Raw genomic sequence first — 56,143 nt, 5'->3', positions numbered from 1 at the left:
ATTTCATGCAACAGATCAGCAGCACGCGCATCGAGACGCGCCAGTTCCTGGGCGATGCCGTCAAGCACCTGCTCCAGTTCCGGCACTCGTTCCGGGTCCCAGGCGGGGCCGCTGGGCAGCAGGCTGCGCAGTTGGGCCTGGTACTCGCCGGCGGTTCTTATTCCAGCCATACGCAGCCCCCGAACGTCAGCAGTTGATTGCTGGCCGCGGTCACATCGGCGCTTGGCGCGCTCAACTTGTGATCGGTTTCGCCCGTGGCGCTGCTGATGGCTTCGGCGATGTGGGTCAGCAACAGCGTTTCGCCGAGGCCGGCTTCGCGGTTGTGCAGGTCGCGCAATTGAGCCTCGATCGCCGCGCGAACCGCGCTGGTGTCAGGGGTGATGCGCAGCCGGTAGGTCATCGGCACCTGCGTCGGCGCCAGCACATGCACTTCGGCGGTCACCGGGCGCAGCGGTTCGATATGGGCCCGGACCTCTTCCAGTTGCTCGGCATTGGGAATCGGCTGCGGATCATCGTCACGCATGACGAACAGGCCGACGGTGCCGGGTCCCAGATAACTGCCGCGGCACCAGGCGCGGGTGATACCGGGGCACTCCAGGGCCCAGGTTTCATAGTCTTGCGCCGAGCCGCCGTGGGGAATGATGCGGTAGGAACGGATCACTCGCGCCCGCAGGGACTCCAGGCTTTCCCGGGCGACCCCGCCGGTCAGCCCCGGCGCCAGCACGGTGAAGCTGCTGCCAATGCCGAGGATCGGCTGCACCGGCGCAAGGACCAGGCCGGCGTCGGCATTGCCCAGGCTACCGGCCTCCAGTGCGACAACGGTGGTGCTGTTCAGGCCATTGCCGGTGGTGCGGGCGGCGGTCACTTTGTAGGTGCGGCCATCGGTGGTTTGCAGCAGCGTGTCGGCATCCAGCACCGCACCGGCGTTCGCCGTGAAGCTGACTGTGCCGCTGGCCGCCTGGGCAGCTTTACGCGCCTGGTTCAGGCGCAGGGCGGCAATGCGCTCCAGGGTCGACTCGTCGGCTTTGTCCGGCAGAATCTGCTCGGCGATCCAGTCCAGGTAGCCATACAGGCCATAGGCGGCGCCACCGAGGGTGCGGGCCAGCACCTGAGCATCGGACTGGCGCAGCGAATCGCTGGCCAGGTCGCTTTGGGCGCGCTTGATCAGCACCGGCAGCGAAGGGGTTTCAAACGGCATAAGTCACCTGCCAACTGTTATCGGGGTTGATATCCAGGCGCTCGCCGTTGGCCAGGGTCAGGACCGTGCGCAGGTTCAGGCGCTGGGCGTCGAGGCGTTCGCTGATGAGCTCGACAGCGCTGCAATGGCCATCGTCGATCAGCCATTGCAGCGCCTCGCGGGCATAGAACTCGGCGTCGAGCTGGGTCTGGCGGGTCAGCTTGACCCGTCGCAATAACCACAGCCGCGAGCCGATACGGTCATCGGCGACCGTGGGAAAAGTGTCGCCCCACCAGCCGAAACGTTCCTCGTCATCGACGGCGTCGTCGTCAGCGGCGCGGCGCCAGGTGAACAGGCTGATCAGCACCGAGCGGGTCAACGCGGCGTGCAGGTTCTGGCTGATGAACATCATTGGCCTCCCGCCGGCGCACCGGTCTGGCCATTGCCGGCCTGTACGCCGACATGCACATGCTTGATCTGGCTGATGCCACCGGCGATCTGGTCGCCCTGGGAAACGATCTTGCCGGTGTGGTTGATGACGGGGCTGTCGATGTTCACCGCGCGGCTGGCGCGGATGTTCAGGGTGGCGGTGTCGATGTCGATCACACGGCCGCGCTTGAAGTGAATCCTGTCGCCCTCGTCGGTGTAGATCGCCACTTCGCCGGGGGCCAGCGCCTTGAGACGAAAGCGGCGGTCGGCAACCACCAATACCACCGCGTGGGACCGGTCGCCGCCCAGGAAAGTCGCAATGCCCTCCGCGCCGGCGAGGGGGTTGCTGGTGAAGCCGTAGGGTTCGAAGTGCTCCATGTCGTCGTTCACTTCGCCGGCAGTGAGGCGCATCTGCAGCGACTGCAACTTGGAAGCCGAATTGGCGAGCACGACAGTGCCGCGCGCCAGGAGGCGGGTCAGTAGGCTCATTGGGGTTCCTTCGGAAATCGGGTGAGAGCGGCTTGGGCGCCGGTCAGGGTGGGCGGTGGCTGTACCGCCGCCTTCGCGGGCAAGCCCGCTCCCACAGAAGAGGTGTGCTGGACGGAAACTGTGCTCAGGATTTGGGCTTGACCGGGTTCGCGTCGAAGGTATGGGGCGGGGCGACTTGCAAGGTGGTGACGGAGCCTTGGGCAGACAGTGAGTACGTCACCTTTGAAATCAGCAGGTCGCCGTCGAACCCCAACACCGGATCGATCACCCGCACCAGGGTATTGTGCCGCCACAGGTCGCCATTGGCCTGGCGCCAGCCCTGCACGCGGTAGGTGGTGGTCAGGGCCCGGCCGGTACGGATGGCGCTTTCCCAGTCGGCCCGCTGCTGGGCCAATTCAAAGGTCAACTGGGCACTTTCGCTGATCACCGTCACCCGCTTACGTTTGAAACTCAAGTCAGTGGCCGCGCCCGACACCTCGCTCACGGCGGTTCCACTGCGCTGGTCATTGCCCTTGTGCTGGCCGATGACCCGGTATTCGGAGAACACCTGGCTGTAGTCCCTCGGCGCGTTGCCCGAGAGAATGTTCTTGCCCAACTCCAGCACATCACTGGCCCGCCCGCCGCTGCCGGGCTTGGCCAGCAGCACGCGGCCCTCGGCGTCGTCGGTGGAAAACACCCGGAACAACGTCAGCAAGCGGTCGATGGATTGGAAGACGGTTTCTCCCGGCACGATGCTGTGCTCGCTCAACCGCGCGGTTTCCGGGATTTCACTCACCACGCCCACGCCGTATTGCGACGCCAGGGCCTGGACGATGCTCAGCACCGTCTGCCCGCGCCATTGGGTGGGACGGTTGATCGCCGCGCAATCCACCAGATCCTGGGTCTTGGACCCGCCTTCGATGCTCAGCGTGATCTGGCGCCCGTCATAACTGATCGGGGCCTTGAACACATAGCCACTGAGCAACAGGTCGGCACCGATGCGCACCTGGCATTCATCACCGGGACGAATCGGCACCGCCTGGGTCTGCCCCGGCCATTGCCAGGTGATGTCGAGTTTGAAGGTGCGGAACTGACGCTCCAGGTCCGCGCTGATTTCCACGCTTTTCCAACCGCCGTAGTCCAGCCCGCCGACGGTGAGCGTGACGCTATTGTCGAGCTCGCTCATGGCTTACTCCCCCGAGACTTTCAGGTTGTTGGGCGGCAGGAAACCGGGGTGGGCCACGCCGTTGCGCTGGATAACTTCGGTGACCCGGGTGGCATCGGCGAATTGCTGATAGGCCACCACCAGCGCCGGCAGGCTTTGCTTGAACGACAAATTGATCAGCCGTACGCCCGACGACGCCACTGCCGTCAGGTGCGCGGCCATTTGCTGACGCAGCTGGTTGAGGGCCTGGTAATGCTCCGGGTCCGCCTTGAGAGAGGCCTGCCAGATCGCTTCGTTGAGAGCATCGCGCAGGGCCAGCACATCATCGGCCACCGGCACGTCCCGCCGCTGGATCGGCTGCACGGCCTGCTGCGCCACCGACGGGGTGGCCCCCAGCTTGACCACCGGCGCCGCCACGGGCATCGCCGCGATCCATTGCGCGGCCTGCACCAGCAGCGTGTCCTGGACCAGGTCGGCCAGGGCCTGGGCCGCCGCCGTGGTGTCCTTGCCGGTGGTGAGCTTGGGCGCGTCCGCCTGGCGGATGGCTTCTACCTGTTGCGACACGCTGGCAATCACGCCGCGGTAGCCGTCACGGGCAAAATCCTTCAACTGGCGAACATCCCCCAACAACCCCTTGAACTCGGCCACCACCTCCTTGGGCAACGCTTTCACGGCCTTGACCAGGTCGTTGATCTGCCGATAGGTCTCGATCAACGGCTTGAGTTCCTGCTCGATCACGCCGTACACCTCCTTGAGGCTGTTGCGCAGGTCGGCGACGCCGATCCGCGCGGCCTTGATCAGGCTCATCGCGTCTTCGAAACGGCGCACCGCCGAACCCAGGAAGCTGTCGGCGGACACCAGCAACAGTTTCTGGCTGTTGATCGCCGCCGAAGGGAATTGCAGCGGCTGGTCGGGATAGAACTTCAAGGCAAACGTCACCAGCCCACCGTCCTGGCGGGTCTGGGTCATGTCGCACTCGCCCACCTTGACCTGCATTCGTCCCAACCACGGATGCACCAGCTCGCCACTGCCCTGCTCCAGAGCCTTGAGCAACTTGTCGCGCTGCTCCAGGCAATCGGCGCCGACAATGAACGCCGTCAGCTCATGAATCTTCGCCTGCTGGCCCAGCCCTTCGAAAAACGGCTGGTCGCGCTGTGGATACTCATGCAACTGGCCCTTGTGGCCGACCGGGGTTTTCGCCTGGTCGACCCAGAATCCGACGCCGCGAAACGACGCCGGCAACAAACGGTCACGCCAGCTCATTGGAGCCTCCTGTGGAAAGTGAGCGGTAACCGATGCGCGAGCTCACCGCCAGGCCGGGTTGATTGGTTTGCGGTGGCTCGGCGCGCAACCCGGCCGGCGCATTTTCGAAGCGCACGGTCAAGCCGCCTTCGAGTTGCGTGCGGTTGTTCGCCGCGCTTTGTTGCACCAACGCACTGGAGGTTTGCCCCAGTGCGCCGGGCGTCAGCGAGGCGTTCGCCGGGAGGTTGCCAGGCACCGGTGCCAGGCTGGAGGACAGCCCCGGGGCCGGTTCACGGGCGCCACCAAAAAACGCCGGCGCCAGCTCGCCCTTGCCCTCGGCATTGGTCTTGCGTTGCGCTTCGGTCAGCCCTTGAACCTTACCGGTGAACGTGGTGATGACTTCGCCAAAACCTGTGTTGAAAAACGCTTTGATCGGCGCGAGCACGCCCTGCAGCTGGTCCCACCACTGGCTGAACCACTCCCCCACCGGCCCCCACTGTTTCATGAGGCCCTCGATGGGCGACCAGTCGAACAGCCCGCCGAACACCGTCAGCATCATCGACACCTGGCTGCGCAGGCCTTCCCAGATCCCGGCGAAGACGTCCACGAGGGTGCCCCAGTTGGCCATGATCAGGCCCAACGGCGTCCAGTTGAACAGCCCTTGGAGCGCGTCCATCACCGGTACCGTCAAGGCCCTGAGCAGATCCCAGATGGCCGAGAACAATCCGGTCAGCGGCCCCCAGTTGTTGACGATCAAGCCCAGGGGCGACCAGGCGAACAGCGTCTGCATGAAACCGATGACCGGCGTCGCCGCCGCCACCAGCACATTCCACAGCGCGCCAAAGAAACTGCTGATCGGCCCCCAGTTGCTGATCACCTGCCCTAGCGGGGTGAAGGCGAACATTGTCTTGAAGAACTCGGCCATCGGCACGACGATGGGCGCAAGCCGTTGCCAGAGCCCGGCGAAGAACGCCGAAATCGGCTCCCAGTAGGCGATGATCATCCCGGCCGCCAAGGCGATACCCATGGCGATCAGGCCGATGGGGTTCATCTTCAAGGCCAGGTTGACCACCTCGAAAGCCTGGCTCGCCCCGTTGACGGCGGTCTGGATCGCGCTGAACGCCACGGCGCCCGCCGCCAGGCCTTGTACCAGTTGCGGGTTGTCCTGCAGCACCTGGGTCACGCCGCTGATCATCGGCTGCAGGCCGACCGTCATCGCATTGACCGCCGGCCCCAGCGCCGTGCCGAACTGCAACGACACATTGCTGATGGAAGTCTTCAATCCATCCAGGCTCTGTGCCGCCACGCCAGGCGCGGCGGGCGCCTGGACGGCGCCGACCGCCGCGTTCACCCCAGCAACTTCACCCTTGAAAGCCGCCGCCGATCGGAGGCCTTCCATGAATGGCTTGGCGATCCCGCCGTCCGGCAGCAGTCCGGAAATATCCAGGCTGCCGAGGCCGGTGGCATCGAGGTTCTGCTTGAAGCCCTGGACCTTCGCCCGCAGGCTGGCCAGCTTGGGCGACAGCTCGTCGATGCCGGTCAGCAGCAACGCTTTTTTCTCTACCTTTTGTGTGTCTGCCATCACTGCACCTGCTGCATCGCATTGATCCGTTGCGCGTGCTCCAACGACTCACGGAGCACATCCAGTGGCCTGGCCATCATCTGTTCGGGGTCAACCGTCCAGAACCAGGCCAGGTCATAGGCGGCGGCGATCAGGTCGCCGATGGCTGCGACGCCGCACTCATGAAAAAACTCGCGACGGCCCAGCTCAGTGCGTTGAGGTCGGCCAGGTCCAACTGGTTGACCGACGACGGCGGGATACCGGCGCAGACTGCGATGTATTTGGCCGCGACATCCATGTCCAGGCTCACCTCCTCGCTCTTGTCGATCTTGTACGGCAGCGCCTTGATCGCCCGGACCTCCTGCACCGTCGGACGGCGCAAGGTCAGTTCGTTCAACGGTTCGCCGTGGGCCTCGATGGCCACGTGCAACGTCATGACATCGGTCATTGCCAGGTCCCCTTGATGCCTTCGAATTTCAGCTCAAGGGTGGCGTCGTCACCCTTGGACACCGGCTCTTCCACCAGGTAGGCGCCGGCCAGCACGTAGACCTTGCCGTTGTTGAACTCGCAGGTGACGGTCATGTCGGTGCCGGCCACCAGTTGCTTGAGCGGGAAATCCGCGGTGTGCAGCGCCGTCACCTTGAAGGACGGGGCAATGTCGGTTTCCTTGTAGAAACCCGGCACGACGGTTTCGCGTTTGGTGAACATCAGTGGCGCTTCGCAGCCTCCGTTGATGGTCAGTTGAGCACCGTCCACTTTGACGTAGCAGGTACCCGCAATCAGTTGACCCATGGTGTTTCTCCTTCAAATAAAAAGCCCACGCGCGGTGGGCTGGAATCATCCAATCAAACCCGACACTCAAGCGGCGGCGTCGTACTGCAGACGGAACTGGTTGAGCAGCGCGAACACCCGCAGGCCGTTGATGTAGTCCGGCGGGAACAGCACATTGACCCGGCTCGGATCCTGGCTGTCGCGCTCGACGATCAGGTGCTCGGCGAACAGCTCGGCGTTCTCCACATGGCCTTCCAGTTCGAGCTTGGCGTACTGGGCGATCAGCTCGCCGCGAATCGTGCTCGGGGTCACGATGGGCTGGCCGGCGCCGAAACGCGTGCCATCGGAGGCCAGTTTGTGGCGACCGTACTTGCTGGTGATCACGCTTTGCAGACGGCGCACGATGAAGGCCGACTGGTGCAGGGTTTCGCTGTCCAGGTAGGAATTGTCAGCCTGGCCGAAGGCATTTTTCTGATACGTGGTGATGGAGCGCTGGATGCGCACGTAGCCGCCTTCGTAGTAGGCCGTCGCGATGCCGTAGTTGAGCAGCGACTGGCGCTCGGTCAGGGTGAAACGCTCGCTGGCCGGCGCCGGGTCCAGGCCGGGCAAGCTGCCGCTCTGGGTCGGACGGCTGGCGTCAGCCGAGATGAACACAGCGGTACGGGCGGCCAGCGCGGCGGCCTGGACCCACGACGGTTGCGGCACGCCCGGCTCGAGGGCCTGGATGGTCATGTGCTGGTCGTTGCGCGCCTGGCCGGCGGCGACGAGCGTGCCGATGGTCCCGCGCTTGGCGCTGTAGACATGGCCGAACAACTGCTTGGCCCAGGACCAGCGACCGGTGCTGTCGTCCATGACCGCTTGCCAGGTATTCAGGCTCGACAGATCGGACCACGGCATGGCGATGAACTCGAACGGCTCGTCGCCCAGGGCCGCGACGGCGGCGGTCTGGTCCGGCACACCAGCGCCGCCGGTCATGGCGGTGACGGCAGTGGTCAGGCCCGCAGGGGTATCTTCGCCATTGCTCTTGCCCAGGCGATTGAATTGCAGGCTGATATCGTTGCCGCCGTCGCCGGTCCATTTGGCGTTGAGGGTCACGACACCGTCGACGGCCGCAGCGCTCACCGGCAGGTCGGCCGTCGCGTTGACTTTCAAGGCCAGCGCCGTCGCAGCCTGGGCGGCGGTGGCACCGTTGGCGATGGCCGCCTGGACGCGTACGCCACCCACGTACAGGTTGAGCACACCGCTTTGCGTCGCGGTGCCGGTGAGGGTCAGCACGCCCTTGGCGATGGCGCCTTCGACGTTGTGCAGCGGCAGGCACCAGATTTCGCCGAGCGGGTCGGTCTTGCGCCAGGTCTCGTACATCGAGGCGAGCATCGAGCCCTGCCCGCCGATGCTTTTGGCCAGGGCAACGCTGGAGACCAGCACCAGCTTGCCGACTTGCTCCGGGGCAACGTTGTCGTTGACCTGGGCGACGATCAATCGGCGCATGGACGACGACGCGCTATTGGCGGCCGAGTTGTCCATCTCGGCGTAGAACAGCGGAACACGAATGTCCGCGGGGATGTTGCTGAATCCGATCGCCATTATTTGGCTCCCTGTGGTTTGGCCGCTTTCACGGCTTTGGTAGTGATATCGCCATCGGCCAGACGTCGACGCCACCAGGCGTTGTCCGGCACTTCACGGCCCTCGAGGGGCAACAGATCGTCCGCTTCCGGGTCCGGTACGGCACGGCCCGGGGCCGGCAGCACGGTGATGCGTTTGCTCATGGGGTTACGTCTCCAGAGAAAGTCAGTTCCAGGCGCCCGTCGGGGCCGGGACGTTTGAGGTTGGGGTCCGCCGGGTCGATGGCATCGACCCGCACGGTGGCCCCGGTAAAGGACGACAAGCCGTCCAGTTCACGTTCGTGCCAGCTTTCGGCAAGCTGGCTCGTCAGGTTGCGGCCCAGCTGGAACTGCGCGAAAAAGCGCAGCCGGAACAACGCGTGGCCGCCAATGGGGGAAATCAGTTCGCTGCCGTCGTATTCGATGCCGGTGTAATCGGCGCCGGGCTTGAACCCCACCAGCGCACGCCACAACTCGGCACGCAGGTCGTGCTGGCCATCCAATGCGGTCGCCACGTCACTGGCCTCGAGCACCAGCACAACATCGAAACCATCACGCACCGTTTGCAGCGTGACGTTCTGCGCGGTGTTCGGGCTGGCCACATCCGTGGTCGGCAGCACATAGGCGCAAGGGACCGGCACGGCGGCGCCCGTTTGCAGCGCGGCGAGGTCCAGGGCCGCGAACACTCGATTGGCAAGCGTCGGGCATTGCTCACGCAACTGCGTGAGGATCGGCGTGATCTTCATGGAGAGTGCTCCAGTGATAGGCAAGTAAAGTCAGAACGCGGTGGAAGGGCTTGCTTGCGCGAGCGGTGGGGCAGTTGGAGCAGAGGTTGGAGGTGTTTTGTGTCTACGGCTGATCGGGATGAGAGTCGCGGTCGGCAGGCCCCGCTACCCCAATGCGCTTGGCTACCCAACGCTCATAAAGACCGATGGCCACATCGGCCCCGGCCATGGCGGTCAGGCAGCCGAAGGCGCAGGCACTCCAGATCGACATGCCCAGGGCATACAGCAGCATCGTCGCCGAGACGCCGCACACCACGCAGGCGCCGGAGCGCAGGACCACGCGGCGCAGCAACGACCAGCCGCGGGCCCCTCCTTGTCGGCACGCCACATCTCGCCGGACACCCCGCCCACCAGGGCGAGCACGATGACCAGCCAGATCGGCATGTCCAGCAACGCTTGTTGCTCGTTTGTCATTCACGCCTCCGGGGGGTGATGGTTGATGGGGTGGGCAATTGCGGCGCGGACGGTGTTTTACAGCCACTCGACAATGACGTTGTCGATAAAGGCGAAATGAGCATTCGGATCCTGCTCATTCCAGAAGCTCAATGTGGTTTGAGCGCTCACCGCGGTGAACTCGTAGGTTCGGGTTTCCCATACGGTCGCGTCACTGGTGGCGACAGGGGTGTCGAAACGGGTGGTCTGGCCGGCTACCTTGACGTTGATGATGCCGGTCCCCGTGCGGCCCACGTACTTGGAACTGCCGGCACTGAACGTCAGGCGATATCGTGCACCTGCCACCGTGTCGATGTTTTGCTGGATACCACCGCCGTTTTGATAGGTGTAGTTGGCGAGGTCGACGCTCATGGCCCCTTCAGCGGCGACCGAACTGCCGATGGCAGCCCTGACATTGATGTATTCCACGCCCGACAGGAACGTGGTCCAACCGTTCACGAAGTCGGCTTGGGCCGGGGTATTGAGTACGCAATCATTGCCACAACCAGGGGTTTCAAAACTGCCGTTCACGACCAGGTTGGCCGCGAAGGCGGCACCGCTCGCCGCCAACAGCACGGTGGACAAGACGAGCGAACCGATAAGACGTTTGATTTTTTTCATGCTTTCACCCAAAGAGTCGATGTTTTTGCGCGCAGCATTGCGCATTCATTTCGCTCAAAGGCGATGACTCGAGGCTCACGGCCTTCACATGATTCAACGTCCCGCATCGGGAACATTTGATCTGGAGTTCGGTGTTCTCGCCCACACGGGCCAGAAGTCGTTTGCAGTGACCGCACCTGAAATCCTTCAGCATGGAAAGCCCTCCATTGGCGGCGGTGATGTGTTGAACGCGCCTCACGGCGCAGGCATTCCAAAAAGCCCGGTTGCCCAGGCTTTTCAGTAATGCGCTTGATCTTTCGGCGCGACTGGCGCGGTACGGATCCATTCAAATTGTTCCTCCGACCGCGGCCCCTGCCCGCCGGATAACTGCTTCTGGTGCTTTACGCTGCACACCCGGGCCAGTTGCCAACCCTCTGAACCGTTGAGGCCGGTTCATCGCTGCCTGTTTGGTGAAACTAAAGAGCGGTTGTCGCCAGCCGCTTTGTCGAGCGGCTTGGACACAGGTTATGCATGTATGCATATACAGTCAATGCACAAATGCATTTATTTATGCAGCATAAATGCACCAACGCATCAAAGGCCAGCGAATGCAGGGCTCAGAGGGTTTTCGGGAGCGAAAAAAAACCCGCACAACGGCGGGTTTTATCTGACAGGGGAAGGGTTAGCGGGCGTACATGCCCCACCAGAAGACATGGCCAAGGATGACGATCTGCTCTTCCTGCATGTCCTGGAAGCTGTAGTCCTCATCCGGATGTTCATCGCGATTGAAGCTGCGCAAGCGGATACCGGTGGGCAGTCGATAAAGCTGTTTGACCCGCAGTTGGCCATTGTGATTGATGGCGTAGAGGTCGCCGTCGACGATGTCGCCGATGCTGCATCGAGCCACATTCACCCCGACCGTGGCGCCGTCGCGCAGCACCGGCAACATGCTGTTGCCGCGTACCGTCACGCATTTGGCCTGGTCGAACTGCACGCCGTTATGGCGCAGGCTGCGCTTGCCGAAGCGCAGGCTTGAGCGCTCGCTCTCTTCGATGACGAATCTTCCTGATCCAGCAGCCAATTCAACCTCACGCAGAAAAGGGATCGACACCTCGTCTTCCTCGACGGGGGTCTCGTCGTCCCACAGGCTTATGTCCTTGAGCTCGGCATGGGACTCGTCGCGACGACTGCCGCCGGCAGCGGCCACATCCGCGCGCCCGCGCAACTGGTCGGTACTCACGGCGAAGTACTCGGCGATCTTCGAGATGTGTTTATCCGAAGGATCGACGATCTTGCCGCTGAGGATCCGCGAGAGGGTGGACTGGGGCACGCCTGTACGCCGGTGAAGCTCCGTGGGGGAGATCCCGTGCTGGTCGAGCAGTGCTCTTAATACGGTCGAAACGTTGCGTTTTTGCATAACGCGCATAGTGCTTGTTCTTTTTGCAGAAAACAAATGCTGTTTCGCATAAATATGCAATTGCAGCCTTTGCATTCATTGTGGCGAGGGAGCTTGCTCCCGCTGGGTTGCGAAGCAGCCCCCTTTTGGGAGCGCTTCGCACTCAAGCGGGAGCAAGCTTGAACTGGTCAAGTAATTCTGGACACCAGTTAAGGTTTCACGCCGCCAGTTTCTCCATAGCTACCGGCGACCGATAGTCGTTGTAGCTATGGAGCCTGACGTTGTTGTAACGCATCACATAACGCTGCACATCCACGCGGGCGTCATGCTCCGAGCTGTAGCCATCTTCTGGCACCCACTCTGATTTCAGGCTCCCAAAGAAACGCTCCATCGGGGCGTTGTCCCAGCACTCACCTTTGCGACTCATGCTTTGCAGGAGTCCATGCTTGCGCATCTCATTCCTGAATTTGTGGCTGGTGTATTGGCAACCTTGATCAGAATGAAACAGCACCTCTTTTGGACGGCCTCGCAATTGCACCGCCATCCGCAACGCTTCGCAGGTCAGCGTGGCATCGGAAATCATTGAAAACGACCACCCCACGATCCTGCGAGCAAACAAATCCAGTACTGCCGCGAAGTACATCCAGCGCTTACCCACCTTGATGTACGTCACATCACCACACCACACCTGATTGATCGCCGTGACATCAAACTTGCGCTTGAGCACGTGCGGCGCCACCAGGGCCTCCACGCCGGAAGATTTGTACTTGTGCCGCCGCCGCTGATGACTGGCAACACCGGCTTCGCGCATCAAGCTGCGAGCCATATGTCGCCCGACGCGATGCCCCTTTGCTTGCAACTCCTTAGAAAGGGTGCGAGACCCTGCGGACGCTCTGGATTCCTTGTGATGTTCGACCAGCACGGCTTTAAGTTTCTCCCGCTCAGGCTTCACCTTGCCTTGGCGCTGACGCCAGGCGTAAAAGCTGCTGCGGTTGACTCCAAACGCCCGACAGCAATTGTTAACGCCGTACTGCTCGTCCAGCTCATTGATCAACGAGAATGATCTTTGGAGTCCAAAAGCAGGAGAGCACTGGCCTTTTTTAGGATTTCAATGTCCAGGTCTTTTTGCCTGAGCAACGCTTTGAGCTGCTGGATCTCTCGCTGATCGGCGGTAATCGCCTTGGCCCCTTCCGGGGTCGAACCCAAGCGCTCTTTGCGAACCTGGTCGACCCAACGGCGCAAGGCAGTAGGGCCAATATCCAGAGTGGCACAGACCTCAGGAACTGACTGGCCTTCGTCCAGCACCATGCTGGCAGCTTTGAGCTTGAACTCACTGGAATAAGATTTACGCATAGCCAAACACCTCAGATTTGGGCGCCATCATAGCGCCCGATTGAAGTGTCCAAAATCATTAGGCCAGTTCAGCTCCCTCGCTACGGAATCGCCCTACATACCCTTAGGAAAAGGCTCCGCCCCCGTCCTTCAAATGCGCGGCACCAGGCTACATCGCCTTGCGCCTCGGCCTACAACTACGCCAGAATCCGCCGGCTCGTCCACCTTGGATCCCATCGGTACTTTAGTTCTCGTCACTGCCCATCAGTGATCGGGTTTAGTCGCTCGGTACTCCAAGGTGCTCACTGCTCCATTAGTCAGGTATCCCATCCCTGTACTTGATGGTGGCTGTGCGCAGGGCGCCCTCGGGCGCGCCGGTTCCTTGGATCCCCGGTCGACTAACCTGCGTACAGCTGCCACCCCTCGTTTAGTCGCGAGTGTGTGGTGGCTCAACTCCAAGGATCCATAGAATGCCGAAGAACACTCCAAATCTCCCTGACGATCACTTCTCCCGCAGCCAATCGGCCAACGCCAAGAAACTCGACGAAGCCGCCACCCGCGCCCTGGACTATTACCTCGAACCAAAAGCCGACAAAGAAACCTGCGACACCCTCGACACCCTTTTCATCATCGCCCCGAACATCGATGCCGAGTGCCTGCTCGCCAACCTCAGCGAAACCCTGGCCTCGGCCAACGTCATGGTCAGTGACCTGGCGTTCGACCTGGAGGGCTCGCGGCGACATATCGCGCTGGGGGGTCCAGCAGATGATTGAGCTAGGGCAATTGCTGGCGAATCGGGCGTTGGATGTGGTTGAGGTGAGGTAGGCATTCATGATGCAGTCCCGGCGAGGGGGACGTGCCCCTCGCCACGGGCTCGCCCACATCATTAAACAGCACTAGGCCGCCTAGCTCGGCTCAGACAGCAGGCATTATCGAGAAGGAGCTGGATTAATGACGGACGATGCCGATTCACGTAACCAGATAATGACACCAGCGGAGCAAGACGCTTGTGAAAGCGCGTTGCGCTTCGCTCGATCCAATAAAAAAATAATTGCGAGAAGACTCACAGATAAGCTGATTTATCCGCCAGAAGAGGCACCAGTATCAGTTTTCATGGCAGGCTCTCCGGGCGCAGGTAAAACCGAGGCCTCCATAGCCTTGGTGAATCTATTTGCGGATGCAGCCATCCTACGCATAGATCCCGATGAGTTGCGAAGCGAGTTTCCCGCGTACACGGGAGCAAACTCCTGGCTTTTTCAGGGTGGCGTGTCAATTCTGGTCGAAAAAATATTAGATTTTGCGTTAGACCAAAGGCAATCCTTCATCCTCGACGGAACGTTTTCCAACATAGACGTAGCAAGACGGAACGTAGATCGCTCCTTGAAAAAAGGCCGATTCGTACAGATTTTGTATGTCTACCAATCTCCGGTGCTTGCATGGGGATTCGTCAACGCTCGTGAAGCGGCTGAAGGCCGGAGAATTCGCAAAGAACACTTCATCGAGCATTACTTCGCCGCACGTGACGTAGTGAACGCGCTTAAGCTAGAGTACCAAGGCGACGTGCATGTGGATCTATTGCTCAAGCATATCGACAACTCGGGACGACTTTACAAAGCTGGTGTCGATAAAATTGACTACCATATCCCTGAGCGACACACGCGGGCCGACCTAAAGGCCACGCTCGGGCCACCATCAGGAGCGCACCTATGATCTCGATCAAGCTAGGCTTGACTAAAGGGGCCAAAAGCACCTTTGCCGATTTCATTCGCAATGCAAAATCGGACCAAAAGAAGCGTGTTTACAGCGAGGTTTTGATTGAAGCTACCAAGCAGCAAAATCAGCTGATGATGCAAGCCGAGGCGAAACGAACCTAATATCCGGATTTTAAGAGAAGCCCGACCAAGCGTCGGGTTTTTTATTATCCCCAGCTCATGCTCCGTAAGGCGATTGCAAGCACTCCGCTGGCAGGAAATACCCCAGGCTCAGAAAACCAGCTTTACCAATGCGATGGAAGACGCTCATCCCTGGGTCCCACCAGACCGCCCATGTTAACCTTGCGCCCATCGCGGAAAAGCCGGGCCGATGCCCCTCCTTTTGCCCCACACCTTTCAACGAGCTTGCCTGACACCGATGAATACAGCCGTGAACGACCTGTCCTCCCACACGCCAATGATGCAGCAATACTGGCGCCTGAAGAATCAGCACCCCGATCAGCTGATGTTCTACCGCATGGGCGACTTCTACGAGATCTTTTACGAGGATGCGAAGAAGGCCGCCAAGCTGTTGGACATCACCCTGACGGCGCGTGGGCAATCGGCGGGCATGGCGATTCCGATGTGTGGGATTCCTTACCACGCGGCGGAAGGCTACTTGGCGAAGCTGGTCAAGCTTGGCGAGTCGGTGGTGATTTGCGAGCAGGTCGGCGACCCGGCCACCAGCAAAGGGCCGGTGGAGCGCCAGGTGGTGCGCATCATCACGCCCGGGACGGTCAGCGACGAGGCGTTGCTGGATGAGCGTCGCGACAACCTGATCGCTGCGGTGCTGGGAGACGAGCGCCTGTTCGGCCTGGCGGTGCTGGACATCACCAGCGGCAATTTCTCGGTGCTGGAGATCAAGGGCTGGGAGAACCTGCTGGCCGAGCTGGAGCGCGTCAACCCGGTGGAGTTGCTGATCCCGGATGACTGGCCCAAGGACCTGCCGGCGGAAAAACGCCGTGGCGTGCGGCGTCGGGCGCCGTGGGATTTCGAGCGCGACTCGGCGTTGAAAAGCCTCTGCCAGCAGTTTTCCACCCAGGACCTCAAGGGCTTCGGGTGCGAGAACCTGACCCTGGCCATCGGCGCCGCCGGCTGCCTGCTGGCCTACGCCAAGGAAACCCAGCGCACCGCCCTGCCCCATTTGCGCAGCCTGCGTCACGAGCGCCTGGATGACACGGTGGTGCTGGATGGCGCCAGCCGCCGCAACCTGGAACTGGACACCAACCTGGCCGGCGGCCGTGACAACACCCTGCAATCGGTGGTCGACCGTTGCCAGACCGCCATGGGCAGCCGGTTGCTGACCCGCTGGCTGAACCGTCCGCTGCGCGACCTGACTGTCCTGTTGGCGCGCCAATCGTCCATTACCTGCCTGCTGGACCGTTATCGCTTCGAGCAACTGCAACCGCAGCTCAAGGAAATCGGTGACATCGAGCGGATCCTCGCGCGGATCGGCCTGCGCAACGCCCGGCCACGGGACCTGGCCCGCCTGCGGGATGCCCTCGGCGCACTCCCCGAACTCCAGCAGGCGATGACCGACCTCGACGCGCCGCACCTGCAACAACTGGCGCGCACCACCAGCACCCACCCGGAACTGGCCGCGCTGCTGGAAAAAGCCATTATCGACAACCCGCCGGCGGTGATTCGTGACGGCGGCGTGCTGAAAACCGGCTACGACGCCGAACTCGACGAATTGCAGTCATTGAGCGAGAACGCGGGTCAGTTCCTGATCGAACTCGAAGCCCGGGAAAAGGCCCGCACCGGTCTGGCCAACCTGAAGGTGGGCTACAACCGCATCCACGGTTACTTCATCGAGTTGCCGAGCAAGCAGGCCGAGCAGGCCCCAGCCGACTACATCCGCCGCCAGACGCTCAAGGGCGCCGAGCGCTTCATCACCCCGGAACTCAAAGCGTTCGAAGACAAGGCGCTGTCGGCCAAGAGCCGTGCCCTGGCCCGGGAAAAGATGCTCTACGACGCGCTGCTCGAAGACTTGATCAGCCAACTGCCGCCGCTGCAGGACACCGCCGCCGCGCTGGCGGAACTGGACGTGCTGAGCAACCTGGCCGAGCGCGCGCTGAACCTGGACCTCAACTGCCCACGGTTCGTCAGCGAGCCGTGCATGCGTATCAGCCAGGGTCGCCACCCAGTGGTGGAGCAAGTGTTGACGACGCCGTTCGTGGCCAACGACCTGAGCCTGGACGACAACACCCGCATGCTGGTGATCACTGGGCCGAACATGGGCGGTAAGTCCACCTACATGCGGCAAACAGCGTTGATCGTATTGCTGGCTCACATCGGCAGCTTCGTCCCGGCGGCGAGCTGCGAGCTGTCCCTGGTGGACCGGATCTTCACCCGGATCGGTTCCAGCGACGACCTGGCCGGCGGGCGTTCGACCTTCATGGTGGAAATGAGCGAAACCGCGAACATCCTGCACAACGCCACCGAGCGCAGCCTGGTGCTGATGGACGAAGTCGGACGCGGCACCAGTACGTTCGATGGCCTGTCCCTGGCCTGGGCCGCAGCCGAGCGCCTGGCTCACCTGCGAGCCTACACGCTGTTCGCCACCCACTACTTCGAACTCACCGTGCTTCCAGAAAGCCAGCCGCTGGTCGCCAACGTCCACCTCAACGCCACCGAGCACAACGAGCGCATCGTGTTCCTGCACCACGTGCTGCCCGGCCCGGCCAGCCAGAGCTATGGCCTGGCGGTCGCGCAACTGGCCGGAGTGCCAACCGAGGTGATCACCCGGGCCCGCGAGCACCTGAGCCGCCTGGAAACCACCAGCCTGCCTCACGAAGCGCCACGTCCTGCCAAGGGCAAACCGGCCGCGCCACAGCAAAGCGACCTGTTCGCCAGCCTGCCCCATCCGGTCCTCGACGAACTGGCCAAACTCGACCTGGACGACCTGACCCCACGGCGGGCACTGGATTTACTCTACACATTGAAGACACGGATCTAACGCACGGGCGCTCAAGCTGTTAGAATCTCGCGCGGTTTGGGATGCTGCGAACTATTAGCCTGGTTCGCAGACTATCGCTCCCGAACCCGGCGCCCCTAACCGTGAAGGGGCGCAGCACGCCGCGCCTGAGGAGAAAATTAGAAATGACCTTCGTCGTCACCGACAACTGCATCAAGTGCAAATACACCGATTGCGTAGAAGTCTGTCCGGTGGACTGCTTCTACGAAGGCCCGAATTTCCTGGTGATTCACCCGGACGAGTGCATCGACTGCGCCCTGTGTGAACCGGAATGCCCGGCGAACGCCATTTTCTCGGAAGACGAAGTGCCGGCTGGCCAGGAGAACTTCATCGAGCTGAACGCCGAGCTGGCGGACATCTGGCCGAACATCACCGAGAAGAAAGACGCACTGCCAGACGCTGAAGAGTGGGATGGCAAGCCAGGCAAGATCGCCGACCTCGAACGCTGATCGCCCTGCTGTATTGAAAAGGCCCTTGCGGGCCTTTTTGCTTTTCTCCAGGCAAAAAAAAGGGGCGGTTTGACCCGCCCACATTTTTTCCCTAATCCCTTTAATCCTTTTCATCGTCCTGATGAATCGCGTCCTGCGATGTCCTTCCATTCCCATCGTCCTTGACGGGTGTGTCTGTCCGTCGACACAGGACTGATATTAGTTTTTTCCCGAACAAGTGCAATTCGCCCAATGCCGGTCCAAAGGGTTGTCACGGGCTGTTCATAAATGAAAAATTCCATTTAAATCAATGGAATAAAAAATTCCAACAACAAAAATGGTTTTGCGTCGATACGGTGGTGAACCGAACGCTTACGCAAGAGTAGGCAAAGGCTTACAAACTGAACCGGAAATGGGGCAAGGACGGACCTGCACGGGGCAAGCTCCCTCGCGACGGATAACTCGCCAGCCTTGAGAGGGGAACAGATCTCGGCTCTACAAACTGAAAAAGGGCGCCGTTTGGCGCCCTTTTTCATTCGTTGCGATGCACGGGGTGGAGCAGGTGCTACTGGAACAGCGACTCGCTCGACAGGCCGTTCTTTTCCAGGATCTCCCGCAAGCGCTTGAGGCCCTCCACCTGGATCTGCCTGACCCGTTCACGGGTCAACCCAATCTCCAGGCCGACATCTTCAAGGGTGCTGCTTTCGTGGCCACGCAAGCCGAAGCGGCGAATCACCACTTCGCGTTGCTTGTCCGTCAGTTCGGACAGCCACTGGTCGATGCTTTGCGACAGGTCGTCGTCCTGAAGCAGCTCGCACGGGTCGGTGGGGCGATCATCGGTGAGGGTGTCGAGCAGGGTTTTATCCGAGTCCGGCCCCAACGAGACGTCCACCGAGGAAACCCGCTCGTTGAGCCCCAGCATACGCTTGACCTCACCCACCGGTTTTTCCAGCAGGTTGGCGATTTCTTCGGGTGAGGGTTCATGGTCGAGCTTTTGCGTCAGCTCGCGGGCGGCCCGCAGGTAGACGTTCAGCTCCTTGACCACATGAATCGGCAACCGGATGGTCCGGGTCTGATTCATGATTGCCCGTTCGATGGTCTGGCGGATCCACCAGGTCGCGTAGGTCGAGAACCGGAAGCCCCGCTCGGGGTCGAACTTCTCGACAGCGCGAATCAGGCCCAGGTTGCCCTCCTCGATCAGGTCCAGCAGGGAAAGCCCACGATTGACATAGCGTCGGGCGATCTTCACCACCAGGCGCAGGTTGCTTTCAATCATGCGTTTTCGACCGGCCGGGTCGCCACTTTGCGACAGACGCGCAAAATGAACTTCTTCCTCGGGGGAGAGCAGTGGCGAGAAGCCGATTTCGTTGAGGTACAGCTGAGTGGCGTCCAGCGCCCGGGTGTAATCAATGTACTTATGTTGTTTAAGCGAAGCGGAGTGTTTGGATTTGGCACGAACGGAAGGTGGAGTCGCCCCTTCATCATTCGACATCGAATCCATAGCGATGCCGGTCTCCATCAGGAGCACCTCATCGTCGATGTCAAACTCCGGCACTTCTTTACTGAGAGCCATTGTTATAGTCCTTTGGTGAGTTCGACCTCAAGCTCAAGCGACGCCTTTATCCTTGGCAACGCTGGAGCCTGTTCCCTCTACGTGACGGAACAGGCTGACAAGCACATCAACGACGTGGCAGGAATTGCAGCGGATCGACTGGCTTACCTTGTCGGCGAATCTCAAAATGCAGTTTCACCCGGTCTGTTCCCGTCGATCCCATCTCGGCAATTGTCTGCCCGACCTTGACCTGCTGCCCCTCCCGAACCAACAGCCTGCGGTTGTGACCGTAGGCACTGACGTAGGTATCGCTGTGCTTGATGATGACGAGTTCGCCGTAGCCCCTCAAACCACTCCCGGCGTACACAACCGTGCCATCAGACGCAGCTAAAACAGGCTGTCCCAAATCCCCGGCGATATCAATTCCTTTATTCAAACTACCGTTTGAAGAGAATTTTCCAATAAGAACGCCATTAGAAGGCCACCCCCAGCCTGTCGGGGCGGGGCCTGCGGGAGGCATTGGCGCGGGTGCAGGTTTGCTCGCGACGGACGGTACCGTGGCCGTTTCGTTGCCCGCCGGACGGCGAATCACCGTGGTTTTGCTCGAGGACGACGGCGTCGATCCCGACTGTGTCACGACGGCGGTTGGCGTTGAACCGCTGCGTCCATCGAAGCGAATCGTCTGACCGGGGTGAATCGTATAAGGCGCAGGAATGTTGTTGCGTGCCGCGAGAGCCTTGTAGTCCCAGCCATAGCGAAAAGCGATGGAAAACAGCGTATCGCCGCGACGGACTACATACTGACCGGTGGTGACGGTAGGACGCTGGGGCGTTGCATTGTTGCGATCGACCACTCGCACGTTGCCTGACGGCGTACTGGAACAACCGACCAGCAAAACACTCAAGACAAGGCCAGTCACCAGGCGCTGAAAGCTCGTGATACCCATACGCTGCGCAATGACTGTGAGACTCACCCGCCGCTCCCTTTGTGGTGGCTGAAAAATCGACGCCTGCCCGACCTGGCAAACGTCATACAAATATAGCTGGCCGCGACCACGCTTCTATTAATGAAGCGCGATGCGTCTCCGCACACGTTTGCTCGACGCCGTTGAAAGCCGTTCAATCCATCGCTGCCGCTGTAAGACACAACCGCAGCCGAGGAATTCAGCGTCTGTTTATAAATGCTCAGGCCAATGGCCCGTTGAGTAACGGCACGAATCGCACCGCGCCCAGCACGTGGCGTGAAAAGCCATGTTCTTCGCGCACGATCAGCATCAGTTGCTGGACCTCCCCCGCTCCCACTGGAATCACCAGCCGCCCGCCAGGGGCGAGTTGGTCCAGCAAAGCCTGGGGAACGTCAGTGGCCACGGCGGTCACGATGATGCCGTTGTACGGCGCCAGGGCCGGCCAGCCTTCCCAGCCATCGCCCCAACGAAACACCACGTTGCGCAGATTCAGCTCGACCAGGCGTTCCTTGGCACGGTCTTGCAGCACCTTGATCCGCTCGACGGAGAACACCCGCTCCACCAACTGTGACAACACCGCGGTCTGGTAACCCGAACCGGTGCCGATCTCCAGTACCTTGTCCAGCGGCCCGGCCTCCAGCAGCAACTCGCTCATGCGGGCCACCATATAAGGCTGGGAAATGGTCTGGTTATGGCCGATCGGCAACGCCGTGTCTTCATAGGCGCGATGGGCCAGGGCCTCGTCGACGAACAAATGCCGTGGAGTACGCCGGATCACCTCCAGCACCTGGGCATTGGACAAGCCTTCTTCGTACAGCCGCTGGATCAGTCGCTCCCGGGTGCGCTGGGACGTCATGCCGATGCCGCGACGCAACATATCGTCTTGCTCACGCATCAATGCAGCCCCTCCAGCCAGCCATCGAGGCTTCGAAAGGCCTCGTTGAAGGTCCGGTCGAGCTGCAGCGGCGTGATCGAGACATAACCTTGCATCACTGCATGGAAGTCAGTGCCCGGCCCGCCATCCTCGGCGTCACCGGCGGCGGCGATCCAGTAGCCGGCCTTGCCGCGCGGGTCGACCACGTGCATGGGGCTGGCGGCGCGGGCCCGATGGCCCAGGCGTGTGAGCTGGATGCCACGGATGTGGTCGAGCGGCAGGTTCGGAATGTTCACGTTCAGCACCGTGCGCGGCGGCAGGTCCAGCGCGCCATGGGCCTCGACCAGCTTGCGGGCGAAATAGGCGGCGGTCGGCAGGTTGTCGACTTGCCGTGAAACGAACGAAAAGGCAAACGACGTGTTGCCCAGGAAACGACCTTCCAGGGCGGCGGCGACCGTGCCGGAATACAGCACGTCATCCCCCAGGTTGGCGCCCAGGTTGATGCCCGACACCACCATGTCCGGCTCGCGTTCCAGCAAGCCGTTGAGGCCCAGGTGCACGCAATCGGTCGGCGTGCCGTTGAGGCTGATGAAACCGTTATCCAGGTAGCAGGGGTGCAACGGACGGTCGAGCGTCAGCGAGCTGCTGGCGCCGCTTTTGTCCTGGTCCGGGGCGATCACCACGCACTCGGCAAAATCCGCCAGCGCAGCATAAAGCGCGGCAAGACCGGGTGCTGTCACCCCGTCGTCGTTAGAAATCAGAATACGCATGGGCTGTCCGTCTGCCCTACCGGCACCAGATCGACGAGTTCGCGCACCAAGACAGTGGCGAAGCATCCGGCCGGCAGGACGAATTCCAGTTGCAGAATGTCAGGCGAGGGATAATGCCACGACAGCCCGCCAATGGGCAGTCGCAGGATGCGACGTTCGTGACTCATTCGTGCGTTTATCAACCAATCGCGCAGATCCGCCTCGCGCTCGGCAACGGCCTGTTCCAGCGCGTGGGTCGCCCCCGCGGCCGGCGAAGGGCCTTCGCCCCACTGCGGGCCGGTGGGGTGCAGGTCGAGGATGGCCAGGCGCGGGTCGCTGCACTCGGCCTCTCCGGCCGGGAAAAAGCTGCGACTGTCGGTGAACGCCAGCAAATCGCCGACCTGAGCGTGCTGCCATGTGCCGTCGGCCACCCGGGCCGCCAGCACCTGGTTGAACAGGTAACTGCGCGCCGCGGACAACAGCCGCGAACGTACATTGCGCTGCTCCGGCAAGGCCTTGCGCGCGGCCCAGGCTCGGGCATCGACGACATTGCCGCCGTCATGGCCAAACCGCTGGGCACCAAAATAGTTGGGGATACCCTGCTGGGCAATCTGTTGCAGGCGCGCATCGATGGCCGCCCGATCGCCCTGCAATTGGGTCAGGCGCAAGGTGAAGCCATTGGCCGAATGCGCGCCGCGTTGCAGCTTGCGCTTGTGGCGTCCCGTCTTGAGGACTTTCAACGTGTCGTTCTCGGCCACCGACAGGTCCGGATCGGCCTTGCCCGGCAACTGCACGCTGAACCACTGGCGGGTCAGGGCCTGGCGGTCCTTGAGCCCGGCGTAGCTGACGGTGCGCAACGGCACGCCGGCAGCCTTGGCGATTCGCCGAGCGGCCTCTTCAGTGTTCAAGCCACGTTTTTCCACCCAGATCCACAGGTGCTCGCCGTCGCCGGTCAACGGAATGTCGAGCACCTCATCAACCTGGAAATCCTCCGCCGTGGCCTTGAGCACCGCACTGCCCAGCGACTCGCCATAGGCCCGTGGCCCCAACAGTTCCAATTCGGTCATGAGCGCAGCAACAAGGCGACGCTATGGACCGCAATGCCTTCTTCGCGCCCGACGAAACCGAGTTTTTCGGTGGTGGTGGCTTTCACGTTCACTTGGTCCAGCTCAACTTGGAGGTCCTCGGCAATCAACTGGCGCATCGACTCGATGTGCGGCGCCATTTTCGGCGCCTGGGCGACGATGGTGTTATCGACATTGCCGACTTTCCAGCCCTTGGCGTGGATCAGCGCGACCACGTGACGCAGCAGCACGCGGCTGTCGGCGCCCTTGAACTGGGGATCGGTGTCGGGGAAATGCCTGCCGATGTCACCCAGGGCTGCCGCACCGAGCAATGCATCGCTCAGGGCGTGCAGCAGGACATCACCGTCGGAATGCGCGAGCAGCCCGAAGCCGTGCGCAATACGCACGCCGCCCAGGGTAATGAAGTCGCCTTCAGCGAAACGGTGAACATCGTAGCCGTGGCCAATACGCATAAAAAAACGCCCTGATTTCTGTCAGGGCGTGATTCTACCTGCATTAGGCGTTCAGAGCGCGCGCATGATGCTGCAAGTGGTCGTCAATGAAACTGGCGATGAAAAAGTAGCTGTGGTCGTAGCCCGGTTGCAGCCGCAGCGTCAGCGGGTGAGCGGCGGCCTTGGCAGCCTGTTGCAGGGCTTCGGGCTTGAGCTGGTTGGCGAGGAAATCATCGCGATCGCCCTGATCCACCAGCAGTGGCAGCTTCTCATCCGCCTCGGCGATCAACGCGCAGGCGTCCCATTCACGCCATTTCGAGCGGTCTTCCCCAGGTAACGGGAGAAGGCCTTCTGACCCCAGGGGCAATCCATCGGGTTGTTGATCGGGGAAAAGGCCGACACCGAACGGTAACGCCCGGGGTTGCGCAGCGCGCAGACCAGCGCACCATGACCGCCCATGGAGTGCCCGCTGATGCCGCGTTGATCCGACGCCGGGAAATGCGCCTCGATGAGTGCCGGCAATTCCTGCACCACGTAGTCATGCATCCGATAGTGCCGCGCCCAAGGATCCTGCGTGGCATTCAGATAAAACCCCGCCCCCAGGCCAAAATCCCAGGCACCGTCCGGATCACCCGGTACGTCAGAGCCACGGGGACTGGTGTCCGGGGCCACGATGATCAGCCCCAGTTCGGCGGCCATGCGCTGGGCGCCGGCCTTTTGCATGAAGTTCTCGTCGGTGCAGGTCAGCCCGGACAGCCAGTACAGCACCGGCAGCTTCGCACCCTGCTCGGCCTGGGGTGGCAGGTACACGGCAAACACCATGTCACAGCCGAGCACGTCGGATCGGTGCCGGTAACGCTTGTGCCAGCCGCCAAAGCTTTTCTGGCAGGAGAGATTTTCGAGGTTCATAGCTTCACCTCAGCTACAAGCAGCAAGCTTCAAGTTGCAAGAAAAACGCACGCGCCTCACTTGCAGCTTGCCGCTTGGTGCTTGCCGCTGCTCTTAAAAATGAATGACGGTGCGGATGCTCTTGCCTTCATGCATCAGGTCGAACGCCTTGTTGATATCTTCCAGGCCCATCGTGTGGGTAATGAAGGTATCCAGCGGGATTTCACCCTTCTCGGCCATTTCCACGTAGCTTGGCAGTTCGCTGCGACCGCGCACGCCGCCAAAGGCCGAACCGCGCCAGACGCGCCCCGTCACCAGTTGGAACGGACGGGTGGCGATTTCCTGCCCGGCCCCGGCCACGCCGATGATCACCGACTCGCCCCAACCCTTGTGGCAGCACTCCAGCGCGGCACGCATCAACTGGACATTGCCGATGCACTCGAAGGAAAAGTCCACGCCGCCGTCGGTCATGTCGACGATGACTTCCTGGATCGGACGGTCGAAATCCTTCGGGTTGACGCAATCGGTGGCGCCCAGTTGCCTGGCGATCTCGAACTTGGCCGGGTTGATGTCGATGGCGATGATCCGCGCCGCCTTGGCTTTCACCGCACCGATCACCGCGGACAGGCCGATGCCACCCAGGCCGAAGATCGCCACGGTATCGCCCGGCTTGACCTTGGCGGTGTTGAGCACCGCGCCGATGCCGGTGGTCACGCCGCAGCCCAGCAGGCAGACTTTTTCCAGCGGGGCGTCCTTGGCGATCTTGGCCACGGAAATTTCCGGCAGCACGGTGTACTCGGAAAACGTCGAGGTGCCCATGTAGTGGAAAATGGTCTCGCCTTTGTAGGAGAAACGCGAAGTGCCGTCCGGCATCAGGCCTTTACCCTGAGTCGCGCGAATCGCCTGGCAGAGGTTGGTCTTGCCCGACTTGCAGAATTTGCACTGGCCGCATTCCGGCGTGTACAGCGGGATCACGTGATCGCCCACCGCCACCGAGGTCACGCCCTCGCCAACGGCTTCGACGATGGCGCCGCCTTCGTGGCCGAGGATCGCCGGGAAGATTCCTTCCGGGTCGGCACCCGACAGGGTGTAGGCGTCGGTGTGGCAGACACCGGAAGCCACGACGCGCAACAGCACTTCGCCCGCCTTGGGCATGGCAACGTCGACTTCAACGATTTCCAGGGGTTTCTTGGCCTCGAAGGCAACGGCAGCGCGTGACTTGATCATTCGGGTTCTCCAGCAAATAAAAACAAGACGGGGAGTGTAATCCGCCACCGGACGATGAATAATCCAGCCAAAAGCAAAACATTATTGCTGTACAGGGATAATCCTTCATGTCCGAGAACCGCTGGGAAGGGATCGACGAGTTCGTCGCCGTGGCCGAGTGCAGCCAGTTCACGGCGGCGGCCGAACGCCTGGGGGTGTCGTCCTCCCACATCAGCAGGCAAATCGTACGGCTTGAAGAGCGTCTTCAGACGCGACTGCTCTATCGCAGTACCCGCCGGGTCACCCTCACCGAGGCTGGACAAACCTTCCTGCACCATTGCCAGCGTCTTCAGGATGGGCGTGAGGAAGCACTTCGGGCGGTGGGCGATCTCACCAGCGAACCCAAGGGCATGCTGCGCATGACCTGCGCCGTGGCCTACGGCGAACGCTTTATCGTGCCGCTGGTGACCCGTTTCATGAGCCTTTACCCGCAACTGCGGGTGGACATCGAGTTGAGCAACCGGCCCCTCGACCTGGTTCACGAGGGCCTGGACCTGGCGATTCGCCTGGGTCGCCTGCAGGACTCTCGCCTGGTGGCCACTCGTCTCGCACCGCGCCGGATGTACTTGTGCGCGTCGCCGTCCTACGTGGAACGCTACGGCCGCCCCCATAGCCTGTCGGAATTGAGCCGGCACAACTGCCTGGTGGGCAGTTCCGACATCTGGCAACTGGAACAGAACGGGCGGGAATTTTCCCAGCGGGTGCAGGGCAACTGGCGCTGCAACAGTGGGCAAGCGGTACTGGACGCAGCCTTGCAAGGCATGGGCTTGTGCCAGTTGCCGGACTATTACGTGCTGGAGCACTTGCACAGCGGTGCGCTGATCTCGCTGCTGCAAGCCCATCAACCGCCCAACACCGCCGTCTGGGCGCTGTACCCGCAACAGCGGCACCTGTCGCCGAAAGTGCGCAAGCTGGTGGATTTCCTTAAGGAAGGGTTGGCCGAGCGGCCGGAGTATCGGGGTTAGTTGGATATCGGGGTGCCGCTTTCGCGAGCAAGCCGCCCCCTCATTGATCCGGGCCAACCGAAAAACCAGCGCCACACCACTCCCCCTGTGTGAGCGAGCTTGCTCGCGAACAGCCCCAATGAGCGAATTTTCGCTCACCGCTCACCGCAAATAAGCGGATTTCCGCTCATCCAGCGCAGCAAACCCCTCTAGAACGGCCCTGAGCTACGTGGCACAGCTCCTGCTATAGCCCTGGCAGGCTGCGTTCACACGCGCTCCACAACAACAATTAAATGAAGGATCCTTCAATGGATAACTCCAACGCCCTGCCCCTTGGGTCGGCTGCTGCGCCCGCCCGTGAAAGGACCACCGCCAGCCGGATCAAATCGATTTTCAGCGGCTCGGTCGGCAACATGGTCGAGTGGTATGACTGGTACGTCTACGCCGCGTTCTCGCTGTACTTCGCCAAAGTCTTCTTCCCCAAGGGCGACACCACCGCCCAGTTGCTCAACACCGCTGCGATTTTCGCCGTGGGCTTCCTGATGCGCCCGATCGGCGGCTGGTTGATGGGCCTCTACGCTGACCGCGCCGGCCGCAAGCGGGCGCTGATGGCCTCGGTCTACCTGATGTGCTTCGGCTCGCTGATCATCGCCCTGAGCCCCGGCTATGAAACCATCGGCGTCGGCGCCCCGATCCTCCTGGTGTTCGCCCGTCTGCTCCAGGGCCTGTCGGTGGGTGGCGAGTACGGCACCTCGGCTACCTACCTGAGCGAGATGGCGACCAAGGAACGTCGCGGCTTCTTCTCCAGCTTCCAGTACGTGACCCTGATCTCCGGCCAGCTCATCGCCCTGGGCGTGCTGATCGTGCTGCAACAATTCCTCACCAGCGAACAGCTGTACGCTTGGGGCTGGCGCATTCCGTTCGCCATCGGCGCCCTGTGTGCGATCGTCGCGCTGTACCTGCGACGCGGCATGGAAGAAACCGAGTCGTTCACCAAGAAGGAAAAGTCCAAGGAAAGCGCCATGCGCACCTTGCTGCGCCACCCCAAGGAACTGATGACCGTGGTCGGCCTGACCATGGGCGGTACGCTGGCGTTCTACACCTACACCACCTACATGCAGAAATACCTGGTGAACACCGTCGGCATGAGCATCTCCGACTCCACCACCATTTCCGCCGCCACCCTGTTCCTGTTCATGTGCCTGCAACCGCTGATCGGCGGCCTGTCGGACAAGGTCGGACGCCGGCCGATCCTGATCGCCTTCGGTATCCTGGGCACGTTGTGCACCGTGCCGATCCTCACCACCCTGCACACCATCCAGACCTGGTGGGGCGCGTTCTTCCTGATCATGGCGGCGCTGATCATCGTCAGCGGCTACACCTCCATCAACGCCGTGGTGAAAGCCGAACTGTTCCCCACCGAAATCCGCGCCCTGGGTGTCGGCCTGCCCTACGCACTGACCGTGTCGATCTTCGGCGGCACCGCCGAGTACATCGCACTGTGGTTCAAGAGCATCGGCATGGAAACCGGCTACTACTGGTACGTGACGGGCTGCATCGCAGTCTCGCTGCTGGTGTACATCACCATGAAAGACACCCGCAAGCATTCGCGGATCGTGACTGACTGACAGGTGTTTTGGCAGTCACTGCTCTGGTGATTGCAAGGGCCCTTTCGCGAGCAAGCCCGCTCCCACAGGATTTACGCCGAACCTGTGGGAGCGGGCTTGCTTGCGAAGGGAACGACTCGGTTTAGCTCACCTGCGCTGCACGCTCCCGGTTGCCATAGCGATTCTGCGCATACGCCGCCCCGGCGATCATCACCACCAAGATGCCTGCCAGCACCGCCGACGAGCCGATGGTGCCGAAATCCAGGCCACCTTTTTCATGGGACTTGGTCATCAAGTCGCCCAGCGTCGCACCCAGGGGGCGCGTCAGTACGAAGGCGATCCAGAACAACACCACCGTGGAAATCCGGGTGAGGTACTTGAGCAGTACGACCACGGCGATGGCCGAGCCGATCAACAACGCACCGCCGCCAAAGCCCAGGCCCGAATCGTCCGCCAGGTAATCGCCGAGCGCCGTGCCCAAGGTGTTGGAAAACAGAATCGCCATCCAATAGAACATCTCGCCGCGGAAGGTCTGCACCTTGGTGACGTTGAGCGAATCACCGCTCAGGCGCCAGGCGGCGAAGATCGCCAGCAGAATCGCAATCAGGATCAGCGACCCGGTGGCGTAGCCCAGTTCGAGGGTGCGGTCCATGAAATCGGACATGGTGGTGCCCGCGGTGCTGGTGGACAAGATGACAATCCAGTACAGCAAGGGCTTGTAGGTCTTGGCCATGAGCTGCGTGACCAGTGTCAGGACGAACACGCTGATCAGGATCAGCGAGCTGATGGCGTAACCGACGTCAAGGGTCATCGACAGCAGGTCCCCGGCGGTTTCCCCCAGGGTGGTCGCGCAGATTTTCATGACCCAGAAGGCCAGGGTGATTTGGGGCAATTTATTCATCGCGGGGAACGCTCCAGTGTGTGGCGGCCGGCTCTTGTACCTCTGGCCGTACGGCAGACTGGCGTTGTGGCGGTGAAAAACAGGTTGGGAATGTATGAAAAATCTGTCACTCACGGGGAAATCAGCGATTAATCGCACGTTAATGCCCGCCCTTCACCCTGACCTCACTTGATCGATGACCTGCGCGACGTTCGCTCCGACGACGAGAGCGATTGAAATGCGCCGCTCTTAACATCTACTTAATCGATCTTTTTTAGCATTATTTTGAACTTTTCAATCAACTTATTTGGCGTAGCATTTAACCCATGCAAGACACATCGCCAACGACTCTGGAGTAACCGACATGAAAACCAAACTGATGCTCGCCCTGACCCTGTCCGTACTGGCCGCCAACACCTTCGCTGCGGACGGCTATGAAAAGACCGGATCGGCCGCCTTCGGCGCCGGTGCCAGCGCCGCCATCGAACGCAGCCACTCGGGCAGCTACGCGGCTGACGGTTTCGACAAGACCGGCACCGCCGACGCCATCGCGGCCGACGGTTTCGACAAGACCGGCACCGCCGACGCCATCGCGGCCGACGGTTTCGACAAGACCGGCACCGCCGACGCCATCGCGGCCGACGGTTTCGACAAGACCGGCACCGCCGACGCCATCGCGGCTGACGGTTTTGACAAGACCGGCACCGCCGAAGCCATCGGTTGAGGGTCGGGAAACAGGATCGCAGCCTTCGGCAATGCCGGAGGCTGCGATTTTTCTGCGTTCATCCATCTGGAATTAAAAGGCCGGGCCTTGCACTATGAGTCGCCGACCCATGCCTTCCAGGAACACGCTGTCATGCCCGATGAGATCCACTTCTACGAACCTGCCCACGGCCACGGCCTGCCCCACGACCCGTTCAACGCCATCGTCGGCCCACGCCCCATCGGCTGGATTTCTTCGCAGGATGCCGAGGGCCGCCTGAATCTGGCGCCCTACAGTTTCTTCAACGCCTTCAACTACATCCCACCGATCATTGGTTTTTCCAGCGTCGGTCGCAAAGACAGCCTGAACAACATTGAACAGACCGGCGAGTTCGCCTGGAACCTGGCCACGCGCCCGCTGGCTGAGCAGATGAACCAGAGCTGCGCGATGGTCGCGCCTGAGGTCGACGAGTTCGAACTGGCAGGCTTGACCCCCGCGGCCTCACGGGTGATCCAGGTGCCGCGGGTGGCTGAAAGCCCGGTGTCCTTCGAATGCAAGGTCACCCAGATCATTCAACTGCAACGGGCGGACCAGGCATTGGTGCCGAGCTGGCTGATCCTGGGTGAAGTGGTTGCCGTGCACATCGCCAAATGGCTGTTGAAGGACGGGATCTACGACACTGCTGCCGCCGAGCCGATCTTGCGCGGCGGCGGCCCGGCAGACTATTTCCAGCTGGGCCCCGAGGCGCTGTTCAAGATGCATCGCCCGACGTAAGGCAATAGCGATTCGACCCTTGGCGAGGGCGCTCTGTGTCGATGATCAGTCAACTCGCCACACCAGCCCACCCTCTTCATCCACATCCTGCAGGCGGGTCAGTTCCACGGCGGCCGCTTCATCGGCCTTGGCGGCGGTGTCGAAGGATTGCTCTTCAAGCACCTTGTTGAAACGCGGCGCCCCCGAGCCACCGAGGGCTTTGGTGGCGATGGCCGCGAAATAGCCGCCCCCTTCCCGGGGCATGACGGCGGAAACAGCTTCAAAGGTTTCAAAGGCTTTACGTGCCATGCTCAAGCTTCCTGGCGATGAAAAATAACCGTCATTAAACCTTCAACCGGCCAGTTTGTGTACCGTCGCCAGGCAGCCTTCAGTCGCCTGGGCGGCGGACACTTCGCGAAAGGTGTGGAAATCCAGGCTGCTGACCACCAAGTCCTGTACCAATGCGGAAAAAATCGCCATGGCCGGGGAATTGAAGTAGGCCTCCATCACCTGCTGATGGGTCCACAGCCCCGACACCAGCCACAAGTCGGCGTCGCATTGCGATTGCTGCAACGCAAAGTGCAGGCAACCAGGGGACTGGCGCGAGGGCGCGACCAGTGTGCTCAGGCGTGCCCCCAGTTGCTTGGAGCAACCGCTGCGGGCCCGCACGAAAACCATGTGACTGACGGGGATCTGTGTCGTCATGTTCAACCCTCCCAGGTCATCCGTGGTGCAGCCGGTGACAGGCTGCGACAGGATCAAAGGTTAAGCGCCAAGGCACCAGCCTCGTTAGTCGATTCCTGCCGACCCATTGCACAATCCTGCGCCAGAGCGTTACAAAATTCGCCGAGTCGTCGACTGAATCCGGAGAACTTGAAACAAAAGGTTTCAAGCAAGTTTCGCCAGCATGGCCCGGCCGCCCCCTGTCACGCCGTGCAGGATCAGGCAAGCTTTCAACAGGATGTGGCTACCGCTGCGGCTTGCACAAACATAAGCTTTTGCCCACCGCTCTCTATTTCCCGAGGATTCCGGCATGACGCCACTCGATCACGCCCACGTCCCGCTGGACACGTACCTGGAACAACAGCGCGCCGAACTGGCGTCGATCATCCAGCGCAATACCTGCGAGGACGGCACCTACGCGACGGCGATCGCCTCGCTGAACCTGTCGCGCCATAGCCAACCCAACGAGTTTGCCCCCGTGCTGGCGCAACCGGCGCTGTGCATCATGGCCCAGGGCAGCAAACAGGTGCGCCTGGCAGACGAACAGTTCAACTACGACCCGCTGCATTACCTGGTGGTGTCGGTGTCGATGCCATTGAGCGGTTGCATCGCCAACGTGTCGCCCGAGCACCCGATCCTGGCACTGCGCCTGGACATCGACCCGGCGGAAATCACCGCGCTGATCGCCGACGCAGGCCCCTTGGGCGTGCCGACCCGCCCGGCCGGACGCGGCCTGTATGTCGAGCGCCTGGACACGCCAATGCTGGATGCCGTCTTGCGCCTGACCCGATTGCTGGACAGCCCGAAAGACATCGCCATGCTCGCGCCATTGGTGCGCCGGGAGATCCTGTATCGCCTGCTGCGCAGTCCACAGGGGTATCGCCTGTACGAAATCGCCATCGCCAACAGTCAGAGCCATCGCATCAGCCAGGCGATCAAATGGCTCAACCGCCACTTCGAACAACCGCTGCGCATCGACGAACTGGCCCGGGAAGTGAACCTCAGCGTCTCGACCCTGCACCACCGGTTCAAGGCCATGACGGCGATGAGCCCGCTGCAATACCAGAAGCAACTGCGCCTGCAAGAAGCCCGGCGGCTGATGCTGGCCGAAGGCTTGGAAGCCTCCGCCGCGGGCTATCGGGTGGGCTATGAAAGCCCTTCGCAGTTCAGCCGCGAGTACAGCCGACTGTTTGGCGCGCCGCCGTTGCGGGATCTGGCGCGGTTGCGGTTGACGGTTTGACCGGCGGTGTTGCGTTGACTGGGCCGATCCCATCGCGAGCAAGCTCGCTCCCACAAGGAATGCCAGTGAACCAGAATGTCTGTTCACCAGCGATCAATGTGGGAGCGGGCTTGCTCGCGAAAGGGCCAGTAAAAAACACCTCAGCACTTCGATGTCCAAACCTCCTGGTCAATCTCGATCAGCGTCGGCCCCTGCCGCTCACGAGCCGTAAGCAGCGCCGCGCGCAGTGACGCCGTATTCTCCACAGCCTGGGCAAAGCAGCCCAGAGCCTTGGCCACGCCAATGAAATCGGGGGTGTAGATGTCCACGCCCACCGGCTCGATGGCGCGGTTGAGCATGTACTTCTTGATCTCTTCGTAACCCTGGTTATTCCACAGCAGCACGATCACCGGCACACGTGCCTCCACGGCGCTGACCAGCTCCGGCAGGGTGAACTGCAACCCGCCATCGCCGATCAGGCACACCACCGGCGGGCGTCCGTGCCCTTGGTCCTTGCCGCCGAGCCAGGCGCCGATGGCCGCCGGCAGCGCATAGCCCAGGGTGCCGTAGCCGGTGGACGAGTTGAACCAGCGGCGCGGCTGTTCGGGGTTGAAGGTCAGGTTGCCGGTGTACACCGGTTGGGTCGAATCACCGACGAAGACTGCGTCCGGCAGCGCCTGCAAGACACTGTCGAGGAAAACCGTCTGGGCACGGGTCGCCGCGTCCCAATGCTTCGAAAGGTCGGCCCGCAACCGGGCAGCCCGCGCCGCGCCCCAGTCCTGGTAGCGCTCAGCCATGGGTTGCCGACCCAAGGCATCGAGCAAGGCTGCGGCGGCGCTGCGGGCGTCGGCCACCAGCGCCAGCCGAGGGGGATAGTTGCGCACGGTCTGGTCCGGGTCGATGTCGATCCGCAGCAGCGCGCCAGGGAGCTCGAAACCACCGGCGAAGGTGACGTCATAGTCGGTCTCGGCCAGTTCAGTGCCGATGGCCAACACCACATCCGCCTCGGCGACCAACGCGCGGGTGGCGACCAGGCTCTGGGTCGAGCCGATCAGCAACGGATGACGGGACGGCAACAAGCCCTTGGCGTTGATGGTCAACGCCACCGGCGCGCCAAGGCGTTCGGCCAACGCGGTCACCTCGGCGCCAGCGTCGATGGCGCCGCCACCGGCCAGGATCAGTGGCCGGCGGGCCGTGGCCAGCATCGCCGCCATCTGTTGCACTGCAACCGGTGCGGCCCCGGCGCGGCTGATGTTCACCGGTGCACAGGCCAGCAAGGCGTCGGCGTTTTCGACCAGCACGTCCAACGGGATTTCGATGTGCACCGGCCGCGGGCGCCCGGCCTGGAACACCGCGAACGCCCGCGCCAGCACGCCGGGCAACTCGGCGACGGACAGCAGCGTGTGGGAAAATGCCGCGACGCCACTCACCAGCGCCGCCTGGTTCGGCAGCTCATGCAACTTGCCCCGCCCGCCCCCCAACTGGCTGCGCGACTGCACGCTGGAGATCACCAGCATCGGGATCGAATCGGCGTAGGCCTGGCCCATGGCGGTGGTGATGTTGGTCATGCCGGGGCCGGTGATGATGAAACACACGCCAGGCTGGCCGCTGACCCGCGCATAACCGTCGGCCATGAAACCTGCGCCCTGTTCATGACGCGGCGTCACATGGCGAATGCTTGAACGGGCCAGCCCGCGATACAACTCGACGGTGTGTACGCCAGGAATGCCGAACACCTGCTCCACGCCATAGCCTTCGAGTAACTTGACCAACACTTCGCCGCACGTTGCCATCGCCACTGCCCTTTTTCTCTTGGAATGGCGTCATTGAACGGTCAGGCCATGGCGGCAACAATCGATAAAAAGTCATACTCGCCATGTCCTCACGTCATGGCTCGCACCGATGAAACGCCTTCCGCCGCTTCCGGCCCTGCACACCTTCCTGGTCACCGCCCAGTGCTGCAACTTCACCCGGGCCGCCGAACAGTTGCACATCACCCAGGGCGCGGTGAGCCGGCAGATCGCCGGGCTGGAAGCTCATCTGGGCTATGCGTTGTTCCAGCGCCAGGCCCGGGGCTTGAGCCTGACGACGCAAGGCGCGGCGTGGCTGCCGCGGGTGCAGCAGGTGTTCAACCTGATCGGCGAGGCGGTGGAGCAGATCGGTGACAAGCACCGGGCCCTGCAACTCAAGGCCCCGACGTGCGTGCTGCGCTGGTTGTTGCCGCGCCTGCTGCAATGGCAGAAGGCGCGGCCGGATGTGCCGGTGGAGCTGACCACCACGGTCAAGCACGGCGTGGATTTCCAGCGCGAGGCCTTCGACGCCGCCGTGGTCTACGGCCCGCCGCCGGATGCCTCGCTGGCCAGCCTGCACCTGTTCGATGAACAACTGACGCCGGTCTGCTCGCGCCCGCTCCTGGACGGCCCCGTGCCGCTGCACTCGCCCGACGACCTGCAACAACATCTGTTGCTGCACCCCACCCCCGACGGGCGCGACTGGACCACCTGGCTGGACGCCGCCGGGGTGCACCTGGGCAGCGCCGCCAAGGGCCAGCACTTCGAAACCCTCGACCTGGCGATGTCCATGGCCTCACAAGGCACCGGCGTGGCGATTGGCGACTGGTCGTTGATCGGCGACGACCTGAGCGCCGGAAGGTTGGTGATGCCGTTCGAACTGAAGGTCGGAACCGGGTTGGGTTATCACCTGGTGTTCCCGCGCAAGGCCGAGGTGGCGGCGCCGTTGCAGGCCTTGATGGAATGGCTGGTGGCGCAGGCCAAGGCGCGATGAGCCCACAGCAGCAGGCCTCTGTGGCGAGGGGATTTATCCCCGTTGGGCTGCGCAGCAGCCCCTAAGAGTGCCGCTCGCCGTGTCAGGTAAATTGAGTCGGCAAGATGGGGCTGCTACGCAGCCCAACGGGGATAAATCCCCTCGCCACAGGTTCTACGAAACTTGAGAAAACTGCATGCTTGTCAAAGCACATTCGGCGCCTGCACCGGTTCGATCTGCGCCCAGTGCGACGTATCGTCACGATGCTGTTGCAGGTAAGGCAGCACCGCGCCCAGCAATGGCGCCTTGAACGCCTCCTGGAAACGATGGGCCAGGCCTGGGATCAGCTTCAATTGGCTACCCTGGATGTGTGCGGCCAGGTGCACGCCATGCATCACCGGCAGCAACGGGTCGGCGGTGCCGTGGACGACCAGGGTTGGCACCCGCAGTTGATTGAGCAACGCCACGCGGCTGGGCTCCGCCAGGATCGCCATGATCTGGCGCTGCACGCCTTCGGGGTTGAAGGCCCGGTCATAAGCCACCGCGGCCTGGTGCAGCAGCGCCTGCCGATCGTCGACCACCATGGGGCTGCCCAAGGCGGCCAGCAGGTCGGCCTGTTGCTCCAGCGCCACTTCGCGATTCGGCGCGCTGCGCCGCGACAACAGCTGGACCAATGCCGCGCTGGGTGCCGGCAGGCCTTCGGCGCCGGAACTGGTCATGATCAGCGTCAGGCTTTCGACCCGCTGCGGAGCCATGGCAGCCATGTGCTGGGCGATCATCCCGCCCATGCTCACGCCCAACACATGAAAACGCTGCACCTTCAAGGCATCCATCAAGCCCAGGCCATCCTCGGCCATGTCGGTCAAGGTATAGGGCGATGCCACGGGCAAGCCGAGTTTATAGCGCAGCGCTTCAAAGGCCAGGTTGGCGCTGCCTGGCGCCTGGCGCCAGGTGGACAGGCCGACGTCCCGGTTGTCGTAGCGAATCACCCGGAAACCCTGTTCGCACAGTGCCACCACCACTTCGTCCGGCCAGTGGATCAATTGCCCACCCAGCCCCATCACCAGCAACAGCGCAGGATCGGAGGGGCGGCCCACGCTCTGGTACGCCACGCTGACCTGATCCAGATCGACCCGTTGGGTCGGCACATTCACATCACAACGAGAAGCCGCAATCGACGGCAGGCCGCACAATAAGGCGGCCAGGAAAATGAATACACGCATGAAGAAACACCAAAACGCAGAACCCCAGTAGAGCGCGAGTCTGATGAAGTTTGTTCAAGCGCGCTGCCACAGTTGCGTGACAGTTTGATGAAGATTGCCGAGTGGTATTGCAACCGAACACCGTGGCGAGGGAGCTTGCTCCCGCTGGGCGGCGCAGCCGCCCCAGATCTTCGAGCCTTTACCCTACTTCCAGGCGAAAGATGTTTGGGAGCGCTTCGCACTCCAGCGGGAGCAAGCTCCCTCGCCACAGGGACGCTTGCGTGCGTCAAGCCAACTGACTGCGCAACTGCCGCGCCGCCGCCACCATGTTCACCAACGCCGCTTCCGTCTCCGGCCACGCCCGGGTTTTCAAGCCGCAATCGGGGTTGACCCACAACCGCTCCGGAGCGATGCGCTTGACCGCCTTGCTCATCAGCGAAACCATCTCGGCCGTGTCCGGCACCCGGGGCGAGTGGATGTCATAGACGCCCGGGCCGATATCGTTCGGGTAATCGAACGCTTCGAAAGCCTCCAGCAATTCCATGTCCGAACGTGAGGTTTCAATGGTGATGACGTCGGCGTCCATGTCGGCGATGGCCTTGATCACGTCATTGAACTCGCTGTAGCACATGTGGGTATGGATCTGGGTTTCATCGCCCACGCCCGAGGCGCACAGGCGGAAGGCCTCCACCGCCCAGTCGAGGTATTCCTGCCATTGGCCGCGGCGCAACGGCAGACCCTCGCGAAACGCCGCCTCGTCGATCTGCACGATGCTGATGCCGGCTTTCTCCAGGTCCAGCACTTCGTCCCGCAGGGCCAGGGCCAGTTGGCGGGCCTGGACCTGGCGCGACACATCTTCGCGGGGGAACGACCACATCAACATGGTCACGGGCCCGGTGAGCATGCCCTTCATGACCTTGTCGGTCAGGCGCTGGGCGTAGCAGATCCAGTCGACGGTCATGGGCTTGGGCCGGCTGATGTCGCCGTAGATGATCGCCGGCTTCACGCAACGCGAACCATAGCTCTGCACCCAGCCGAAACGGGTGAAGGCGTAGCCGTCCAGTTGCTCGGCGAAATACTCCACCATGTCGTTGCGCTCGGCCTCGCCATGCACCAGCACATCCAGGCCCAGGCGCTCCTGGATCTGCACGGCATGACGGATCTCGGTGTGCATGGCGTCCTGATAATCATTGGCCGACAACTTGCCCTGTTTATAGGCCTGACGTGCCAGGCGAATCGCCGACGTCTGTGGGAAAGAACCGATGGACGTGGTCGGAAACGCCGGCAACTTCAGCCTGGCACGCTGCCGTTCGATGCGCTGGGCGAAGGGCGATTGCCGCTGGCTGTCCTGGGGACTGATCGCATCGAGTCGGGCCTGGACCTCAGGCTTGTGGATCCGTGCCGAGGCGGCGCGACGGGCCTGCACTTCACGGCTGTCGGCCAAGGCCTGGTGGACGCCGGGGGCCTGAGGGTCATTCAACGCATCGCGCAGCACCGCCACTTCACCGCACTTCTGCACGGCGAAGGCCAGCCAGCTCTTGAGTTCGGGGTCGAGCTTGTCTTCACGCTCCAGGTCCACCGGGCTGTGCAGCAACGAGCAGGACGTGCTGACCCAGAGGTTGTCGCCAAAACGTTCCTGGGCCGGTTGCAACTGCGCCAGCGCCTGTTCCAGCTCACAACGCCAGACGTTGCGGCCATTGACCAGGCCCACCGACAGGATCTTGTAGCTCGGCAGCCGGTCCAGCACCTGGCCCAATTGCTCCGGCGCACGTACCGCGTCGATGTGCAAGCCATCCACCGGCAGGCTCACCGCCAGGCCGAGGTTGTCGCCCAGGCCACTGAAGTAGGTCGCCACGAGTTTTTTCAGCGGCGAATACTGAAGGATGTGATAGGCCCGCTCGAAGGCATTTTTCCAGGCCTGGGGCAAATCGAGGGTCAGGATCGGCTCGTCGATCTGCACCCATTCCACGCCCTGGCGCTGGAGACGATTGAGGATTTCACCGTAGACCGGCAGCAACCGCTCCAGCAGGTCCAGCTTGTCGAAGTCCTCGCCCTTGGCCTTGCCCAGCCACAGGTAGGTCAGCGGGCCGATGAGCACCGGCTTGACCCGATGGCCCAGGGCGTGGGCCTCGTCCACTTCGTCGAACAGCTGTTCCCAGCTCAGGGTGAACGCTTGGTCAGCGGAGAACTCCGGGACCAGGTAGTGATAGTTGGTGTCGAACCACTTGGTCAGCTCCTGGGCGTGTTGCGCCTGGCCGTGACCGGCGCAACAGCTGGCGGTGGCGCCACGGGCCATGGCGAACAAGGTGTCGAGGGTAGGCCGGCCCTGGCCATTGAGGGTGTCGTGGAAACGCGATGGAACCACGCCCAAAGCCAGGGTGTGGCTGAGCACCTGGTCGTACCAGGCGAAGTCGCCGACGGGCAGCAGGTCGATACCGGCGTCTTTCTGCAATTGCCAGTGCCGGGCCCGCAGCTCACGCCCCACCGCTTGCAGCGCGTCCGGCGCCAGGTCGCCCTTCCAGTAGGCTTCGAGGGCTTTTTTCAGTTCGCGGTCGGCGCCGATGCGGGGAAAACCGAGGGTGTGGGCCAGGGCCATGGTGTGCGTCCTCCTGTAAAAGATGGCGCTATTGTCGACAGCCGACCCTTCATGAGACAAACTCAACCTTTTCGTGTTGATCACAAGTTTTTCTCATGGAGCCTCCGGTGCTTGAACTCCGTCACCTCAAGACCCTGCATGCCCTGCGCGAAGCCGATAGCCTGGTGGAAGCCGCCGAACGCCTGCACCTGACCCAGTCCGCGCTGTCCCACCAGTTCAAGGAACTGGAGGAACGCCTGGGCATGCAGTTGTTCGTGCGCAAGACCAAACCGGTACGGTTCACCAGCGCCGGCCTGCGCCTGCTGCAACTGGCCGATGCCACCCTGCCCCTGCTGCGCGGCGCCGAACGGGACATCGCGCGCCTGGCGGGCGGCACCGCCGGGCGCCTGCACATGGCGATCGAGTGCCACAGCTGCTTCCAGTGGCTGATGCCCACCATCGACCAGTTCCGCGACGCCTGGCCCGAAGTCGAACTGGACCTGGCCTCGGGCTTCGCCTTCGCGCCGTTGCCGGCCCTGGCCCGGGGCGACCTGGACCTGGTGGTCACGTCCGACCCGCTGGAACTGGCCGGCATCACCTACGTGCCGCTGTTCACCTACGAAGCGATGCTCGCCGTGGCCAACCAGCACCGTCTGGCGGGCAAACCGTTCATCGTGCCGGAGGACCTGGTCAGCGAAACCCTGATCACCTACCCGGTGGAACGGGATCGGCTGGACATCTTCACCCGCTTCCTGGAGCCGGCCGACATCGAACCGGCCCAGGTGCGCACGTCCGAACTGACGGTGATGATGATGCAACTGGTGGCCAGCGGCCGCGGCGTCTGCGGCATGCCCCACTGGGCGCTGCATGAATACAGCTCACGGGGCTACGTGAAGGCCAAGCGCCTGGGCGAAAAAGGCCTGTTCGCCACCCTGTACGCAGCGGTCCGCACCGACATGCTCGACGCACCGTACATGCGCGACTTCCTGCTGACGGCGAAGGACACGTCGTTTTCCACCCTCGATGGGGTCAGTGCGGTGCGCTGATGGCGGCGAGCCCTTCGCGAGCAAGCCCGCTCCCACAAGAGGATCCGCGGCAAAGCCCAATTCTGTGGACACCACCACCCCTGTGGGAGCGGGCTTGCCCGCGAAGGGGCCCTACAGTTCAAGCCACATATGGATCTTGTCGAAGTATTCGTCATCTACCCGGATGGCCATCGGCTCCAGCCCATACAGCACAAAGCCGCAACGCTGGTAGAGCTTGACCGCCGGGTCGTTGCCGGCGGTGACGGTCAACTGCACCAGACGCAGGAAAGTGTGGCGGCGAGCTTCGTCGAGGGCCGCTTGCAGCAACTGCTGGCCCAGCCCCTGGCGGCCATGGGCGGCGCTGACGTACAGGCCGAACAGGATCGCCTTGTGCCGGGCCTTGGCCCGAGGCTCCAGGGCCAGACCGACCATCCCCACCAGTTGCCCCGCCTCGAACGCCCCCAGCACCACGTCCAGCCGGCTGGTCAGCCGCGACTCCCACCAATTGATCGGCAGCGCCGCCCGCTCACTGACGCTGGAAGTGAAGGCCTGCGGATGCTGCGCGTAGGCCTGGAGCATCAGTTCGCGATACGCGCTGGCATCGCCGGCCCGCAGCCGCCGGATGTTCATGCCCCGCGCCGTTGCTCAAGCATCAGGCGCAGCGCCAACGTAGCGAGCACAAAGCCCATGAAATAACGCTGCACCGCCAGCCAGGTCGGGTTGTGGGCAAACCAGGACGCAATCCCGGCGGCAAACAGCGCGATCAACAGGTTGACGCTGAAACTGATGCTGATCTGGGTCAGCCCGAGGATGAGGCTCTGGGTGAACAGCGAGCCGTGCTCCGGGCTGATGAACTGCGGGAACACCGACAGGTAGAACACCGCGATCTTGGGGTTCAGGGCACTGGTGAGAAAGCCCATGGTGATCAACTTGCGCGTAGAGTCCGCCGGCAACTGCTGCGCCTCGAACGGTGAGCGAGCACCGGGCTTCACGGCCTGCCAGGCCAGCCACAGCAGGTACAGCGCACCGGCCCACTTCAGGATTTCATAGGCCAGAGGCACCGCCAGGAACACCGCCGTCAGCCCCGCTGCCGCCGCGAACATGTGCACGAAAAAGCCCGCCACCACTCCCAGCAGGGAAGTGACGCCGGCCTTGCGGCCCTGGCAGATCGAACGGGAAATCAGGTAGATCATGTTCGGACCGGGCGTGAGCACCATCAGCAACGCGGCGGCGGCGAAAATCAGCAGGTCTGGCAGTGCAATCATGGGCGTTGTTCCTGGAATCAGCGGGCCACGGAAGGCGACGCTCGATAAAACGGCAGGATGACCTCGCCTGTCAACGGCGCCAGCAGCAGGTCGTGCTCGCCGGCCGGATCGATCCAGCGCACTTCCTCGATCTCGGCAGCCGGTGAAACAGCGGCGTCGATTTCCAGCAGGAACACCTGCGCCTGGACGGTAAAGCCTGGCTCGTTGGCGGCCGGCGCACTGAAGGCGCCCAGGTTGCGCGCCTGGGCAGGATCGATCACCAGGCCCAGCTCTTCCTCCAGCTCCCGGGCCAGGGCCTCGACCGGTTGCTCATGGGGCTCGATCTTGCCCCCCGGCTGCATGAAGGCCAGGGTGCCGCGCTTGCGCACCAGCAGGGTCCGACCATCCGGCCCGATCAACAGGGCGGCGGCGATGCGGATGAGCGAATCGGTCATGGGAATTGGCCTCGGGCAAAAAATGCCCGGGAGATTACAGATCGCAGCGGTTGGAGCAAAGCCTCAAGATCAACACCGTCTCTTGTGGGAGCGGGCTTGCTCGCGAAGGCGGTGTGTCAGGGAATACATCCTTAACTGACACACCGCCTTCGCGAGCAAGCCCGCTCCCACAGGTTGAGCTGTGTTCACCCCAGGATCGGCCTGGGCGCCGAAGCGTCTTCGGGAATCTTGACGAACACGCTGTAGCGGGCGCACTCCATCGCTTCGAAGGCGATGAGTTTTTCCACCAGCGGACCGCTCAGGATCTTGCCGGCGTTGAGCAGCAACATGCCGTTGTCGGCATTGAGGTTGCGCGCCAGGACCATCCCGGCCGCCAGCTCCCGGGTGTTCAAGACCTTCACCGTCGGGTCCGACAGGGTCACGTCGTCCAGGTATTCGCCGCAGGCCTTGATGAAGTCCTCGATCATGTCCGGGTCGTACAGCTTGCCAGCGTATTTGCGGATGTAGACCAGGGCTTCGTCGCTGTTCATCTGCCGTTCGAGGATCAACCCGCGCTGCAATTCGATGAAGTCCACCGCCAGCTTCAACAGCCGCGAACCGAACGGGATCGCCTCGCCCTTGAGGTGTTCGGGGAAGCCGCTGCCGTCCCAGCGTTCCTGGTGATGGCGAATGATCCGGGCCGCGTCCTTCATCGGGTCCAGGGTCATCAACAGCGATTCGCTCTGCTTCGGATAGGCGCGGTACAGGTCCAGCTCGGTGTGGTGCAGCAGGTCGGCCGGCGTGACCATCATGTTGTCGGTCCAGCTCAGCTTGCCGATGTTGTACAGCGCCGCCGCCATGGTCAGGTCGCGATCGGTGGACTCGTCGAGGAAATGCAGGCGGCTGTAGACCCGGATCAACTCGATGATCTGCCGGTTGGTCTGCTTGGCCTTGGGCAGGCGCAGGTTGGCGATCAGCGAGAACACTTCCGTGCTGGTGACATAGCTGCGCTTGAGTTCATCGTAGGCCAGGTCGAGCATGTCGGCGGTCTGCTGCAACTCGGAGGTGCGCGAGGCCACGCGTTTTTCCAAGGTGGCGTTGAGCGTCTTGAGTTGCTGGTTCTGCTCGCGGGTCAGCGCTTCGAGGCGCTGGCGTTCGCTTTCGGAATGCTGGTGGGCCAGGGCCTGGCGCAGGGCCTGCACCACTTCCTCGTCGTTCCACGGTTTGCTGAGGTAGCGGTACAAGCCGCCCTCGTTGATGGCCTTGGTCATCATGTCGACGTCGGCATAGCCGGTGAGCAGGATGCGCAAGGTCGATGGGTACAACTGGCGAATCTGTGCCAACAGCGTGGCGCCGTCCATGTTGGGCATGCGCGCATCGGTCATCACCAGGTCGACCGGCCGCTCCTTGAGGATTTCCAGGGCCTTGGCGCCACTGTCGGCCAGCAGGATTTCGTAGGGCTGGCTGCGCAGCAGCCGGCGCAGGCTGTTGAGGATCGACTCTTCGTCATCGACCAACAGCACCGTCGGTTTTTTGACCGGAACGTCCGGCGATTGATCTTCCATTGCTACCCCCTCCTATTGATGACGACCGTTTACCGTCCCCCAGAAGACAGGCTAGTAGATTGCCGGCATTTAGGCACGATTTGCCATCACGGGCCGAGCGCATCCCGATGAGCCGACTATGCTGTACCCCATGGAAGGCCATGTACGGGCCAGAACTCTCATGCCAGCGAAAGGGATATCAGATGTTCCCAGGGTTCTATTGTCAGCATCGCCACGGTGCACGGCCATGAGCCTGCCATCGGAAAGAGCCAACCGGCGGATCCTGATCGTCGACGACACGCCGACGATCCATGAGGATTTTCGCAAGATCCTCAGCCCCCACGCGCCGTCCGAGGACCACCTGAGCAGTGCCGAAGAAGCCCTGTTCGGCGCGCCGGTGGCCGTCGCCGCCCAGAGTTTCAACCTCGACTCGGCCTTCCAGGGCATGGAAGCCCTGAACAAGGTCGAGGCCGCGCTGGAGCAAGGGCAGCCCTACGCCATGGCCTTCATCGATATGCGCATGCCGCCCGGCTGGGACGGCCTGGAAACCATCGAGCGGCTGTGGCGCGCCGACCCCAAGTTGCAAGTGGCGTTGTGCACCGCCTATTCGGACTATTCCTGGGAAGACATCGCCGACCGCCTGGAGCTGGGCGACCGTCTGCTCATTCTGAAGAAACCCTTCGACGCCATCGAGATCCGCCAGATGGCCAGCACGCTGACGGTCAAATGGCAGATGACCGAGGACGCCGCGCTGAAGATGGACATGCTCGAACGGGCGGTCGAAGCGCGCACCCGAGAACTGGCCGACGCCAACATCATCGTGCAGAACAGCCCGACCATCCTCTATCGCCTGCGGGGCGAGCCGCCGTTCCCGTTGATGTACATCTCCCACAACATCACCAAGTTCGGCCATGTCGCAGCGCGTCTGGTGGGCGCGCCGGACTGGGCGCAGATGCTCATCCACCCCGATGACCAGTCCAAGATCGACGCCGCCATGGTCCGCGTCCTGGACCGGGACAATGCCGGCGCCTCCATCGAGTTTCGCCTGCGCACCGGCGACGGCACCTACCGCTGGGTGGAGAACCGCTACATTCCGGTGCGCAATGAGCAAGGCCTGTTGCTGGAGGTCGAAGGCATCATCCTCGACATCACCGAACGCAAGCTGGCCGAAGAGAAGATCGCCCTGCTGGCCCGCACCGACGGCCTGACCGGGCTGGCCAACCGCGCCACCATGATCGAACGACTGCACCAGGCCTTCGCCGCCGCGCGCCGGGGGGCGCCGGCGTTCGCGATGTTCTACCTGGACCTGGACCACTTCAAGCGGATCAACGACACCCTGGGCCACCCCATCGGCGACCTGCTCTTGCAGGAAGTCGCCGCACGCATCAAGGCCTGCACCCGGGAGAACGACGTGGTCGCGCGCCTGGGCGGCGACGAGTTCGCCATCCTGCAACTGGACGTTCACGAGGCCACCCATTGCGCCGCGCTGGCGGCGAAGATCCGCGACGCCCTGGTGGCGCCCTACGCCCTGGACGGCAACGACGTGCGGATCTCGGTGAGCATCGGCATCGCCCTGTATACGCCGCAGAGCCTGAGCGCCGACAGCCTGATGGCGCAGTCCGACATGGCCCTGTACCGCTCCAAGGAGAAGGGTCGCAACCAGTACCATTTCCACAACGAAGAGATCAACCAGGAAGTCACCGACCGGGTCGCCCTGGCCAACGATCTGCGCCGGGCCATCGAGAACCAGGAGCTGCATTTGCATTACCTGCCGGAAGTCGACCTGGGCACCGGCAAAATCCTCGGCATGGGCGTGCAGGTGCGCTGGAACCACCCCGAGCGCGGCTGGCTGGAGCCGGCGGTGTTCATGCCGGCCGCCGAGAAGACCGGGCTCATCATCGGCCTGGGCCACTGGGCGCTGGACCAGGCCTGCCGGCAGATGCGCCAGTGGCGCGACCAGAACATGGCGCCGCCGGTGATCGCCCTCGACCTGTCCCTGACCCAGCTCAAGACCGGCCCGGAACTGATCTACGACGTGCTGCGCACCACCGCGCGCTGGGAACTGGCCCCGTGGGACCTGCGCTTCGACGTCACCGAAGCCACCCTGGCCCAGACCAAGTGGACCCACAACGACGTGCTGCCGCGCCTGTGCGAACTGGGCGTGCAGATCGCAATCGATGAGTTCGGCACCGAATATTCCTCGTTCGATTACCTCAAGACCTACCGCGTCAACCACCTCAAGCTCGCCCAACGGTTTCTCGACAGTGCCAACGCCGACCCCGGCAACGCCACGACCCTGCGGGCCATCCTCAACTTCGCCCGGGACGTGGGCATCGGGATCATCGCCGAAGGCGTCGAGACCCAGGAGCAGCGCACCACGCTGATGTCCAGCGGTGGGACGATGCAAGCCCAGGGGCACTACTTCAGCACGGTCGTGGACAGCCACCAGGCCGCCGAGCTGCTCAAGGCCGGCAGCATCGTTCCGGCGGCCGACCACTGGACACGCCCCCCGAGCCAGCTATCGGAGAGCACCCCATGAACCCCTTGTCCGTACCCGCGAACAGGCGAATCCTGGTGGTGGACGACACCCCGGCCATCCACCAGGACTTTCGCAAGATCCTCAGCGCCGGTGGCGGCGGTGATGAGTCGCTGGACGATACCGAGAGCCTGTTGTTCGGCACGCCCCAGGTCAGCCGGCCGCAGTTCCAGATCGACTCCGCGTACCAGGGCGAAGAAGCGCTGGAACTGGTCAAGCGCGCCCAGGCCGAAGGCCAGCCCTACGCCCTGGTGTTCGCCGACATGCGCATGCCGCCGGGCTGGGACGGCCTGCAGACCATCGAAAAACTGTGGGAAGCCGACCCCCGGCTGCAAATTGCCCTGTGCACGGCGTTCTCCGACTACACCTGGGAAACCATGTCGGAACGGATCGAGTTCGACGATCAGTTGCTGATCCTCAAGAAACCCTTCGACACCCTGGAAATCCGCCAGATGGCCAGCGCCATGACCTGGAAATGGCAACTGGCCCAGGATGCCGCGCGCAAGATGCGCAGCCTGGAGCGCACGATTGAAGAGCGGGTCCAGGAACTGCTCAAGGTCTCCCACCTGCTGCAATACGACGTGCTCACCGAACTGCCCAACAGCATGTTGCTCGGCGACCGCCTGACCCAGGCCATGGCCCAGTGCCGCCGGCATGACCGGCAACTGGCGGTGATGTTCCTCGGCCTGGACCGTTTCAAACGGGTCAACAACGCCCTGGGGCACCCGGTCGGCGACGAGATGCTCAAGCGCGTGGCCCGGGCGCTGGCCACCGTGGTGCGCGAGTCCGACTCGGTGTTTCGCTACGGCTCCGATGAATTCGTGGTGGTGCTGGGGGACATCGCCGACCCGCAGCAGACCAAGGGCGTGGCGGAAAAACTGTTGGCAGCGGTCAGCACGCCCCAACCGATCGACGGCCATGACTTGACCGTCACCGCCAGCCTGGGGGTAAGCGTGTACCCCACCGACGGTTTCGACGCCGTGGCGCTGATCAAGAAAGCCGAGACGGCGATGCGCAACGTCAAGGAAGCCGGCCCCAACGACTACCGTTTCTTCACCGAAGACATGAACCGCCGGGCCCGCCAGCAACAGACCATCGAGTCTGGCCTGCGGCTGGCCCTGCAACGCAAGGAATTCGTGCTGCACTACCAGCCCAAGCTCGACCTGACGAGCGGCAAAGTGGTCGGTGTCGAGGCGCTGGTGCGCTGGAATCGCCCGGAGCACGGCCTGGTCTACCCGTCGGACTTCATCCCGGTGGCCGAGGACAGCGGGCTGATCGTGCCGCTGAGTCAATGGGTGCTCCAGGAAGCCTGCCAGCAGGCCCGCACCTGGCAAGACCAGGGCATGCGACCCCTGTACCTGTCGGTCAACGTCTCGGCCATCGACTTTCGCCAGCGCGGCTTCGTCGAAGGCATTGCCCGCACCCTCAAGGAAACCGGCCTGGACCCGACACAGTTGGAACTGGAGATCACCGAAAGCGTGCTGATGCAGAACATCGACACCACCGTCGCCATTCTCAAGGCCATCAAGCAACTGGGCGTGCGGCTGGCCATCGACGATTTCGGCACCGGGTACTCGAGCCTGAGCTACCTGCAGAAATTCCCGGTGGATGTCCTGAAAATCGACCAGTCGTTCGTGGGCGACCTGAGCATCGACAGCAATGACGCCAAGCTGGTGAGCACCATCATCAGCCTGGGCAAGGGCCTGAACCTGCACATCATTGCTGAGGGCGTGGAGACCCTGGCGCAACTGGACTTCCTCCGGGCCCACCAGTGCGAGGAGGCCCAGGGGTATTACTTCAGCAAGCCCGTGGAACCGCACGCCTTCGCCCAATGGATGGCCGAATGGGAACAGCGCCCGAACCCGTTTTCCTAAAAACAGCCTGCTCCATCAACCCACGTTCAAGGAAGTCTGCGATGGCGTCACCAGGACTCTTGTTGGCTCTCGGCCTGTTCATGGGACTCAGTGTGGCCGCCCACGCCGAGCCCCTGGACGAACCGCTCAAGCCGCTGCCTCCCGTCCCCGCGCTGGACCCCAAGCGCGTCCAACTGGGCCAGCGGCTGTTCAACGACCCACGGCTGTCGGTGAACAACACCCTGTCCTGTGCCAGTTGCCATCGCCTGGACAAGGGCGGTGCCGACGACAAGGCGTTGTCCCTGGGCTTCGACGGCAAGCCGGTGGAGGTCAACACCCCCACGGTGTTCAACGCCAGCCTGAATTTCCATCAGTTCTGGGACGGCCGCGCCGACACCCTGGAAGAGCAGGTTCACATCGTGGTCACCAGCCCCACGGAAATGGGCAGCAATTGGGACACCGTGGTCAAGCGCATCGCCGACGACCCGGGTTATACCAGGGACTTCAACGCGACCTACCCCGACGGCGTGACCAAGCCCAATATCCAGGGCGCCCTGGCCGATTTCGAACGCACCCTGCTGACCCCCAACTCACGCTTCGACCAATACCTGCTGGGCAACACCGACATCCTCACGCCGCGGGAAAAATTCGGCTATGAGCGTTTCAAGGAATACGGCTGCATCGCCTGCCACCAGGGCGTGAACATCGGCGGCAACATGTTCCAGAAGTTCGGTGTCATGGGGGACTACATCGCGGACCGGGGCAACCTCACCCGGGCCGATGAAGGGCGCTTCAACGTCACCGGCGATGAAGGTGATCGCCAGGTGTTCAAGGTGCCCAGCCTGCGCAATGTCGCCGTCACCGCACCGTATTTCCACAAGGGCTCCGCGGCGACGCTGGAGCAGGCGGTGGAAGTGATGTTCAAGTACCAGTTGGGCCGTGAACCGGCCGGCAAGGATACCGAGTTGATCGTCGAGTTCCTCAAGACCCTGACCGGCGAATGGGAGGGCAAACCCTTATGAAGGCCCTCCGTCGACTTGGCCTGGCATTCATCGGCGTGTTGCTCGTTTCGGTGCTGCTGTTCATGTACATCCAGTCGGGTGCGCAACAGGCCGCCTCGTACATCGAGTCCCGGGACCTGGTCCGGCAGTTGAAGCAACAGGACGCGATCTGGGACAACGAAGTGCTCAAGACCCGGATCGCCCTGACCCACAACTACGACCCCCTGGTCTCGCCGCTGCATGAAATCACCCGGCTCTGGCAGCGCCTGGACGCCATCGAATCGGCCTCGGGCCGCCACGCGCCCACGCTCTGGGAAACCCAGCGCGACGCGTATCTGGAGGCGGTCAAGGAAAAGACCCGCCTGGTGGAAAAATTCAAGTCGCACCACGCGATACTGCGCAACTCCCTGGCCTTCCTGCCAACGGCCGAAGACGATATCCAGGGCCAGTTCGCCCGGCTCACCGACGAGCAACGGTTGCAGCTGCAAAACGTCGCCATCGACACCTACGACCTGTTGCTCAGCAGCATGGAGTTCGCCCAACTCACCACCCCGGACACGGCCGCCGAGGTACTGCTTGGGCTGAACCGGCTGGACGTCAACAAGGAGCGCCTGCCCGAAGGGTTCCAGAACGCGGTGACCACCATGAGCCGACACATCGCGATGGTCCTGCGCGAACAACCCCAGGTCAACGAGTTGCTGGAGGGCATCGAGGCGGTCCCGGTGGCGGACCGGCTGGACACCATCACCAGCCTGCTCGACAAGGATCAGGAAACCGCTGCCGCCCTCCACCAGCGCAACCACATCTACCTGATGGTGTTCGCGATGTTCCTGGTGCTGATCCTGATCTGGCTGGCGATCCGTCTGGTACGCAGCTTCGCCGAGATCAAGCGGGTCAACAGCGCCCTGAAAACCGCCAACGACGAGCTGGAGCAACGGGTGGAAGAACGCACCCGCCAGCTCAAGGACACCCAGAGCGAGCTGATGGACACCGCCCGCCAGGCCGGCATGGCGGAAATCGCCACCAACGTGCTGCACAACGTCGGCAACGTTCTCAACAGCGTGAACATTTCCGCCGACCTGGTCAGCCGCAAATTGCGCAGCAGCAAGGCGCTGGGGCTGGGCAAGGCCATGCAACTGGTCAACGAACACCCCCACGACCTCGGGCATTTCCTCACCGAAGACGAAAAAGGCAAGCTGCTGCCCGGCTACCTCAACCAACTGGTGGACGCCATCGCCGCGGAACAGCATAGCCTGATCGACGAGCTGGGGCAGTTGAGCAAGAGCGTGGACCACATCAAGGACATCGTTTCGACCCAGCAATCCTACGCCGGGGCCAACAGCCTGCTGGAGCCCCTGGTGGTCAGCGAACTGCTCGAAGACGCCCTGCGCATGAACTCCGGCGCCCTGACCCGCCACCATGTCACGGTGATCAAGGAGTATGGCGACGTCCCGCGAATCATGGGCGACAAGCACCGCTTGCTGCTGATCCTGATCAACCTCATCAGCAACGCCAAGTACGCCATGGCAGGGGTGTCCAATCATGCGCGGAACATGACGTTGAAGGCGGCCGTGGTGGATGGCGAGACCCTGCAGATCAGCGTCAAGGATGAAGGCGAAGGCATCCCGGAGGAAAACATGACACGCATCTTCGCCCACGGCTTCACCACGCGTAAGGACGGCCACGGGTTTGGCCTGCACAGTTGCGCCCTGGCGGCCATCGAAATGAACGGGCGCCTGACCGCCCACAGCGAAGGCCCCGGCAAAGGGGCCACGTTCCAGCTGCAGGTGCCATTGAAACTCGCGGAGGGTGAGCCATGAACACCCTGAGCAACCGCCGCATCCTATTGATCGACGACACACCGGCCATCCATGAGGATTTTCGCAAGATCCTCACCCCCGAGAACGAGATCAACGCCGACCTGCAGGACATGGAGAACGCCCTGTTCGGCGAGGCACCGAAACCGGTCGCCACTGTGTTCGAACTCGACTCGGCCTATGGCGGCCAGGAAGGCCTGAACAAACTGCTCGACGCCCAGGCCAGGGAACGCCCCTATGCCCTGGCCTTCGTCGACATGCGCATGCCCGAAGGCTGGGACGGCGCCAAGACCATCGAAGAACTGTGGAAGCGCGATCCGCTGCTGCAGGTAGTGGTCTGCACCGCCTACTCGGATTACTCCTGGGACGAACTGCTGGAACGCCTCAATGGCCACGACCGCCTGCTGATCCTGAAGAAGCCCTTCGACAACATCGAAGTCCAGCAGATGGCCAACACCCTGACCACCAAATGGGCCATGACCGCCCGCGCCCAGTTGAAAATGAGCAAGCTCGAAGACCTGGTGGAACAACGAACCCAGGCGTTCAAGCAGGCCAGCGAGCTGCTGCAGATGGAAATCGACGAACGCAAGATGCTCGAAACCCAGCTGGTTCAATCGGAAAAACTCGCCTCCCTGGGCCAACTGGCCGCCGGGGTGGCCCACGAAATCAACAACCCCATCGGCTTCATTTCCTCCAACCTGGGGGCCCTGGACGGCTATTTCAGCAAGCTCCAGCAAATGCTCGCGGCCTACGGCAGCGCCGAGCAAGCCATCGCCTCGCCGGAGCAACTGGTGCACCTGAGGACGCTGCGCGAGCAAGTGGAGCTGGATTTCCTGGTGGAGGACATCCCGCTGTTGATCAAGGAGTCCAAGGACGGCATCGGCCGGGTCGGGCAGATCGTCAAGGACCTCAAGGACTTCTCCCGCGTCGACTCCAACCAGGAATGGCAGATGGCCAATTTGCAACAGGGCATGGATTCGACGCTGAACATCGTCGCCAACGAAATCAAGTACAAGGCCGACGTGGTCAAGCAATACACGCCGCTGCCAGAAGTCGAATGCCTGCCGTCGCAGATCAACCAGGTGATCATGAACCTGATCGTCAACGCCGCCCAGGCCATCGGCCCCGAACGCGGCACCATCACCCTGCGCAACGGCGTCGACGGCGATACCGTCTGGATCGAAGTCGCCGACAACGGCTCGGGGATCCCACCGCAAACCCTGCAAAAAATCTTCGACCCGTTCTTCACCACCAAGCCCATCGGCCAAGGCACGGGGCTCGGTCTGTCGCTGTCCTACGGCATCGTGAAAAAACACAACGGCGAGATCACGGTGCGCAGCGAAGTGGGAGTCGGCACGACCTTCAGGGTGGAGTTGCCGGTGCGGCAGATGAAGGTGGCGGGGTGACATCGAGTCGGTCTACAAAGAGTGTTTTACGGACCCATGACCTGTGGCGAGGGGATTTATCCCCGCTGGGCTGCGCAGCGGCCCCAAAACAGTCGACTCAGTCGGCCTGATGCATCGAGCCGTCTGGTTCCAGGGCCGCTGCGCGCCCCAGCGGGGATAAATCCCCTCGCCACAGATGCCCCCTCAGCACATGAAGTTCTCTCATCGCCGGTTGCCCATCCTTTCACGGCCAGCGCAGAATGCCCCTCGTTGTCCCTTCCCAAGGAACCCGTATGAGCCTGTCTCTGCTGAGCCGTTACGCCTTCTTTGCCGGCTGTGTGATATTCACCCTCGCCAGCCTGCCGTTCCTGCAACACGACTGGCTCTGGCCATTCGCGCTGGTGACAGGCCTGTTGAGCCTGCTGGGGCTGTTCGACCTGCTGCAAAGCCGTCACGCGGTACGGCGCAACTACCCGATCCTGGGCAACATCCGCTACCTGGTCGAAGGCATCCGCCCGGAGATCCGTCAGTACCTGCTCGAATCCGACAGCGACGCCCTGCCCTTTTCCCGGGCCCAGCGCTCGCTGGTGTATTCCCGGGCCAAGAACGAGACCTCCGACAAACCGTTCGGCACCTTGATCGACGTCTACCAAACCGGCTTCGAGTTCATCGGCCATTCCATGCGCCCGGCGCCGTTGAGCGACCCCAGTGGTTTTCGCGTGACGGTCGGCGGCCCGCAGTGCACCCAACCGTATTCCGCCTCGGTGTTCAACATCTCGGCCATGAGCTTCGGCTCGCTAAGCGCCAATGCCATCCGTGCGCTGAACCAGGGCGCCAAGCTGGGCAATTTCGCCCACGACACCGGCGAAGGCAGCATCAGCCCCTACCATCGCGAACACGGTGGCGACCTGACCTGGGAACTGGGCAGCGGCTATTTCGGCTGCCGCACCGCCGACGGGCACTTCGACCCGGAGCGCTTCGCCGTCCAGGCACAAGACCCACAAGTGCGGATGATTGAAATCAAGATGAGCCAGGGCGCCAAGCCCGGCCATGGCGGGATCCTGCCCAAGCACAAGGTCACCCGGGAAATCGCCGAGACCCGCGGCATCCTCATGGGCGAGGATTGCATTTCACCGTCGCGCCACAGCGCGTTCTCCACGCCGCTGGAACTGATGCAATTCGTCCAACAACTGCGCGAACTGTCCGGCGGCAAGCCGGTGGGCTTCAAGTTCTGCCTGGGCCACCCATGGGAGTTCATGGGCATTGCCAAGGCCATGCTGGAAACCGGGATCCTGCCCGACTTCATCGTCGTGGACGGCAAGGAAGGCGGCACGGGCGCGGCACCGGTGGAGTTCACCGACCACATCGGCGTGCCGTTGCGCGAAGGCCTGCTGTTCGTGCACAACACGCTGGTGGGCCTGAACCTGCGGGACAAGATAAAGCTCGGCGCCAGCGGCAAGATCGTCAGCGCGTTCGACATCGCAAGCGTCCTGGCCATCGGTGCCGACTGGGCCAACGCCGCCCGCGGCTTCATGTTCGCCATCGGCTGCATCCAGTCGCAAAGCTGCCACACCAACAAATGCCCCACCGGCGTCGCCACCCAGGACACCCTGCGCCAACGCGCCCTGGTGGTCCCGGACAAGGCCCAGCGGGTCTACAACTTCCACCGCAACACCCTCAAGGCCCTGGCCGAAATGCTCGCCGCCGCCGGCCTGGAACACCCATCGCAATTGCAGCCCAAGCACCTGGTGCGGCGCATGTCGGCCACCGAGGTGAAGCTGTTCTCGCAGTTGCATGTGTTCTTAAAGCCCGGGGAACTGCTGACGGGCGAGGTCAATGGAGCCTTTTATTCGCGGATGTGGCAGATGGCGCGGGCGGACAGTTTTGAGCCGATGGAAACCGTGGCGGCTTGAACACGCCCACAGCGAAAATTTTCCACACTGCGGTTTTCCGCGGGCGCCGCTGGCTAGCACAGCGGCGCGCGGCTCCGCGACGGCTCCTTCATGACAATGAAGCCATAGTCGCCCAGCAGATAAATCCGGTAGTACAGGTTGTCCACGAGCGGCGTATAGCCCCGATAACCGACTCGGGTCGCATTGCGCCGCTCCCGTTCGATCACCACGTTAGTGATACCCAGGAACGGCGGGCTTTCCGGAAGAAGCAAGTAATCAACATTGAGCAGGTAATGCAGGACCGGCAGTTGGTTGAACGAGCCGCAGGCGCTTGTCAGCCAATGGGCGGAATAAGTCACTGACATATAGATGCGCTTAGCCTCATACAGCTCGCGACGGGAAGTGATGTCATGCGCCAAGCTATAAAGCGCGCCGCTGGAAAAGGTCTTTTGCAGGGTCAATACCCGACCATAGGCAAAGGACAGTGACAGGGTCGCCAGCAATGGAATAATCAGCAACGCTGGTAATCGACGATGAAGTGGCGTCAGCGCGAGGTAAGCCAGATAGAACAGCAGCATCAACCACACACCGAAGCCCATCAGTGTGCGGGCCCCTTCATTGAAGTCACGAAACAACAGCGTGATGCCGGGTACCAACAGCGCCAGTATCAAAGATGTCAGTAGCCAGAGCAGGCCCAGGAGCCATGTTTTCCAACCAGGCTCCTCACCTCCCTCAAGCCGGCGGCCCACCCCCATGGCCCCCATCAGCGCAATCAGCACCAGCACGGCCAATATCCAGGCGTAGCCACCGTGGAACAACAGGGCAACCTTCTGTAGCACCGTGGCGAGATTGATGCCCAACTGCATCAATGGATCAGCGTTCCAGTTCAGCAACGCGGTTCGCTCCGTTCCCATCAGCCAGAAGGCCATGGCGAAGTACACCAGGAGGGCCAGGCCAAGCTGGGCGAACCTGTCTCCCAGCAGGTCCAAGCACTGCCGCCACGGCCACCGGTTGCAGACTGTTCGGCACAGATCCAGGCAGACCAACCCCAGAAATACGTTGAGGCTGATCTGGTAGAGCCCGAACGCCAGCACCAACCAGGCCGCCGGCTCCCACAGTCGTCGCAGGCGCGATGTCCCCCGACAGGTGACGGCGTAGATAACCGCGACCAGGCTCAGGGCCATGCTCGGGCCGTCGTATTGATACGACAGGTTCTGCAACAGAAAAGGGTTGTACCAGAGGGGCAACGGTACCAGGCAACAGGCGAGTGTCGGCTCAGGGAAATAATGGAAGGTCAGCCGGGCCAGCGCCAGGGCCACTGCCAAGATCGCAAGCAGCAGGGGCAGCGGAAAAATATCCGGCGCGGCGCCGGAAAAGGACAGCACCTGATACAGCAGGTCAGTGAACCAGCGCCCCTCGCCGGCCCAGGCGTTGCCCGCCTCCAGCGTTCGCCAGCTATCGTCGATGTAGCGAAAATCAGCGAGGATCAGTGGCAAGGCATACAGGAGGGTCGCCAAGAGGAAAAAACACGCCACTTGGCGACGGTCGAGCGCGCGATCGAAAACCAGCGATACATTCATATGCAACGCCCTCGGGACTTGCCCCTTGGACAGCATTCAAAGAGACGTAATCGACATGGCCCCCAAAAAGCCCCGATCATTCGACCGGGGCATTTCTACTGCATGGTTGGCAACTTACGAAACGGCATCCATCGAACCCCGGGCTTGCCCGGTCGGCTGCAACTTGAAGGTATAGAACAACACCGTCAGCAACACCAGAAACGCCGGCCCCACGTACAACGCCACTCGCGTATCCGGGAAGTAGGCCATCAGCCCCACCACCAGCACCAGGAATGCCAGCGCCAGGTACGAGCTGACCGGGTACAGCCACATGCGGTACTTCAGGGCCGCACGCTCGGAAGCACTCAAGCTTTTGCGGAATTTGAGCTGGGCCAGCAGGATCATCACCCAGGTCCAGATCGCGCCGAAGGTGGCGATGGAGGTCACCCAGACGAAGACTTTTTCCGGCACCAGGTAATTGAGCAGCACACCCAGCAGCAATGCGGCGATGGACAGCAGCAATGCACGGCGCGGCACGCCGTTGGTGGACGTCTTGGCGA

General features: G+C 62.4%; 54 protein-coding genes and 3 pseudogenes (2 of these 57 running past the window's edge). 19 read left to right on the top strand and 38 right to left on the bottom strand.

Annotated features, from left to right (window positions below; genetic code table 11):
- The 15 genes and pseudogenes from KI241_RS05565 to KI241_RS05495 all read right to left on the bottom strand — a co-directional run.
- On the bottom strand, window positions 1-170 hold the 5' portion of the coding sequence (locus KI241_RS05565) for a putative phage tail protein (RefSeq protein WP_047737009.1). Its footprint begins 430 nt before the window's first position; 170 of the gene's 600 nt are visible here — the first part of the coding sequence; its start codon is at window positions 168-170; its stop codon lies off the left edge, out of view.
- A complete protein-coding gene (locus KI241_RS05560; RefSeq protein ID WP_212803449.1) occupies window positions 158-1,198 on the bottom strand; it encodes a baseplate J/gp47 family protein in 1,041 nt (346 codons plus the stop codon). The genes KI241_RS05565 and KI241_RS05560 overlap by 13 nt, the downstream gene beginning before the upstream one ends.
- Complete coding sequence (locus KI241_RS05555; protein WP_042732290.1) at window positions 1,188-1,586, bottom strand: phage GP46 family protein; 399 nt, start codon at window positions 1,584-1,586, stop codon at window positions 1,188-1,190. Before KI241_RS05555 ends, KI241_RS05560 begins: the two co-directional genes overlap by 11 nt.
- The gene (locus KI241_RS05550; RefSeq protein ID WP_042732291.1) at window positions 1,586-2,095 is read right to left on the bottom strand and encodes a phage baseplate assembly protein; all 510 of its coding nucleotides are present in this window, start codon (window positions 2,093-2,095) and stop codon (window positions 1,586-1,588) included. Before KI241_RS05550 ends, KI241_RS05555 begins: the two co-directional genes overlap by 1 nt.
- A gap of 124 nt (window positions 2,096-2,219) precedes the next feature.
- Window positions 2,220-3,260, bottom strand: coding sequence for a phage baseplate assembly protein (locus KI241_RS05545; RefSeq protein ID WP_212803448.1), 1,041 nt, complete (start codon window positions 3,258-3,260; stop codon window positions 2,220-2,222).
- A gap of 3 nt (window positions 3,261-3,263) precedes the next feature.
- Window positions 3,264-4,502: a DNA circularization N-terminal domain-containing protein gene (locus tag KI241_RS05540; protein WP_212803447.1), complete on the bottom strand. Its 1,239-nt coding sequence runs from the start codon at window positions 4,500-4,502 to the stop codon at window positions 3,264-3,266.
- Window positions 4,489-6,063: a phage tail protein gene (locus KI241_RS05535; protein WP_212803446.1), complete on the bottom strand. Its 1,575-nt coding sequence runs from the start codon at window positions 6,061-6,063 to the stop codon at window positions 4,489-4,491. Before KI241_RS05535 ends, KI241_RS05540 begins: the two co-directional genes overlap by 14 nt.
- 130 nt (window positions 6,064-6,193) lie before the next feature.
- Window positions 6,194-6,490 (bottom strand): phage tail assembly protein, encoded by a 297-nt coding sequence (locus tag KI241_RS05530; protein WP_123579582.1) that lies wholly within the window; start codon window positions 6,488-6,490, stop codon window positions 6,194-6,196.
- Complete coding sequence (locus tag KI241_RS05525) at window positions 6,487-6,834, bottom strand: phage tail tube protein (protein WP_042732987.1); 348 nt, start codon at window positions 6,832-6,834, stop codon at window positions 6,487-6,489. The genes KI241_RS05530 and KI241_RS05525 overlap by 4 nt, the downstream gene beginning before the upstream one ends.
- Window positions 6,835-6,900: 66 nt before the next feature.
- The gene (locus KI241_RS05520) at window positions 6,901-8,397 is read right to left on the bottom strand and encodes a phage tail sheath subtilisin-like domain-containing protein (RefSeq protein ID WP_047737021.1); all 1,497 of its coding nucleotides are present in this window, start codon (window positions 8,395-8,397) and stop codon (window positions 6,901-6,903) included.
- Window positions 8,397-8,579 carry a DUF2635 domain-containing protein gene (locus KI241_RS05515; RefSeq protein WP_042729844.1) on the bottom strand — a complete coding sequence of 61 codons (183 nt, stop codon included), beginning with the start codon at window positions 8,577-8,579 and terminating at the stop codon, window positions 8,397-8,399. Before KI241_RS05515 ends, KI241_RS05520 begins: the two co-directional genes overlap by 1 nt.
- Window positions 8,576-9,160 (bottom strand): hypothetical protein, encoded by a 585-nt coding sequence (locus tag KI241_RS05510; RefSeq protein ID WP_047737023.1) that lies wholly within the window; start codon window positions 9,158-9,160, stop codon window positions 8,576-8,578. The genes KI241_RS05515 and KI241_RS05510 overlap by 4 nt, the downstream gene beginning before the upstream one ends.
- 103 nt (window positions 9,161-9,263) lie before the next feature.
- Window positions 9,264-9,613: pseudogene (locus tag KI241_RS05505) on the bottom strand (phage holin family protein).
- A gap of 57 nt (window positions 9,614-9,670) precedes the next feature.
- Complete coding sequence (locus KI241_RS05500; protein ID WP_212803861.1) at window positions 9,671-10,252, bottom strand: DUF642 domain-containing protein; 582 nt, start codon at window positions 10,250-10,252, stop codon at window positions 9,671-9,673.
- A 4-nt stretch (window positions 10,253-10,256) separates the two neighbouring features.
- The gene (locus tag KI241_RS05495; RefSeq protein WP_234408009.1) at window positions 10,257-10,397 is read right to left on the bottom strand and encodes a Com family DNA-binding transcriptional regulator; all 141 of its coding nucleotides are present in this window, start codon (window positions 10,395-10,397) and stop codon (window positions 10,257-10,259) included.
- On the opposite strand from KI241_RS05495, the gene KI241_RS27705 reads away from it, so the two are divergent.
- Window positions 10,341-10,535 carry a hypothetical protein gene (locus KI241_RS27705; protein ID WP_234408041.1) on the top strand — a complete coding sequence of 65 codons (195 nt, stop codon included), beginning with the start codon at window positions 10,341-10,343 and terminating at the stop codon, window positions 10,533-10,535. The two genes, KI241_RS05495 and KI241_RS27705, sit on opposite strands and share 57 nt — an antisense overlap.
- A gap of 378 nt (window positions 10,536-10,913) precedes the next feature.
- On the opposite strand, the gene KI241_RS05490 is transcribed toward KI241_RS27705, so the two are convergent.
- From KI241_RS05490 to KI241_RS27700, 3 genes are all read right to left on the bottom strand, one after another.
- Entirely contained in the window at window positions 10,914-11,648 is a 735-nt protein-coding gene (locus KI241_RS05490) for an XRE family transcriptional regulator (RefSeq protein ID WP_212803860.1), read from the bottom strand.
- A gap of 196 nt (window positions 11,649-11,844) precedes the next feature.
- Window positions 11,845-12,681, bottom strand: a complete 837-nt coding sequence (locus KI241_RS05485; protein WP_042730720.1) for an IS3 family transposase — start codon at window positions 12,679-12,681, stop codon at window positions 11,845-11,847.
- Window positions 12,678-12,980, bottom strand: coding sequence for a transposase (locus KI241_RS27700; RefSeq protein ID WP_053143627.1), 303 nt, complete (start codon window positions 12,978-12,980; stop codon window positions 12,678-12,680). Before KI241_RS27700 ends, KI241_RS05485 begins: the two co-directional genes overlap by 4 nt.
- 449 nt (window positions 12,981-13,429) lie before the next feature.
- On the opposite strand from KI241_RS27700, the pseudogene KI241_RS05480 reads away from it, so the two are divergent.
- The 5 genes and pseudogenes from KI241_RS05480 (at window position 13,430) to fdxA (ending at window position 18,136) form a co-directional block, all read left to right on the top strand.
- Window positions 13,430-13,784, top strand: a pseudogene (locus KI241_RS05480) (DUF6124 family protein).
- Between the two features lie 159 nt (window positions 13,785-13,943).
- Window positions 13,944-14,669 (top strand): zeta toxin family protein, encoded by a 726-nt coding sequence (locus tag KI241_RS05475; RefSeq protein WP_042729846.1) that lies wholly within the window; start codon window positions 13,944-13,946, stop codon window positions 14,667-14,669.
- Window positions 14,666-14,833, top strand: a complete 168-nt coding sequence (locus KI241_RS05470) for a hypothetical protein (protein ID WP_168199556.1) — start codon at window positions 14,666-14,668, stop codon at window positions 14,831-14,833. Before KI241_RS05475 ends, KI241_RS05470 begins: the two co-directional genes overlap by 4 nt.
- Window positions 14,834-15,101: 268 nt before the next feature.
- Window positions 15,102-17,669, top strand: a complete 2,568-nt coding sequence (mutS, locus tag KI241_RS05465) for a DNA mismatch repair protein MutS (protein WP_185057634.1) — start codon at window positions 15,102-15,104, stop codon at window positions 17,667-17,669.
- Between the two features lie 143 nt (window positions 17,670-17,812).
- A complete protein-coding gene (gene fdxA / locus KI241_RS05460; RefSeq protein ID WP_042729839.1) occupies window positions 17,813-18,136 on the top strand; it encodes a ferredoxin FdxA in 324 nt (107 codons plus the stop codon).
- Between the two features lie 544 nt (window positions 18,137-18,680).
- On the opposite strand, the gene rpoS is transcribed toward fdxA, so the two are convergent.
- From rpoS to KI241_RS05420, 8 genes and pseudogenes are all read right to left on the bottom strand, one after another.
- Window positions 18,681-19,688 carry an RNA polymerase sigma factor RpoS gene (gene rpoS / locus KI241_RS05455; RefSeq protein ID WP_003198289.1) on the bottom strand — a complete coding sequence of 336 codons (1,008 nt, stop codon included), beginning with the start codon at window positions 19,686-19,688 and terminating at the stop codon, window positions 18,681-18,683.
- A gap of 106 nt (window positions 19,689-19,794) precedes the next feature.
- Entirely contained in the window at window positions 19,795-20,640 is an 846-nt protein-coding gene (locus tag KI241_RS05450) for a peptidoglycan DD-metalloendopeptidase family protein (protein ID WP_042729838.1), read from the bottom strand.
- A 211-nt stretch (window positions 20,641-20,851) separates the two neighbouring features.
- Window positions 20,852-21,487, bottom strand: coding sequence for a protein-L-isoaspartate(D-aspartate) O-methyltransferase (locus KI241_RS05445; protein ID WP_161796107.1), 636 nt, complete (start codon window positions 21,485-21,487; stop codon window positions 20,852-20,854).
- Between the two features lie 38 nt (window positions 21,488-21,525).
- A complete protein-coding gene (surE, locus tag KI241_RS05440; protein WP_042729837.1) occupies window positions 21,526-22,275 on the bottom strand; it encodes a 5'/3'-nucleotidase SurE in 750 nt (249 codons plus the stop codon).
- Window positions 22,263-23,321, bottom strand: coding sequence for a tRNA pseudouridine(13) synthase TruD (gene truD / locus KI241_RS05435; RefSeq protein WP_042729836.1), 1,059 nt, complete (start codon window positions 23,319-23,321; stop codon window positions 22,263-22,265). Before truD ends, surE begins: the two co-directional genes overlap by 13 nt.
- Window positions 23,318-23,791, bottom strand: a complete 474-nt coding sequence (gene ispF / locus KI241_RS05430; protein WP_042729835.1) for a 2-C-methyl-D-erythritol 2,4-cyclodiphosphate synthase — start codon at window positions 23,789-23,791, stop codon at window positions 23,318-23,320. Before ispF ends, truD begins: the two co-directional genes overlap by 4 nt.
- Window positions 23,792-23,834: 43 nt before the next feature.
- Window positions 23,835-24,679 (bottom strand): annotated as a pseudogene (gene fghA, locus KI241_RS05425) (S-formylglutathione hydrolase).
- Window positions 24,680-24,772: 93 nt separating this feature from the next.
- Entirely contained in the window at window positions 24,773-25,885 is a 1,113-nt protein-coding gene (locus KI241_RS05420) for an S-(hydroxymethyl)glutathione dehydrogenase/class III alcohol dehydrogenase (protein WP_042729833.1), read from the bottom strand.
- A gap of 107 nt (window positions 25,886-25,992) precedes the next feature.
- Here KI241_RS05420 and KI241_RS05415 point away from each other — a divergent pair, with 107 nt between their 5' ends.
- Window positions 25,993-26,889, top strand: coding sequence for a LysR substrate-binding domain-containing protein (locus KI241_RS05415; RefSeq protein WP_042729832.1), 897 nt, complete (start codon window positions 25,993-25,995; stop codon window positions 26,887-26,889).
- A 287-nt stretch (window positions 26,890-27,176) separates the two neighbouring features.
- Window positions 27,177-28,496, top strand: coding sequence for an MFS transporter (locus tag KI241_RS05410; protein WP_042729831.1), 1,320 nt, complete (start codon window positions 27,177-27,179; stop codon window positions 28,494-28,496).
- Window positions 28,497-28,617: 121 nt separating this feature from the next.
- On the opposite strand, the gene KI241_RS05405 is transcribed toward KI241_RS05410, so the two are convergent.
- Entirely contained in the window at window positions 28,618-29,376 is a 759-nt protein-coding gene (locus KI241_RS05405; protein ID WP_042729830.1) for a membrane protein, read from the bottom strand.
- Window positions 29,377-29,719: 343 nt separating this feature from the next.
- On the opposite strand from KI241_RS05405, the gene KI241_RS05400 reads away from it, so the two are divergent.
- Window positions 29,720-30,079, top strand: a complete 360-nt coding sequence (locus KI241_RS05400) for a hypothetical protein (protein WP_212803445.1) — start codon at window positions 29,720-29,722, stop codon at window positions 30,077-30,079.
- A gap of 132 nt (window positions 30,080-30,211) precedes the next feature.
- Entirely contained in the window at window positions 30,212-30,832 is a 621-nt protein-coding gene (locus KI241_RS05395) for a flavin reductase family protein (protein ID WP_042732270.1), read from the top strand.
- A 45-nt stretch (window positions 30,833-30,877) separates the two neighbouring features.
- Here KI241_RS05395 and KI241_RS05390 read toward each other — a convergent pair whose 3' ends face one another.
- The gene (locus tag KI241_RS05390) at window positions 30,878-31,120 is read right to left on the bottom strand and encodes a hypothetical protein (protein ID WP_042732269.1); all 243 of its coding nucleotides are present in this window, start codon (window positions 31,118-31,120) and stop codon (window positions 30,878-30,880) included.
- A gap of 42 nt (window positions 31,121-31,162) precedes the next feature.
- Window positions 31,163-31,516, bottom strand: a complete 354-nt coding sequence (locus tag KI241_RS05385; RefSeq protein WP_042732272.1) for a putative quinol monooxygenase — start codon at window positions 31,514-31,516, stop codon at window positions 31,163-31,165.
- A 328-nt stretch (window positions 31,517-31,844) separates the two neighbouring features.
- On the opposite strand from KI241_RS05385, the gene KI241_RS05380 reads away from it, so the two are divergent.
- A complete protein-coding gene (locus KI241_RS05380) occupies window positions 31,845-32,774 on the top strand; it encodes an AraC family transcriptional regulator (RefSeq protein WP_042732268.1) in 930 nt (309 codons plus the stop codon).
- A gap of 140 nt (window positions 32,775-32,914) precedes the next feature.
- Here the strand turns inward: KI241_RS05380 and KI241_RS05375 are convergent, their stop codons facing one another.
- Window positions 32,915-34,546, bottom strand: coding sequence for a 5-guanidino-2-oxopentanoate decarboxylase (locus KI241_RS05375; protein WP_212803444.1), 1,632 nt, complete (start codon window positions 34,544-34,546; stop codon window positions 32,915-32,917).
- 109 nt (window positions 34,547-34,655) lie between these two features.
- Here KI241_RS05375 and KI241_RS05370 point away from each other — a divergent pair, with 109 nt between their 5' ends.
- Complete coding sequence (locus KI241_RS05370) at window positions 34,656-35,537, top strand: LysR substrate-binding domain-containing protein (protein WP_042732266.1); 882 nt, start codon at window positions 34,656-34,658, stop codon at window positions 35,535-35,537.
- 182 nt (window positions 35,538-35,719) lie between these two features.
- On the opposite strand, the gene KI241_RS05365 is transcribed toward KI241_RS05370, so the two are convergent.
- Both KI241_RS05365 and metE read right to left on the bottom strand, forming a co-directional pair.
- A complete protein-coding gene (locus KI241_RS05365; protein ID WP_212803443.1) occupies window positions 35,720-36,739 on the bottom strand; it encodes an alpha/beta hydrolase in 1,020 nt (339 codons plus the stop codon).
- Between the two features lie 265 nt (window positions 36,740-37,004).
- Window positions 37,005-39,314, bottom strand: a complete 2,310-nt coding sequence (gene metE, locus KI241_RS05360) for a 5-methyltetrahydropteroyltriglutamate--homocysteine S-methyltransferase (RefSeq protein WP_212803442.1) — start codon at window positions 39,312-39,314, stop codon at window positions 37,005-37,007.
- Window positions 39,315-39,421: 107 nt separating this feature from the next.
- On the opposite strand from metE, the gene metR reads away from it, so the two are divergent.
- Window positions 39,422-40,339: a transcriptional regulator MetR gene (metR, locus tag KI241_RS05355; protein WP_042731628.1), complete on the top strand. Its 918-nt coding sequence runs from the start codon at window positions 39,422-39,424 to the stop codon at window positions 40,337-40,339.
- 111 nt (window positions 40,340-40,450) lie between these two features.
- On the opposite strand, the gene KI241_RS05350 is transcribed toward metR, so the two are convergent.
- The 4 genes from KI241_RS05350 to KI241_RS05335 all read right to left on the bottom strand — a co-directional run bounded on the left by KI241_RS05350 (window position 40,451) and on the right by KI241_RS05335 (window position 43,561).
- A complete protein-coding gene (locus tag KI241_RS05350) occupies window positions 40,451-40,948 on the bottom strand; it encodes a GNAT family N-acetyltransferase (protein WP_212803441.1) in 498 nt (165 codons plus the stop codon).
- Window positions 40,945-41,583 carry a LysE family translocator gene (locus KI241_RS05345; protein ID WP_042731626.1) on the bottom strand — a complete coding sequence of 213 codons (639 nt, stop codon included), beginning with the start codon at window positions 41,581-41,583 and terminating at the stop codon, window positions 40,945-40,947. Before KI241_RS05345 ends, KI241_RS05350 begins: the two co-directional genes overlap by 4 nt.
- A gap of 17 nt (window positions 41,584-41,600) precedes the next feature.
- On the bottom strand, window positions 41,601-42,017 hold the full coding sequence (locus KI241_RS05340) for an NUDIX domain-containing protein (RefSeq protein ID WP_212803440.1): 417 nt from the start codon (window positions 42,015-42,017) through the stop codon (window positions 41,601-41,603).
- A gap of 185 nt (window positions 42,018-42,202) precedes the next feature.
- Window positions 42,203-43,561, bottom strand: a complete 1,359-nt coding sequence (locus tag KI241_RS05335; protein WP_212803439.1) for an HD domain-containing phosphohydrolase — start codon at window positions 43,559-43,561, stop codon at window positions 42,203-42,205.
- A gap of 226 nt (window positions 43,562-43,787) precedes the next feature.
- On the opposite strand from KI241_RS05335, the gene KI241_RS05330 reads away from it, so the two are divergent.
- From KI241_RS05330 to KI241_RS05305, 6 genes are all read left to right on the top strand, one after another.
- Entirely contained in the window at window positions 43,788-46,079 is a 2,292-nt protein-coding gene (locus KI241_RS05330) for an EAL domain-containing protein (RefSeq protein WP_042731623.1), read from the top strand.
- Complete coding sequence (locus KI241_RS05325; protein ID WP_047737060.1) at window positions 46,076-47,950, top strand: GGDEF and EAL domain-containing protein; 1,875 nt, start codon at window positions 46,076-46,078, stop codon at window positions 47,948-47,950. Before KI241_RS05330 ends, KI241_RS05325 begins: the two co-directional genes overlap by 4 nt.
- A gap of 41 nt (window positions 47,951-47,991) precedes the next feature.
- Complete coding sequence (locus KI241_RS05320) at window positions 47,992-48,951, top strand: cytochrome c peroxidase (protein ID WP_047737062.1); 960 nt, start codon at window positions 47,992-47,994, stop codon at window positions 48,949-48,951.
- Window positions 48,948-50,750 carry a DAHL domain-containing protein gene (locus KI241_RS05315; protein WP_047737064.1) on the top strand — a complete coding sequence of 601 codons (1,803 nt, stop codon included), beginning with the start codon at window positions 48,948-48,950 and terminating at the stop codon, window positions 50,748-50,750. Before KI241_RS05320 ends, KI241_RS05315 begins: the two co-directional genes overlap by 4 nt.
- The gene (locus KI241_RS05310; RefSeq protein WP_047737066.1) at window positions 50,747-52,153 is read left to right on the top strand and encodes an ATP-binding protein; all 1,407 of its coding nucleotides are present in this window, start codon (window positions 50,747-50,749) and stop codon (window positions 52,151-52,153) included. The genes KI241_RS05315 and KI241_RS05310 overlap by 4 nt, the downstream gene beginning before the upstream one ends.
- Window positions 52,154-52,425: 272 nt before the next feature.
- On the top strand, window positions 52,426-54,045 hold the full coding sequence (locus tag KI241_RS05305) for an FMN-binding glutamate synthase family protein (RefSeq protein ID WP_042732532.1): 1,620 nt from the start codon (window positions 52,426-52,428) through the stop codon (window positions 54,043-54,045).
- A 53-nt stretch (window positions 54,046-54,098) separates the two neighbouring features.
- On the opposite strand, the gene KI241_RS05300 is transcribed toward KI241_RS05305, so the two are convergent.
- Together KI241_RS05300 and KI241_RS05295 are read right to left on the bottom strand one after the other, a co-directional pair.
- Complete coding sequence (locus KI241_RS05300) at window positions 54,099-55,604, bottom strand: glucosyltransferase domain-containing protein (protein ID WP_042732531.1); 1,506 nt, start codon at window positions 55,602-55,604, stop codon at window positions 54,099-54,101.
- Between the two features lie 114 nt (window positions 55,605-55,718).
- Window positions 55,719-56,143, bottom strand: the 3' end of a protein-coding gene (locus KI241_RS05295; RefSeq protein ID WP_042732530.1) for an amino acid permease. Its footprint extends 997 nt past the window's final position; only the last 425 of its 1,422 coding nucleotides appear in the window; the start codon falls outside the window, past its right edge; the stop codon is at window positions 55,719-55,721.

Source organism: Pseudomonas sp. Cab53, from assembly GCF_018325965.1.
Classification (GTDB): Bacteria; Pseudomonadota; Gammaproteobacteria; order Pseudomonadales; family Pseudomonadaceae; genus Aquipseudomonas; species Aquipseudomonas chlororaphis_E.
This window is presented reverse-complemented; position numbering and strand designations above follow the sequence as displayed.

Excerpts from the sequence above, each read along its gene's own strand:
- KI241_RS05515 (WP_042729844.1), bottom strand. The coding sequence starts at position 8,579 with ATGAGCAAACGCATCACCGTGCTGCCGGCCCCGGGCCGTGCCGTACCG.
- KI241_RS05410 (WP_042729831.1), top strand. The coding sequence starts at position 27,177 with ATGGATAACTCCAACGCCCTGCCCCTTGGGTCGGCTGCTGCGCCCGCC.
- KI241_RS05345 (WP_042731626.1), bottom strand. The coding sequence starts at position 41,583 with ATGATTGCACTGCCAGACCTGCTGATTTTCGCCGCCGCCGCGTTGCTG.
- KI241_RS05545 (WP_212803448.1), bottom strand. The coding sequence starts at position 3,260 with ATGAGCGAGCTCGACAATAGCGTCACGCTCACCGTCGGCGGGCTGGAC.
- KI241_RS27700 (WP_053143627.1), bottom strand. The coding sequence starts at position 12,980 with ATGCGTAAATCTTATTCCAGTGAGTTCAAGCTCAAAGCTGCCAGCATG.
- KI241_RS05500 (WP_212803861.1), bottom strand. The coding sequence starts at position 10,252 with ATGAAAAAAATCAAACGTCTTATCGGTTCGCTCGTCTTGTCCACCGTG.
- KI241_RS05395 (WP_042732270.1), top strand. The coding sequence starts at position 30,212 with ATGCCCGATGAGATCCACTTCTACGAACCTGCCCACGGCCACGGCCTG.
- metE (WP_212803442.1), bottom strand. The coding sequence starts at position 39,314 with ATGGCCCTGGCCCACACCCTCGGTTTTCCCCGCATCGGCGCCGACCGC.
- KI241_RS05560 (WP_212803449.1), bottom strand. The coding sequence starts at position 1,198 with ATGCCGTTTGAAACCCCTTCGCTGCCGGTGCTGATCAAGCGCGCCCAA.
- KI241_RS05375 (WP_212803444.1), bottom strand. The coding sequence starts at position 34,546 with ATGGCAACGTGCGGCGAAGTGTTGGTCAAGTTACTCGAAGGCTATGGC.
- KI241_RS05445 (WP_161796107.1), bottom strand. The coding sequence starts at position 21,487 with ATGACGTCCCAGCGCACCCGGGAGCGACTGATCCAGCGGCTGTACGAA.
- KI241_RS05380 (WP_042732268.1), top strand. The coding sequence starts at position 31,845 with ATGACGCCACTCGATCACGCCCACGTCCCGCTGGACACGTACCTGGAA.
- KI241_RS05315 (WP_047737064.1), top strand. The coding sequence starts at position 48,948 with ATGAAGGCCCTCCGTCGACTTGGCCTGGCATTCATCGGCGTGTTGCTC.
- surE (WP_042729837.1), bottom strand. The coding sequence starts at position 22,275 with ATGCGTATTCTGATTTCTAACGACGACGGGGTGACAGCACCCGGTCTT.
- KI241_RS05310 (WP_047737066.1), top strand. The coding sequence starts at position 50,747 with ATGAACACCCTGAGCAACCGCCGCATCCTATTGATCGACGACACACCG.
- ispF (WP_042729835.1), bottom strand. The coding sequence starts at position 23,791 with ATGCGTATTGGCCACGGCTACGATGTTCACCGTTTCGCTGAAGGCGAC.
- KI241_RS05555 (WP_042732290.1), bottom strand. The coding sequence starts at position 1,586 with ATGTTCATCAGCCAGAACCTGCACGCCGCGTTGACCCGCTCGGTGCTG.
- KI241_RS05405 (WP_042729830.1), bottom strand. The coding sequence starts at position 29,376 with ATGAATAAATTGCCCCAAATCACCCTGGCCTTCTGGGTCATGAAAATC.
- KI241_RS27705 (WP_234408041.1), top strand. The coding sequence starts at position 10,341 with ATGATTCAACGTCCCGCATCGGGAACATTTGATCTGGAGTTCGGTGTT.
- KI241_RS05550 (WP_042732291.1), bottom strand. The coding sequence starts at position 2,095 with ATGAGCCTACTGACCCGCCTCCTGGCGCGCGGCACTGTCGTGCTCGCC.
- KI241_RS05490 (WP_212803860.1), bottom strand. The coding sequence starts at position 11,648 with ATGCAAAAACGCAACGTTTCGACCGTATTAAGAGCACTGCTCGACCAG.
- KI241_RS05385 (WP_042732272.1), bottom strand. The coding sequence starts at position 31,516 with ATGACGACACAGATCCCCGTCAGTCACATGGTTTTCGTGCGGGCCCGC.
- KI241_RS05470 (WP_168199556.1), top strand. The coding sequence starts at position 14,666 with ATGATCTCGATCAAGCTAGGCTTGACTAAAGGGGCCAAAAGCACCTTT.
- KI241_RS05415 (WP_042729832.1), top strand. The coding sequence starts at position 25,993 with ATGTCCGAGAACCGCTGGGAAGGGATCGACGAGTTCGTCGCCGTGGCC.
- KI241_RS05330 (WP_042731623.1), top strand. The coding sequence starts at position 43,788 with ATGAGCCTGCCATCGGAAAGAGCCAACCGGCGGATCCTGATCGTCGAC.
- KI241_RS05370 (WP_042732266.1), top strand. The coding sequence starts at position 34,656 with ATGAAACGCCTTCCGCCGCTTCCGGCCCTGCACACCTTCCTGGTCACC.
- KI241_RS05300 (WP_042732531.1), bottom strand. The coding sequence starts at position 55,604 with ATGAATGTATCGCTGGTTTTCGATCGCGCGCTCGACCGTCGCCAAGTG.
- KI241_RS05540 (WP_212803447.1), bottom strand. The coding sequence starts at position 4,502 with ATGAGCTGGCGTGACCGTTTGTTGCCGGCGTCGTTTCGCGGCGTCGGA.
- KI241_RS05305 (WP_042732532.1), top strand. The coding sequence starts at position 52,426 with ATGAGCCTGTCTCTGCTGAGCCGTTACGCCTTCTTTGCCGGCTGTGTG.
- KI241_RS05520 (WP_047737021.1), bottom strand. The coding sequence starts at position 8,397 with ATGGCGATCGGATTCAGCAACATCCCCGCGGACATTCGTGTTCCGCTG.
- fdxA (WP_042729839.1), top strand. The coding sequence starts at position 17,813 with ATGACCTTCGTCGTCACCGACAACTGCATCAAGTGCAAATACACCGAT.
- KI241_RS05530 (WP_123579582.1), bottom strand. The coding sequence starts at position 6,490 with ATGACCGATGTCATGACGTTGCACGTGGCCATCGAGGCCCACGGCGAA.
- truD (WP_042729836.1), bottom strand. The coding sequence starts at position 23,321 with ATGACCGAATTGGAACTGTTGGGGCCACGGGCCTATGGCGAGTCGCTG.
- KI241_RS05510 (WP_047737023.1), bottom strand. The coding sequence starts at position 9,160 with ATGAAGATCACGCCGATCCTCACGCAGTTGCGTGAGCAATGCCCGACG.
- KI241_RS05335 (WP_212803439.1), bottom strand. The coding sequence starts at position 43,561 with ATGGAAGATCAATCGCCGGACGTTCCGGTCAAAAAACCGACGGTGCTG.
- KI241_RS05400 (WP_212803445.1), top strand. The coding sequence starts at position 29,720 with ATGAAAACCAAACTGATGCTCGCCCTGACCCTGTCCGTACTGGCCGCC.
- KI241_RS05475 (WP_042729846.1), top strand. The coding sequence starts at position 13,944 with ATGACACCAGCGGAGCAAGACGCTTGTGAAAGCGCGTTGCGCTTCGCT.
- KI241_RS05365 (WP_212803443.1), bottom strand. The coding sequence starts at position 36,739 with ATGCGTGTATTCATTTTCCTGGCCGCCTTATTGTGCGGCCTGCCGTCG.
- KI241_RS05525 (WP_042732987.1), bottom strand. The coding sequence starts at position 6,834 with ATGGGTCAACTGATTGCGGGTACCTGCTACGTCAAAGTGGACGGTGCT.
- KI241_RS05390 (WP_042732269.1), bottom strand. The coding sequence starts at position 31,120 with ATGGCACGTAAAGCCTTTGAAACCTTTGAAGCTGTTTCCGCCGTCATG.
- KI241_RS05325 (WP_047737060.1), top strand. The coding sequence starts at position 46,076 with ATGAACCCCTTGTCCGTACCCGCGAACAGGCGAATCCTGGTGGTGGAC.
- KI241_RS05340 (WP_212803440.1), bottom strand. The coding sequence starts at position 42,017 with ATGACCGATTCGCTCATCCGCATCGCCGCCGCCCTGTTGATCGGGCCG.
- KI241_RS05320 (WP_047737062.1), top strand. The coding sequence starts at position 47,992 with ATGGCGTCACCAGGACTCTTGTTGGCTCTCGGCCTGTTCATGGGACTC.
- KI241_RS05535 (WP_212803446.1), bottom strand. The coding sequence starts at position 6,063 with ATGGCAGACACACAAAAGGTAGAGAAAAAAGCGTTGCTGCTGACCGGC.
- KI241_RS05350 (WP_212803441.1), bottom strand. The coding sequence starts at position 40,948 with ATGAACATCCGGCGGCTGCGGGCCGGCGATGCCAGCGCGTATCGCGAA.
- rpoS (WP_003198289.1), bottom strand. The coding sequence starts at position 19,688 with ATGGCTCTCAGTAAAGAAGTGCCGGAGTTTGACATCGACGATGAGGTG.
- KI241_RS05420 (WP_042729833.1), bottom strand. The coding sequence starts at position 25,885 with ATGATCAAGTCACGCGCTGCCGTTGCCTTCGAGGCCAAGAAACCCCTG.